At 63.7% G+C, this 57,671-nt stretch carries 37 protein-coding genes (1 of these 37 running past the window's edge); 17 read left to right on the top strand and 20 right to left on the bottom strand.

All coding sequences use genetic code 11. The features are described from left to right. Positions 1–184 precede the first annotated feature (184 nt). The 4 genes from OXT71_15010 (at position 185) to OXT71_15025 (ending at position 10,544) form a co-directional block, all read left to right on the top strand. The gene (locus OXT71_15010) at positions 185–4,828 is read left to right on the top strand and encodes a PPC domain-containing protein (GenBank protein ID MDE2927703.1); all 4,644 of its coding nucleotides are present in this window, start codon (positions 185–187) and stop codon (positions 4,826–4,828) included. Positions 4,829–5,099: 271 nt separating this feature from the next. Beyond that, positions 5,100–7,295, top strand: coding sequence for a CehA/McbA family metallohydrolase (locus OXT71_15015; GenBank protein MDE2927704.1), 2,196 nt, complete (start codon positions 5,100–5,102; stop codon positions 7,293–7,295). Between the two features lie 75 nt (positions 7,296–7,370). Continuing rightward, the gene (locus tag OXT71_15020) at positions 7,371–8,981 is read left to right on the top strand and encodes a hypothetical protein (GenBank protein MDE2927705.1); all 1,611 of its coding nucleotides are present in this window, start codon (positions 7,371–7,373) and stop codon (positions 8,979–8,981) included. Positions 8,982–9,026: 45 nt separating this feature from the next. Then, positions 9,027–10,544 carry a hypothetical protein gene (locus OXT71_15025; protein MDE2927706.1) on the top strand — a complete coding sequence of 506 codons (1,518 nt, stop codon included), beginning with the start codon at positions 9,027–9,029 and terminating at the stop codon, positions 10,542–10,544. A gap of 126 nt (positions 10,545–10,670) precedes the next feature. Here the strand turns inward: OXT71_15025 and OXT71_15030 are convergent, their stop codons facing one another. Continuing rightward, positions 10,671–11,849, bottom strand: a complete 1,179-nt coding sequence (locus OXT71_15030) for a hypothetical protein (protein MDE2927707.1) — start codon at positions 11,847–11,849, stop codon at positions 10,671–10,673. A 310-nt stretch (positions 11,850–12,159) separates the two neighbouring features. Between OXT71_15030 and OXT71_15035 the strand changes: the two genes are divergently transcribed. Together OXT71_15035 and OXT71_15040 are read left to right on the top strand one after the other, a co-directional pair. After that, the gene (locus OXT71_15035; GenBank protein ID MDE2927708.1) at positions 12,160–15,606 is read left to right on the top strand and encodes a carboxypeptidase-like regulatory domain-containing protein; all 3,447 of its coding nucleotides are present in this window, start codon (positions 12,160–12,162) and stop codon (positions 15,604–15,606) included. A gap of 128 nt (positions 15,607–15,734) precedes the next feature. Next, the gene (locus OXT71_15040; GenBank protein ID MDE2927709.1) at positions 15,735–16,973 is read left to right on the top strand and encodes a tetratricopeptide repeat protein; all 1,239 of its coding nucleotides are present in this window, start codon (positions 15,735–15,737) and stop codon (positions 16,971–16,973) included. A gap of 15 nt (positions 16,974–16,988) precedes the next feature. Here the strand turns inward: OXT71_15040 and OXT71_15045 are convergent, their stop codons facing one another. From OXT71_15045 to OXT71_15085, 9 genes are all read right to left on the bottom strand, one after another. Beyond that, positions 16,989–18,545: a tetratricopeptide repeat protein gene (locus tag OXT71_15045; GenBank protein MDE2927710.1), complete on the bottom strand. Its 1,557-nt coding sequence runs from the start codon at positions 18,543–18,545 to the stop codon at positions 16,989–16,991. Beyond that, a complete protein-coding gene (locus OXT71_15050) occupies positions 18,542–20,260 on the bottom strand; it encodes a CRTAC1 family protein (protein MDE2927711.1) in 1,719 nt (572 codons plus the stop codon). Before OXT71_15050 ends, OXT71_15045 begins: the two co-directional genes overlap by 4 nt. Next, positions 20,251–21,405 (bottom strand): sulfite oxidase, encoded by a 1,155-nt coding sequence (locus tag OXT71_15055; GenBank protein ID MDE2927712.1) that lies wholly within the window; start codon positions 21,403–21,405, stop codon positions 20,251–20,253. Before OXT71_15055 ends, OXT71_15050 begins: the two co-directional genes overlap by 10 nt. 5 nt (positions 21,406–21,410) lie before the next feature. Further along, complete coding sequence (locus OXT71_15060; protein ID MDE2927713.1) at positions 21,411–22,229, bottom strand: AAC(3) family N-acetyltransferase; 819 nt, start codon at positions 22,227–22,229, stop codon at positions 21,411–21,413. A gap of 100 nt (positions 22,230–22,329) precedes the next feature. Next, positions 22,330–23,985 (bottom strand): CRTAC1 family protein, encoded by a 1,656-nt coding sequence (locus tag OXT71_15065; GenBank protein MDE2927714.1) that lies wholly within the window; start codon positions 23,983–23,985, stop codon positions 22,330–22,332. Further along, positions 23,982–25,508: a sodium/solute symporter gene (locus tag OXT71_15070; GenBank protein MDE2927715.1), complete on the bottom strand. Its 1,527-nt coding sequence runs from the start codon at positions 25,506–25,508 to the stop codon at positions 23,982–23,984. Before OXT71_15070 ends, OXT71_15065 begins: the two co-directional genes overlap by 4 nt. A 43-nt stretch (positions 25,509–25,551) precedes the next feature. Further along, positions 25,552–26,466, bottom strand: coding sequence for a dihydrodipicolinate synthase family protein (locus OXT71_15075; protein ID MDE2927716.1), 915 nt, complete (start codon positions 26,464–26,466; stop codon positions 25,552–25,554). Continuing rightward, positions 26,463–28,616, bottom strand: a complete 2,154-nt coding sequence (locus tag OXT71_15080) for a tetratricopeptide repeat protein (protein ID MDE2927717.1) — start codon at positions 28,614–28,616, stop codon at positions 26,463–26,465. Before OXT71_15080 ends, OXT71_15075 begins: the two co-directional genes overlap by 4 nt. 26 nt (positions 28,617–28,642) lie before the next feature. Then, on the bottom strand, positions 28,643–29,977 hold the full coding sequence (locus OXT71_15085; GenBank protein ID MDE2927718.1) for an aspartate aminotransferase family protein: 1,335 nt from the start codon (positions 29,975–29,977) through the stop codon (positions 28,643–28,645). A 121-nt stretch (positions 29,978–30,098) separates the two neighbouring features. Here OXT71_15085 and OXT71_15090 point away from each other — a divergent pair, with 121 nt between their 5' ends. Continuing rightward, a complete protein-coding gene (locus OXT71_15090) occupies positions 30,099–30,869 on the top strand; it encodes an SDR family NAD(P)-dependent oxidoreductase (protein ID MDE2927719.1) in 771 nt (256 codons plus the stop codon). A gap of 63 nt (positions 30,870–30,932) precedes the next feature. Beyond that, complete coding sequence (locus OXT71_15095; protein MDE2927720.1) at positions 30,933–34,202, top strand: exo-alpha-sialidase; 3,270 nt, start codon at positions 30,933–30,935, stop codon at positions 34,200–34,202. A gap of 427 nt (positions 34,203–34,629) precedes the next feature. Here the strand turns inward: OXT71_15095 and OXT71_15100 are convergent, their stop codons facing one another. Next, positions 34,630–34,965, bottom strand: coding sequence for a nucleotidyltransferase domain-containing protein (locus tag OXT71_15100; protein ID MDE2927721.1), 336 nt, complete (start codon positions 34,963–34,965; stop codon positions 34,630–34,632). 188 nt (positions 34,966–35,153) lie between these two features. Here OXT71_15100 and OXT71_15105 point away from each other — a divergent pair, with 188 nt between their 5' ends. The 5 genes from OXT71_15105 (at position 35,154) to OXT71_15125 (ending at position 40,538) form a co-directional block, all read left to right on the top strand. Beyond that, positions 35,154–35,525 carry a VOC family protein gene (locus OXT71_15105; protein MDE2927722.1) on the top strand — a complete coding sequence of 124 codons (372 nt, stop codon included), beginning with the start codon at positions 35,154–35,156 and terminating at the stop codon, positions 35,523–35,525. Positions 35,526–35,692: 167 nt separating this feature from the next. Beyond that, a complete protein-coding gene (locus tag OXT71_15110) occupies positions 35,693–37,345 on the top strand; it encodes a GWxTD domain-containing protein (protein MDE2927723.1) in 1,653 nt (550 codons plus the stop codon). Positions 37,346–37,437: 92 nt separating this feature from the next. Continuing rightward, positions 37,438–38,766: an MFS transporter gene (locus OXT71_15115; protein ID MDE2927724.1), complete on the top strand. Its 1,329-nt coding sequence runs from the start codon at positions 37,438–37,440 to the stop codon at positions 38,764–38,766. A 17-nt stretch (positions 38,767–38,783) separates the two neighbouring features. Further along, positions 38,784–39,434 carry a YqgE/AlgH family protein gene (locus OXT71_15120; protein MDE2927725.1) on the top strand — a complete coding sequence of 217 codons (651 nt, stop codon included), beginning with the start codon at positions 38,784–38,786 and terminating at the stop codon, positions 39,432–39,434. Between the two features lie 24 nt (positions 39,435–39,458). Further along, complete coding sequence (locus tag OXT71_15125; protein MDE2927726.1) at positions 39,459–40,538, top strand: hypothetical protein; 1,080 nt, start codon at positions 39,459–39,461, stop codon at positions 40,536–40,538. Between the two features lie 131 nt (positions 40,539–40,669). Here OXT71_15125 and OXT71_15130 read toward each other — a convergent pair whose 3' ends face one another. Beyond that, a complete protein-coding gene (locus tag OXT71_15130) occupies positions 40,670–40,984 on the bottom strand; it encodes a HigA family addiction module antitoxin (GenBank protein MDE2927727.1) in 315 nt (104 codons plus the stop codon). A gap of 25 nt (positions 40,985–41,009) precedes the next feature. After that, positions 41,010–41,291 carry a type II toxin-antitoxin system RelE/ParE family toxin gene (locus tag OXT71_15135; GenBank protein ID MDE2927728.1) on the bottom strand — a complete coding sequence of 94 codons (282 nt, stop codon included), beginning with the start codon at positions 41,289–41,291 and terminating at the stop codon, positions 41,010–41,012. Positions 41,292–41,517: 226 nt separating this feature from the next. On the opposite strand from OXT71_15135, the gene OXT71_15140 reads away from it, so the two are divergent. Beyond that, positions 41,518–41,772, top strand: coding sequence for a hypothetical protein (locus tag OXT71_15140; GenBank protein ID MDE2927729.1), 255 nt, complete (start codon positions 41,518–41,520; stop codon positions 41,770–41,772). A 36-nt stretch (positions 41,773–41,808) separates the two neighbouring features. On the opposite strand, the gene OXT71_15145 is transcribed toward OXT71_15140, so the two are convergent. The 7 genes from OXT71_15145 to OXT71_15175 all read right to left on the bottom strand — a co-directional run bounded on the left by OXT71_15145 (position 41,809) and on the right by OXT71_15175 (position 52,868). Further along, positions 41,809–42,468: a YdeI/OmpD-associated family protein gene (locus OXT71_15145; GenBank protein ID MDE2927730.1), complete on the bottom strand. Its 660-nt coding sequence runs from the start codon at positions 42,466–42,468 to the stop codon at positions 41,809–41,811. A gap of 83 nt (positions 42,469–42,551) precedes the next feature. Further along, entirely contained in the window at positions 42,552–44,033 is a 1,482-nt protein-coding gene (locus tag OXT71_15150) for a hypothetical protein (protein ID MDE2927731.1), read from the bottom strand. Positions 44,034–44,046: 13 nt separating this feature from the next. Further along, a complete protein-coding gene (locus OXT71_15155) occupies positions 44,047–44,586 on the bottom strand; it encodes a hypothetical protein (GenBank protein ID MDE2927732.1) in 540 nt (179 codons plus the stop codon). Next, positions 44,570–46,042, bottom strand: coding sequence for a DUF1501 domain-containing protein (locus tag OXT71_15160; GenBank protein MDE2927733.1), 1,473 nt, complete (start codon positions 46,040–46,042; stop codon positions 44,570–44,572). The genes OXT71_15155 and OXT71_15160 overlap by 17 nt, the downstream gene beginning before the upstream one ends. 135 nt (positions 46,043–46,177) lie before the next feature. Continuing rightward, on the bottom strand, positions 46,178–48,835 hold the full coding sequence (locus OXT71_15165; GenBank protein ID MDE2927734.1) for a PSD1 and planctomycete cytochrome C domain-containing protein: 2,658 nt from the start codon (positions 48,833–48,835) through the stop codon (positions 46,178–46,180). A gap of 51 nt (positions 48,836–48,886) precedes the next feature. Next, positions 48,887–51,040, bottom strand: a complete 2,154-nt coding sequence (locus OXT71_15170) for a CehA/McbA family metallohydrolase (GenBank protein MDE2927735.1) — start codon at positions 51,038–51,040, stop codon at positions 48,887–48,889. Between the two features lie 34 nt (positions 51,041–51,074). Next, entirely contained in the window at positions 51,075–52,868 is a 1,794-nt protein-coding gene (locus OXT71_15175) for a hypothetical protein (GenBank protein ID MDE2927736.1), read from the bottom strand. Between the two features lie 131 nt (positions 52,869–52,999). On the opposite strand from OXT71_15175, the gene hflK (OXT71_15180) reads away from it, so the two are divergent. The 3 genes from hflK (OXT71_15180) to hflK (OXT71_15190) form a co-directional block, all read left to right on the top strand. Next, the gene (gene hflK, locus OXT71_15180) at positions 53,000–56,071 is read left to right on the top strand and encodes an FtsH protease activity modulator HflK (GenBank protein ID MDE2927737.1); all 3,072 of its coding nucleotides are present in this window, start codon (positions 53,000–53,002) and stop codon (positions 56,069–56,071) included. Between the two features lie 73 nt (positions 56,072–56,144). Next, on the top strand, positions 56,145–57,026 hold the full coding sequence (locus OXT71_15185; GenBank protein ID MDE2927738.1) for a protease modulator HflC: 882 nt from the start codon (positions 56,145–56,147) through the stop codon (positions 57,024–57,026). Next, a protein-coding gene (gene hflK / locus OXT71_15190; GenBank protein MDE2927739.1) for an FtsH protease activity modulator HflK crosses the window boundary here: on the top strand, positions 57,023–57,671 show its 5' portion. It continues 275 nt past the right edge of the window; only the first 649 of its 924 coding nucleotides appear in the window; its start codon is at positions 57,023–57,025; its stop codon lies off the right edge, out of view. The genes OXT71_15185 and hflK (OXT71_15190) overlap by 4 nt, the downstream gene beginning before the upstream one ends.

Raw genomic sequence — 57,671 nt, forward strand, 5'->3', positions numbered from 1 at the left:
AAACAAATTGTCTTATTCCGAAGAGGAAGAGGAAGAGGAGATCCATGATGATCAGCGGCCGATCGACAGGGACTTGGCGGTGTGTATCACTCGGGTAATCCGGTTCCATGCGCGATGCCAACCGATCGAAGAACAGCGTCCGTGACAGCCCTGTTTTCGGACAGCTTCCAAGGGGAAGAGAACCATGTTCAAAGGGAAGCCTGACGAATCCACAACCTGGGTGAGTGCCGCAGTTTCACCGGTGTTATGGCGCCGGGGAATATTCCTGGTCCTGACACTTGCCATGCTGTCGCCGCCGGGCTGGGGCCAACGGATCGGGCCCCTGGTTCTGGAAGAACAACGGCGTTCGAAGGTGGAAGCGGTCAGACCACCCAGCCTGCGACTGAGCCTTCCATTGCCCGCCACGGCTACTCTGCCACCACTGGGCCCGGACGATTTGCAGCGTTTGCAGACGCAACGGGGCCAGCCTCCCGTAATCGGCGTTCACCGTCAGTTGCCACCGGGCGCGGTCCGGTTGAACTTCTCCGGGGAGACCGTCAAGACAACCGCCGAGGGAGCGTGGCAATCGACCTCGGCCGGACCCGTCTGGCGCCTGAAGGTGTCCTCTCCCAGTGCTCGCGCCATGCGAATCCACTTTCAGGATTTCGCCGTCGGGGCAGGCCGTCTCTGGCTTCACTCGGAGAGCGGTCAGATCGTGGGGCCATACAGCGGTTCGGGCCAGTACGGGGACGGAGACTTCTGGAGCGGCATCGTTTTCGGCGATAGCCTGACAATCGAATATCTGCCGGGTGAGCCGGCGGCGGACGAAGCCGTGCCGTTTCAAATTGTCGCCATCAGCCATATCTGGGACGACGCCTTCGGAACCGGCGTGGAAACGGCGGCAAATTCAGACCGCCCGGAATGGGAAAAACGATTGTTTGCTGGTCCGATCGAGGCTGCGGCGGGAACAGGGTCGGGGTCGTCGTTGCTGGACAAGCCGAAACAGCCGGTCAAGCGGTCCACCTCCCTAGAAACGCCACGCGCGAAAGCGGCAAGGAGGCTCACGCCCGGGCGTCCCGTCGAATTCCGGATAGGTCCGGTTGAGAACCCGACAATATTCACCGGAGACAACTCGTTCCGGCTGGAGGTTCCCGACAATGCCACCCAAGTCACATTCACGCTGGAATCTGCCGATTCCGAGGTCGACGTGGATTTGTACGTCCGCTATGGCGAGGACAACGAAGTTCAGGATGGGAGGGTTGTCTATGATTACGCTTCGCGGGGAGACACGGGCGACGAGGAGATCGTCATTACCCCTGATTCCGACCCGCAGCTTCAAGCCGGGGCCTACTTTGTCTCGGTACTTCTCTATGATACCGGCGTCACAGCCGAATGCACGCTCACCGCGGAAGTGGAACGGGACGATGACGGAGAGGATCCGGAGCCGATCGGCGGTGGACCGCTCACGCCCGGGCAACCGTCCGACTTCCGTTTGGGTCCGGTTGACAACCCGACCCTGTTCGCGGGGAATCGCTCGTTCCGGCTGGAGGTTCCCGAGGCCGCCACTCTTGTAACCCTTGTCCTGGAATCCGATGCCGATGTGGCTCTGGTTCTCCGCCACGGCGAAGACAACGGCATTCAGGATGGAAGACTCGTCTTTGACCACGGATCCCGCGACCCCTCGGGTGACGAACGAATCGGTATCACCCGGCGCTCCGACCCGCCGCTTCGAGCCGGAACCTACTTCGTCTCCATCGTTGTTTTTGATACGGGCGCCGTCGCCGAGGGTACGATCACGGCGACCGTGGATACGGACGCGGTGGACTGTCACCTGGATGTGACCTGCCACTCGGAATGGGCGAGTGCCGCGACTGGAGTCGCGAGAATATTCATTGAGACGAGCGAAGGCCGCACCCGAGCCTGCTCGGGTACGGTGCTGAACAACAGCCGGCAGGACTTCACGCCCTTCTTCCTGACGGCGGCCCACTGTGTGCAAACCGAGGCGGAAGCGCGTAGCGTGACGGCGGCTTGGTTTTACCAGACACGAACCTGCAACGGAGAACCCCCGGATATACGGAGCGTGCCGCGTACCGAGGGGGCGCGTCTGCTCGCCACGACAGGGCACTCTGAAATCGGGCAGCCCGAGGGCGATATGACGCTGCTGCGGCTCGAAGGCGATCTGCCGGACGGCGTGATGTTCCAAGGCTGGGACGCGGACCCGCAACCTGTCGGCGCGCAGGTCGCCGGCATTCACCATCCTGCAAGTGATTGGGGCGAATTCAAGCGGATTTCCTTCGGTGAGGCCATTCCCGACCCAGGGTTCGGCTTTTCCGACGATACCTACTTGAACGTCTCCTACCCATTGGGACAGGGCTACACGGAAGGGGGCTCTTCCGGGTCCGCCATCTTCGGCAGCCCTGGAACCCTCGTGGGGGCACTGAGCGGCGGCGACGTTGGGTCTGCCTGTCCGACCCGTCCTTCTCGTGACATCTACACGCGCTTTTCGGCTTTCTACCCCCAGATCCGACAGTTCATCGACGAGGACTTCGCGCTGGAATTTGCCCATTTCGCCAATGGTTCTTCCATCAGCTCCGACGTGGTGTTGTTGAACGTTGCGGCCACGCCGATCCGTCCCACCCTCTACTTTGCCGATGACGAAGGCAATCGGATTGACGCCGGATCGCTGGTGGAGATCACTCGAGATTTGGAGGTGCTTGAAAACGGAGCTTTGAGCGTAAGAACCGAGATGGCGCCGCTGGAAGAGCTGACGATTTCGACCCACGGCCGGGGGGACCTTGTCGTGGGATCGGTGCGGGTGACAGCGGACGGATCCATCGGCGGGGTGCTGCGCTTTGACGCGCCCGGCATAGGAGTGGCGGGAGTCGGGGCCAGTGAACCCCTCAATGACGCCCTCTTCCCCGCGCGCCGCCAAGCGGGAGGCGTCAACACCGGAGTGGCGCTGCGCAACCTGGAATCGGACGGGATGACGGTGTCCTGTTCCTTGATGCGGAGGGGCTCCGTGCTGGAAGACGAGGAGATCCAGCTGGACGCCGGCGGGCAGACCGCGCAGTTCATCAATGAGATCTTCCCCGGCGTGAACACGTCCGATTTCGTGGGATCAGTGAGGTGCACCGCGCCTGAAGGGAGAAGGTTCGCCGGGATAGCCTTGGAGATGGATGCCAACGACGGCATCTTCACAACTCTGCCGGTGGTGGCTGTGGACCAGACGGGAGCCGGAAACGGGGAAACCTCTCTGGAGTTTGCCCATTTCGCCAATGGTTCGTCCATCACCTCCGATGTGGTGTTGTTGAACGTCTCGACCCAGCGGATCCGTCCCACCCTCTACTTTTTTGATCAGGATGGCAATGGGATAGAGCCGGATTCAGTGGTGGATACCGGAAACAGCCTGGAGATACGTCCGGACGGAGGCCTTCGTGCGCGTCAGGCGCTGCCGCCATTGGGAGATCTCACGATTTCGACCCACGGCCGGGGGGATGTCGTGGTGGGATCGGTGCGGGTGATATCGGACGGGCCGATCGGCGGGGTCCTTCGCTTTACGCTCCCAGGTGCGGGAGTGGCGGGGGTTGGGGCCAGCGAACCCGTCGCTGACGCCCTCTTCCCGGCTCGCCGCCAAGCGGGAGGCATCAATACCGGCGTGGCGCTCCGCAACCTGACCGCGGAAGAAATGACGGTGTCCTGCAACTTGATGCGGGGAGGCTCCGCGCTGGAAAGCGTAGATATCCCGTTGGACGCAGGGGGGCAGACCGCCCGGTTCATTGATGAGATCTTCGCCGGCGCAGGCACGTCGGAGTTCGTGGGTTCAGTGAGGTGCCTGGCGCCGGTCGGGGGAAGGTTCGCCGGGGTTGCCTTGGAGATGGATTTCGACAACGGCATCTTCACGACGCTCCCGGTGGTGCCGGTGAAGGGCGGGACCCGCCCCGAAGTGCCTCGGACGGCCCCGACGGTGAGCCTGTCGGCATCGCCCACGTCCATCGAGCGGGGCCAGAGCGCGACCCTGAGGTGGTCATCCACCAACGCGACCAGCGCGTCCCTCACGCCAGGGATCGGCACGGTCCCGACCTCCGGATCGCGGCGAGTTTCCCCCACCAGAACGACGACCTACCGCATCACCGTCCGCGGAGCCGACGGACAGACCGCCTCGGACTCAACGACCGTCACCGTGACCGAGCCGCCAGCATCGCTGGCTCCCGCCGATCAAGACGCGTTCAACGAAGTCTTCGTTGGCAAGCGCATGTTGACGAGCTATCCGGACTACCACATCGATTTCATCCGTCCCGGCCGCTTCGAGGAAACCGAGGAGTCGGACGTCTATCCCGGAGACTATACGTATCGGAATTCAGGTTCGAATACGGGAACGTTGACGCTGAATTATGACGACGGCGATCGCTGCACCTTCGAACTGACGTTCGCTTCCGAAACGTCGGGAACGTTCACCTACAGTTGCATCGACGGAGAGAGCGGAAATGCCAGTTGGCGCTTGGCGGATATTCCTTCCGATGATGAAGATGACGACACGAGCCAGGTGTGCGCTGCCGGTAGCACGATCCAATCCGGAAGCGAATGCGCCCTTCAGTTCCCCGAAGGGACTCCCGACGCGGGCAATACGTTTGGCCGGTTTGCCGTCGGCGAATTCTTCGGATCGGAGAAGGGTTGTCTGTTTATCAGCAGTGGTTTCCAGAGTTGTGGTTCCAGCAACGTCAGCTTACCTGCTGACTCTGTGTTGAACACACCGTCGGGTAACAAGTATTCGATCGTTTTCTCCGCGAACATGATCGAGGACAGCTCCAGTTGGACGATCTCCGAGCTCTCGATAACGCAGGAGGAGTGACAGAACGGATGGTGACCTGCCCGGGGGTGTGGTGAGACCCCGGAGGCAAACCCGGTAGGACGCTAATGGAGTCGATGCCGTTCTGATCATGCTGCGCCGTATCTGGCCGGTTATCTGGTGAGAAACGGGCAATGCCACGGAGCGGTTCAACCGAACCGTTCGCGATTTTTCCTTCGCCACTTCCGGTCAATGCCGTGGTGACTTTGGCCCCGGACTGCTAGAATCCGGGCCGGATTCGGGCTTCAAAGGTCACCTGTTCATGGAAAAACCAATGCATCCATCGCTGTTCGTCCTGCTACTGCTTCTTGCCGCCGGTTCCGGCTCGATCAGGGCGGAGACCAAAGAGGTTCCTCTGACCCAGATCCCCCTGTTGGGCAACTACGTCATGAACAAGCCGGTGGCTCCCCACCTGGGGGACGCCGCAGAGTTCGCCATCCGGCTGCTCCAGTGGTCGGATACGAATCGGCCCTCCATCCTCAAGGTTCAGCGCATCATCAAGGGAGAGACCTACGCCCAGGAATGGGGGGCCAATCTGAACTACAACCCGCTGCCCTTGGAGGGCGTGGTCGACCTGATGAGCGACGCCTATCAGCAATTGGAGAGTCCGCGACTGGTGAAACTGGAGATCTCGGACCGGATCGAAGTCCTTCAGGCGCCCGAACGTTTGGATCTCCTGCAATCGCTGGTGATTCCCGTCCCCTTTGTCGTCAGAAATTCGGGAACCGGTCAGGTCCAGGTGACGGTCCGTAGCGGGACCGAGGGTGTGAAAGTCCAGGAAGAACTCCGAACTCTGGGCGCGGGACAGAGTCTGGGTTGGTTCGTCCCTGTCTCACTGGAAGGATGGAGCGGCGGCGCCGTAGGTTTGAAGCTCGATGCCGGAGCTTTGTCGCAGGAGATTTCGCTTCCCACCCGGGCCTGGGACTCGGGGACGGTGAAGGTCAGAGTTCTGGATGAAAACGGACGGCCGACCCAGGCCCGCGTGTATCTCAACGGACCCGATGGAAAGTCGTACACACCCGCGGGAGCGCAGCCTCATATCACCAACGGCGACTACCGTCAGCCCTATGGCGGCGAGTATTACTTCTATGCCGACGGCGGTTTCGAAGCGGGCGTTCCGGCCGGGACCGTCTCTCTGGAGGTGGTCAAGGGCCTGGAATACGCCCCGTTGGCCCGAAAGGTCCAGGTCGCCAAGGGACAGGCCAAGAAGGTGGAGTTCCGGTTGAAACGGACCTGGGACATGGGCGCCAAGGGTTGGTGGTCGGGCGACACCCACCTGCATGCCAATCTCTTCCACGATCCCATCACCGGCGCGGACGATCGGATCAAGCCGAAGGACGTCCTCCTCGTGGTGAAGGCCGAAGATCTGAACGTGGCCCATATGCTGGCCTGCAACAGCGAGGACGGTTACGTCTACGAGCGCAAGCGCGTGGAGGGCCGGCCCAACGCGCTGTCGGAAGAGCGGCACATCCTCTACTGGAACGAAGAGATGCGCAACCTGCGCCTCTACGGTCACATGGGCTTTCTGAGGATCAAGAGCTTCGTGGAGCCGGCCTTCGTGGGCTGGCCCGGCACCACCCATCCCCAGGACGACCCGGCCAACTACTACCAGGCCGTCAAGGCCAAGGCGCAAAACGCCGCCGTCATCTACGTCCACCCTGGTCTCCCCAGCGAGTACCCGGTGGACATCGCCCTGGGAGTCGTGGACACCATAGACGTCATGTGCCAGGGCGACGAAGAGAAGAACACGGCCCACTGGTACCAGCTTCTGAACGCGGGATTCCGCTGTCCCATCTCGGCCGGGACCGACAGCTACCTCGACCTGCCCTACCATCTCATTCCGGGGGCGGGGCGGGTCTATGTGAAGTCGGGTCCCCGGCTCGACTATTCCGACTGGATCGACGCCTATCTGGAGGGAAAGAGCTTTGCCACCAACGCCCCCATGGTCACCTTCACAGTGAACGGCCGGGAGGCGGGTTCGGTGTTTACGTGGGAGAAGGGGGCGCTCCAGGTTAAGGTGGAGGCCGAGGCCGAGTCCCACATTCCCATGTCCAGCATCGAACTGGTGGTCAACGGGCGCGTGGTGGAGACCGAAAAGGCGCGTGACGAGGGCAAGCGGGTCCGTTTGAGGAAGGGTCTGGAGGTCACGGACAGCTGCTGGATGGCGGTCCGGGTCCGGGGCGAGGCGCACCGGCTTCTTCCCAACGACGCCGCCCTCTATGCCCATACCAGTCCCGTATACCTCAGCTTCAAGAACCGGCCTGTCCGTTCCCACGCCGCCGCCCAGTTCTTCGTCGAGCAGATCGATCTCTTGATCCAGCGCGTCCACGACAGAGGCCAGTTCAGCCACGAGCGGGAGAAACAAAAGACCGTAGACCTCTTCCGGAAAGGGCAGGCGATCTATCGGGAGATGCTGGAAGAGGAGGAGACTGAAGCGGTCCCGGTGCGCTTCGGGCACTATTCCAGATAGGCGCATCTCGTATTCTGTCTATCGCCCTTAGGAGCCCCAGTTACGGGGGAAGTGGATATGGAGCGCAGGAGTTTCTTGAGACTGTTGGGATCCGGGGGTGCGGCTGCCTCGGCGCTGCCGACGCCGGTCCGAGGCGCCGTCCACGCCGAGCCGTCGAGAACACCCCTGGAGATCGGTCAGGAGAGACAGCTCTTCCTGGACGACCATGTCGTCGAGACCATGGAGCCCCGAGTCTTCCGGCTCCTGAACCAGCCGGTTCGGTACCGAGACAATCCGGTGATTCCGTTGGGAACGGACTGGGAGCAAAAAGGAGGACTGTCCCACGGGGGCGACGCCGGAGCCGTCCTCTACGACCCGGAACGCAAGCTCTATCGGTTCTACGGCTGGATGATTCCGTGGCCTCCCCTGGGAAGTTCGGTTCGGAAGTTCATCTTCTACGCCGAGTCGGAGGACGGTCTCCACTGGCGGAAACCGCCGCTGGGCCAAGTTCGTTACTTGGGGTACGACACCAATTTCATCCGACTGCCCTTCCTGGGAGACGCATCTCCCGGCAACCTCGGCGTTTTCCGGGACCCGGCGGCCCGAAGGCCCCAGGAACGGTACAAGATCGTGTTCCAAGGCAAACAGGACGGGGCGGGGGGGCTCTATCCCGGTTATTCCGCCGATGGCATCCGCTTCCATCGCTATCCCGTCTCCCGGCCCATCATTCCCTTCTACAGCGATACCAACAACAACGCGATCTGGAATCCGGGGACCAACGAATACCTGGTCTACCATAGGACCTACCCGAGACTGGATCGTTGGTTTCAGCCGGAACCCGTCTATCCTGAGGGTGCGCGGGCGCGGACGGCGGCCTGGGCGGCCAGCCGGGACTTCCTGGACTGGGACGGTCCCAGCGACAAGCAGGAGCCGGAAGAGCGGTACTTCTGTTTTCATGCTGACGCCGCCGACCGCATCGGGGACCGGGATTTCTACACCTTGGAGGTGCTCCCTTATGGTGGCGGGCTGGTCGGTTTCACCTCGGTCTACCATAATCTGATGGGCCAAATTCCCGCCGGGACCGATTTGGGCAAAGCCCGGAGCCCATGGGTGGACCGGATCGACGTTCAACTGCTGTGGAGCCGGGACGCCCGCCGCTTCGAGCGGGTCGGGGACCGTAGGGTGTTTCTGCCCAACGGTCCCGAGGGCAGCTGGGACGAGCATCTTTGCTACACCGTCCAGGCGCCCATCGTTCGAGAGGACCTGGGGGAGATCTGGATCTACTACGAGGGTTTCGGCGGCCGGCACGTCTTCAACCAGCGGGGCGAGCAGCAGCGAGGCCAGATCGGCCTGGCCATCCTTCGTCTGGACGGGTTCGTCAGCATCACCGGCGCGGGCTCGCTGACCACGCGGCCCCTGGTCTTCGAGGGCAACCGCCTCCGCATCAACGCCACCGGGCGGGACCGGTACGCAGGCGATGGCTACGGGACGGTCAAGGTGGCGTTGTTGGATGGGGAGACCGGCCGGGCCCTGCCCGGATACGGCCTGGACGATTGCCGGGTCTTCGGGGGAGACAAAATCAGCCACACCGTGAGCTGGCGTGGAAACGCCGAAGTCGGCGCTCTGGAGGGGAAGCCGATCCGCGTACGGTTCCAGGTCCAACGGGCCAAACTGTTTTCCTTTCAATTCACACGGGAGCCGGTCTAACCCTGTGCCCGTGCCACTGACTTTCAATTCGAGAGGGGATGCATCGTGAAAAATCCGGGGAGATTCGCAACGCTCCTTTTGGTCGCCTGCCTTTTTGGCGCGCTTTCCTGTACTTCCGAACCTGCAGAGCAGGGACCGGCTCCCATCGAAGTGGGACCGGGTACCCACCTCTTCGTGGACGATCGCCTGGTGGCGGAGACGGACCGGGTCTGGCGCTCCCTGAATCGCCCGACCAAGCACCGGGAGAACCCGGTGGTGAAGCCGGACCGGCCCTGGGAGGGCTACCTCGTGCTCCAGCCCGGAACCGTGATCTGGGACGAGGAAGAGCAGCTCTTCAAGATGTGGTACAACACCATCGGCACCCACAAACGGCCCTACGTCGAAGACTACCTCTGCTACGCCACCTCCCGGGACGGCCTCGCCTGGGAAAAACCGGATCTTGGGCTGGTGGAGTTCAGGGGATCCAAGAAAAACAACATCTTCCTCAAGTGGTCGGGGTGGACCCACGCTCTCCTGAAGGACTCTTCGGATCCGGATCCGAAACGGCGCTACAAACTGCTGTTTTGGCAGACCCATGACATGGATCGATGCGGCATCTCGGTGGCCTTCTCGCCCGATGGGAAGGAGTGGACCGAGTACCCGGAGAATCCGGTGGTGCCCTGCTGGGCGACCGGCGACACCTTTTCGATAACCCAGGATCCGGACAGCGGCCAATACCTGCTCTACCACAAGACCATCAGCCGGCCGATCCGCAAGGTCTCCCGCCTGGTGAGCGACGATTTCATCCATTGGAGGGATTCCCAGCAGGTCCTGGACCCGGACCCCTATGATCCCCCCGACACCGAGTTTTACGGTCTGTCGGCCTTTCCATACGCCGGCCAGTACCTGGGGGTGCTCTGGATCTACCACACCTACACCCAGTTCATGGACTCCCAACTGGTCTCCAGCCGGGATGGCCTCGAGTGGGAGCGCTCCGTGGGCCGCCGGCGCTTCATGAAGCTGGCGCCGGACGGGAACTACCGCAACGACACCTTCGACAGCGGCATGGTCTACCCGTCCAGCAGTCCCTTCGTGAAGGACGGCAAGGTCTGGATCTACTACTCCGGCTTCACCAATCTGCACAATGCTCCCTCCCGGGACCACAACGGCCAGATCGGGCTGGGGACATTGCGCCAGGACGGGTTCGTCTCCTTCGACGCCACCAGCGAGGGTTCGATCCTGACTCCACCGCTGAAGCTCGGGGGAAACACGTTGTCGGTGAACATGTCCTCCATGACCGAGATGCGGCCGAACTTCCAGCGGGACAGCGGCAAGGAACTCTACAGCAAGCTCTACAGCAAGAATCCATCGGCTCGGGGCTACGTGCGGGTCGAGGTCCAGGACACGGGAGGGAATGCGCTGCCTGGATATGAGGCCTCCAACTGCACGCCCGTGCACCACGGAGACCTCTACCAGAAGGTCACCTGGGAAAGGGGCCGCGATCTGTCGGGCGTCGGCGACCGCCCGGTCCGCCTGAAGTTCGTACTGGGCAACACGAAGCTCTATTCCATCAAGGTGGAATAGGCGGCGGCTTTCTTGCCGCCGAAGCGGAGCGGCGGTTTCCAACCGCCGAATCTTCGCTCTCAGACGAGACAAAAAACCGCACCTGCCGCATAACGAAGGCAAAGAGGGAGGCCAAAAGGGCCGTCCCTACTGGCGGCGCGCAACGAAGGTCAGGATCCGCTGCGGATTCTCGTAGATCAGGGTCCGGATCTGCTCCTCAGCGACGCCCTTGTTCCTGAGGTGGGGAACAAACTTTTCCAGGACGAAGGTGTAGCCCATCCCTCCGTAGGCCTTGAGGTCGATCTTCTGGTCCACGTTTTGGGAGAGGAGGATCCGCTCCAGGTATCCGCGCTGGATCAGTTTTACGATACCGTCCCCAACGTGGGCCGCCGTCGCCGCCTGCCGCAGCATGTGGAATTCCGATATCCCGTCGAACTCCACGTAGACCCCCCGCTTCAGTAGACCCAGTAGGGAGGGCAGATCCCGAACTAGGTTGTCGCAGTGTCCCAGGATGACCCGCCCCAGCTCGGCCCCTTCCGCCGCCAGCAGGTCCAGCATCGCATGCGTGCTTTCGCTCCCGCTCCCGCCGCTGTGCAGAGAGACCGGGGCTCCGGTGATGCGGCTGGCGCGGGCCGCGGCTCGGATCGCTTTGGTCGCCACGGGAGTAAGAGAGTCTCCGCCGGTGGCCACTTCGCCGATGATTCCGGATCGGATGCCGCTGTTTCCGACGCCCACGGTCACGTCACGCACGATTTCCCTGGTCAACTCGCTCAGAGAGCGATCCGCCAGGTCGCGGGAATCCAAGGCGCGGGTGTCCCAGCCCGTGCCCATGACCACATGCACCCCGGAAGCCCGGGAAACACGCCGTAACGCCGCGGGGTCCCGTCCCAGGCCGATGCTGGTCACGTCCACCAGGGTTCCACCGCCCCGTTTGCGATAGTCCGTCAGCTCCTGAAGGGCAGTCGTTTCATCCCCCAGGATCAGGTTGTCCCGATTCGGATAACCCATGGTCACCGCTCCCAGCATGTCCATGGTCAAGGGCTTGAGATAGAAACGGACCCGCGTGGCTGTGGTCGGCACCGGCCGGTTGGGATGGTTCCGGTTGATGAAGATGTGTTCGTGCACCATGGTGGCGCCCAGAGAATCCGGGTCTACCGGGCCGTTGACCGTCAGGACCATGCCAGCGAGGTCGGGAACATGTTCCGGGGCCTCCTGGGCCCGTAACCCCGGTGGTGAAAACAGCACGAAGAGCAGACCGGTCAGGGTCCACGCGGTACGAGCATTCCTGAGAACTCCTGGAGGCGTGTGCAGCATTTCTGTCTTCAAATCGAAAATCCTAACCCTGGAAAAACCAGGCGTTCTACTGGCGCGACCATTGGAATCGGGCGGTCGGAAACCCCCGTTCCCCTCCCCGCGCTCCCGTCGGGGGGACATTGTAGACTTCACCTGTTCAACAGGCCAGAGTTCGGGTTCCCATCCTGTTTGTCCGGAAAAAGGTTCGAACCAGTCGCGCAATTATTTTCCATCGGGATTTGAATCGAAGGTCGGAATGCCCTAAAATGCGCGGCTGGTAGTTCTTCGCAGACGTGCATCCCAAGTGCTCGAAGTTTGTTTCTGCATTAGGAGGTTTTGAGTAATGCGAAAGTGGAAAATCCTCTTGGTTGTCATGCTCCTGGCGCCATTGGCTGCCGCGCCGCTCTGGGGCCAGGGAGCATACGCGAGCCTCAATGGCCGCGTGATGGACAACACGGGGGGCGTGATTCCCGGCGTCAATGTGACCGCTAAGAACACGGCCACCGGTCTCGACTATCCCACGGTCACCAATGACACGGGTCTCTACCGGGTTGATTTCCTGGTGCCCGGTCCCTACGAGGTGACCGCGTCGCTTCCCGGATTTCAGACCCAGATCCAGCCGGTGGAACTGAGCACCGGTGACGACCCGACCTTGGATTTCACGATGGTTGTGGGTGAGGTCACCGAGCAGGTGACGGTCCAGGCTCAGGCGCCGCTGCTCCAGTCGACCAACGCCACCCTCAGCAACCTGATCGAGGCCGAGCAGATCGAGACTCTGCCCATGGCCCAGGGCAATCCGAGCCACCTGCTGGTCATGGCCCCCGGCGCCTCCAGCCCTCCGGGCGGAGGATGGAAGTGGGACGAGCCCGGGTGGTCCATCACCACCGGCTTCTACTTCCACGGGAGCCAGGGCAACGCCGTCGGCTTCACCCTGAACGGCATCAACAACGTGGGGACCATTTTCGGTGGCGCCCAGCAGGCCCAGACGGCTCCGTCGGCAGAGGCGGTCAAGGAAATCCGGATCGCCCACGACTACACGGCCGCCCGGGGACACCACAACGGCACCACCATGGACGTCACCCTGAAGTCCGGCACCAACGACTGGCATGGATCGGTCTACGGCTTCTTCCGCGAGAGCGAGTGGGGCGCCAATGCCTTTTTCGTGAATCGGGCCGGTGGCGCCAAGTCCGATACTGCGTACCGGCGCACCGGGGGCGCGGTGAACGGTCCCATCTTCCAGGATCAGACCCATTTCGCCTTCAGTTGGGAACGCACCTTCCAGCGGACCCTGGAATTCTACGGCGCCCGGACGGTACCGACGGCGGCCATGCGGGCGGGTGACTTCTCGGCCCTCCTGGCAGTGGGGCCCGAGTACCAGATCTACGACCCCTCCACCATCCAAGCCACCGGGGACGGGTTCTTCTCCCGGATGCCTTTTCCAAACAACGTGATCCCTTCCAATCGGATCCACCCCATCTCCTCGCAGCTCATGAGCTACTACCCGGAACCCAATCTATCGGGTGGCAGCGACTTCAGCAGCAATTTCGAGCCCACTGCCTCTTCGCCCACCCAGTGGGACCAGTGGACGCTGCGGGTCGACCACAGCTTCGGACCGTCCAACCGGATTTTCGGCAGCTACACCAAGCTCGACAACTGGTCGGGGGAGTGGAGGGACTACTACGGCAACGGCGCCACCGGGTTCCACGAATCCATCATTCGTGAGACCTTCGGATTGGACGATGTCTGGACCTTGAATCCCAACGTCATCCTGAATTTTCGCGGCGGCTACAACCGGGGATCCGACCCCAGAGTGCACAAGAGCCACAGCCTGCACCCGCGGGGAGAGCCCTTCGACATTTTCTCGTTGCCCTTGGCCGATTCGCTCAAGGCTCAACTCGATCCGGCTCAATCGGCTCTGCCTCACATCCAGATCGAAGGATTCAGCGGAATTCATGACGAGACCCGGAACAACTTCGATTTCTCCACCTATGTCTTCGGAGAGGCGTCCACCGACATCCACGAGGGCAATCACAACGTCAAGTTGGGCGTGGAGGCTCGTGCCAATTATCTGAACCGGAACGATCAGCGCTGGTCCAACCCGGTCTACCGTTTCCGGTCCATCTTCACCAACGGCCCGCTGAACACCTCTCCCAGCGCCCAGGGGCAGGGGTTTGCCGCCTATCTGTTGGGACAGCCCTCCGCGGGCTTCGTCAACCGGAACGACAACTACGCCGCCCACCACAACTATTACGCCTGGTTCATCCAGGACAACTGGAAGGCGACGCCTGAGTTGACCTTCAACATCGGTGTCCGCTGGGAATACTTCGGCCCGCTCACCGAGCGCTACAACCGGAGCGTGGGGGGGTTCGCGTTCGGCACGGCCAGTCCTATTGCGGCCGCTGCCCAGGCGGCCTACGCCATGAACCCCATTCCTGAGATCGCAGCCAGTGAGTTCGCCGTGAACGGCGGAATCACCTACGCCGGAGTCGGAGATACGCCGCGGGCGCTGTACAATGTCCCCTCGAACATCTTCGCTCCCCGTTTCGGCTTCGCCTATCGACTGGGCGAGGAGACGGTGATTCGTGGTGGCTACGGCATCTTCCATCAGCCCATCGGGATCCTGGGGAACAGCGTTTCACCCATTCTGACCGGGTACAGTCAAACTACGGATCTGGTGCCGACATTGGACAACGGGCTCACTTTCCGGGCTGACTTTGCCAACCCGTTTCCGGATGGGATTCGCCTGCCTATCGGCAACGCCAGAGGACTGGCGACGAACCTGGGTCAGAGCGTCAGTTTCTTCAACCAGAACAACCTGAAGGTGCCCTACAACCAGCGCTGGTCGCTCACGGTTCAGCGTATGCTGGGCAGCACCATGCTGGAGTTGGGTTACGTCGGGACACGAGGTGTTCGCATCATCGGCAGGCGAAATCTGAACGTCCTGCCGGACCGGTACCTGAGTTCGGCCAATGAGCGGAACAATGCGAATCACGCCTACCTGAACACGCAGGTGCCGAATCCCTTCGCCGGCCTGGTGCCTGGTACTGGGCTCAACACCAACACGGTTTCACGCAGCCAGCTTCTCCGGCCCTTTCCGCAGTTCTCAGGCGTGACGTTGAATCAGACCAACCAGGGATATTCCTGGTATCACGCCTTCGAGAGCCGTCTCGAACGGCGCCTCTCCGGCGGATTCAGCTACAGCCTCGGCTATACCTGGTCCCGCTTCCATGAGGCGGTCCAGTTCCTGAACGCCAGCGATCCCGTTCCCGTCGAAGTGGTGGCCCGCTCCGATCGGCCCCATAACTTCAAGTTGAGCGGCATCTACCAGTTGCCCTTTGGGAAGAACAGCCGGTTCGGAGGTTGGCAGGTTTCGGCGGTGTGGCAGCTCCAGAGCGGCTTCCCGCTGAACTTCGGCGACGTCTTCACCACGGACAGCTTCAGTCCCGACCGTCTTGGCGGCGGTGGCACGGTGGAGCGGTGGTTCAACACCAACGCCGGATTCGTACGCAATCCCAGTGACGCGCCGGAAGGGACCCACAAGCGGACCTTTCCTCTCCGCTTCGCGCAGTTGCGTTCGGACATCGTTGATTTCTGGGATCTCAGCATCATCAAGGACACTTTCATCAACGACACTCACAAGATCCGTTTCCAGGCCCAGTTGCTGAACGCTTTGAACCATGCGAGCTTTGGGAATGCCAACACCAATCCCACCAGCGGCAGCTTCGGCGTTGTCGGGTCGGACGTGACTTGGCCGCGGCGCGTCATGTTCAGCGTCAAGTGGATGTTCTAGTTTCTGGATGAGGCTGTCCCGGACAGCCTTCCGGAACGATCCGTTGAAAGAAGAGGGGCGGGAGGCGACTCCCGCCCCTTTTTTGTCTTGGCGTTTTGAACGCTGCCCCGGTTGGGGGAGGAGAGGCCTTGCCGATTCCGTTTGTTGTGTCGGCGCTGTTTTTGCTGCTCGCCGGTCCCAATCCGGTTCTCCAGGAACAGGGGGATCCTGCGCGTCATTACCAGCAGGCCAGTGAGCTGTTGGCCCAGGGGGAACTCTCCCGGGCCGAGGCGGAGGTTCGCCTGGCCTTGGCCGCCGCTCCGCGTTGGCCGGCGGCCCTGAATCTGTGGGGGATCATTTTCCGGCGCCAGGGTCGAGTGCAGGAGGCCGTCCGGAGCTTCGAGCGGGCGCTGGCCCTGAACCCGGATCACGTGGCGGCCGGGAGCAACCTGGGCTACGCCCTGCTTTCTCTGGGACAGCACCGGCAGGCCCTGGCTTGTTTCGATCGGGTCCTGGAGTTGGACTCGAACCATTCGGCGGCTTGGGCCGGGCGTGCGCGGGTCCTGTTGGCCCGAGACGATCTGCGGGCGGCTCTGCCGGCGGCTCTTAGAGCCGAGAAGTCGGCTCCCGGCGATCCGGAATTACTGCTCCTGCTCTCCGAGATCCTCTTCCGAAGCGGCCAGAAGGACCAGGGTTTGAAGCGTGCCCGGCAGGTTGCAGCGCTGGCCCACGACAACGGTCCCGGCCTCAGGCTTCTGGGCCTTTTTCTCCTGCAACAGGGACAATCGGAGGCGGCCCTCCCACACCTGGAGCGGGCCCTGGAACTGGGGACTCGCGACGGGCAACTGCTCCAGTCGCTGGGTTACGGCTATCTCACCTCCAGCCGCCTCGCCAAGGCCGTTCCGTTGCTGGAAAGGACGATCCGGATGCATCCGGAGCGGGCGCACCCGTACTACCTGCTGGGGATCGGATACGAGATGCAGGGCCGGCACCGCGAGGCCGTCCGCCAGTTGGAGAAGGTTCTGGAGCGGGAACCGGATCATCTGGAGGCCACCCATCGCTACGGAATCAACCTCTACAAGAGCGGTTCGCCGGAAGCGGCCTGGGAACCCTTCGGCGGGGTCCTCCGGGAAGACCCTGAGCGGATCGAGGCGCTTTACTACCGCGCCCAGATCCTGTGGCTCAGGAACGACTACCGGAAAGCGGAACTCCTGCTGAACCGTGTCCTGTCCCTGGATCCCAAACACGCGGCCGCCCACTTCAAGCTGGCCCAGGTCTACACTCGCCTGGACGAGCCGGAAGCGGCCTCACGCCATAGGGGGAAGTACCAGAGCCTCCGGGCCCAATACTCCACTCATCTGAAAGAAGTGATCTTCCGTATCCCCTGATCGGGATACCGGAATTTACTGAGCGGTTGGAGCCCGGCCTCCCAGGGTGCGAACCCCTGCCAAGCTCAGATCGAAGGCATGGTCGATCTTCAGCTCATCACCCTGGCGCACCAGGACCAGGAGCGGCAGCGGCTCGCCCCACGCCGTGACCAGTTGGCAGAAGATCCTCTTTCCCAGGGTGTTGCCGTCCCGGATTCGGCTGCCCGCGATCCGGTCTCTCGACCGGCCGTCGCCGTAGACGGATGAGGCAATGGACCGGAAGCTCTGAAAGTCGCCGTAGAGAGCCTGTGAAGACGGCGTCAGCAGGTCCCAGATCTCCCGGTACCTGCCGTGAAGCAAAGCCTGCTTGTAACGGAGATAGAACCGGTTCACCGCCCGGGCCACCCGGGAGCTTTCTCTGGGGTCAACCTGGACCGAGCCGGGCAAGAGAGCCCGCCGCGACCGTTGCCGCTCGAATGCCTTGACCTTTTGGAACCGGTCCAGGATCTTCCGGGCCTCCTCCGACTGGCCCAGCTTTCGGTGCAAGGTCCCCAAGTGAAACAGGGCTGCTTCGTGGTCCGGCTCCCGGTCCACGACTGCAAGGAACGCGGCCAGAGCGTCTTGGTCCCTCCCAGCGGCGGCGAATGCCTTTCCCAGCAAGAGGCGGGAGTTGACCGAGCGCGGGTTGAGCCGTAGCGCTCCCTCCAGCTTGGAGATGGCCTCCTGGGGCCGGTCCAGGTCCAGCAGCGTCGATCCCAGGAAGTAGTGGCCGGCGTAATCGTCCGGGTCCTGACGGACGCACTCGGCGTAGGTTTCCCGCGCGGGTTCAACTCGTCCTTGTGAGGCCTGGGCATACCCCAGGTGAAGGCAGGCGCCCTCGGCGTCCGGGTCCAGCTCCAGGGTTCGGGCGAAGGCCGTTTCCGCCTCCCGGAAGCGTTTCATCTTGAGCCAGGTGCGTCCCAGGGCGTCCTGCAGCAGAGGCGAGACCGGATTGGCCTGGATGCCGGCGGAGAAGACCGCCGACGCAGCTTCAGGAAGCTCGTGGACCAGGAAAACACCCCCCAATGAGAGGAATTCGTGCTCTTCCGACCGCAGTGTTGCGGCAAATTGCTTCAATTCCTCCCCGATGGGAGCTTGGTGGAAAAAGCTCACGGCCGGTGTTGCCGGAGCCGTGGATCGGACCAGACGCGCGAACTGTCCGGCGGCGGCCGAGCTTTGTCCCAAGCGGAGATAGGCGAGCGCCAGGTTCAACCGGGCGGTGGACCAGTTGGGGCGCAGTTGCAGGGCGCGCAGATAACAGGAGGGAGCCCGGGCCGTTTCTCCCGCTCTCTCCCGGGTGGTTCCCAGAAGGTTCTGGAGCGAGGCATCAGGCGGGGCCGTCTGAATCAGGGCCTCCAGGGAGCGCGCCGCCTGGGCATAGGACTCGGAACGAAGCAGGGAATAGACCTCAGCCAGCCTTTCCTCCGTCGTTTGGGCGAAACCTGTGGGGCCCAGGACTCCCAGGATGAGCACGCATAGGAGGGGGGACTTTCTTGTCCCCCATATTCTCGGAATCGGCGGCTGGAAACCCCCGCTCCTATCGATTCGAGTCATCGGTCCTTCCCCGGCCTCTTTTGGATCACTCCTTTTGTTTCCTGCACCGTGTAGAAGTGGTTGGCTTCCAAATTGGGAAGCTCCTGGACCCGGCCATCCGGCCATCGGATTGTCACCTGGGCAACAAGACCGTCTCCCAGGCCGAAGTGGGTTCGGAGATCGTTGTGAGACATGAAGCTGGCGCCGCTACGGACCTCCCTCATTTGCCGGACGTCACCGGTTTGGACTTGAATCCGCGCTCCGACGCCGTCCCGGTTGCTTCGAGTTCCCATCAAACGGAAGGAGATGAAATTTCGCCGGTTGCCACCCCGATTCTCCAACAACTCGGGCAGCCCGTCGATATTGGTCACCACCACGTCCAGGTCCCCGTCGTTGTCGTAGTCGGCGAAAGCGGCTCCCCGCCCGCCGTTGGGACGGGTCAGGGCCGCCCCCGCCTCCCGGGTGACCTCGATAAAGTGGCCGGCTCCAGTGTTTCTGAACAGTAGCTTGGTCTGGAGGTACTTGTAGTCGAGCCGCTCCGCCTCGGGGTAGAGATGGCCGTTGACCATGAACAGGTCCAGCCAGGTGTCATTGTCGTAGTCGATGAAACCGGCTCCCCAGCCCAGGTGGAGCAGACTGGGGGCGCCGAGTCCCAGCGGACCCGTGCGGTCCGAGAAGGTTCCGTCGCGATTCGCCTTGAAGAGCGTGTTGACGTCGCCGGAGAAGTTGGTCGTGAAAATTGAGAGATGTCCGCTGTGGTCGAAGTCGCCGGCGTCGACCCCCATCCGGGCCTGTTCCCGGCCGTCCTCGCTGAAGGCGCATCCGGCCAGCACGGCGTTGTCGGTGAAGGTGCCGTCGCCGTTGTTGCGCCAGAGGTTGGCCGGAGTGGCGTCGTTGGCTACGTAGATGTCCTGGAGGCCGTCGTTGTCGTAGTCCAGAAAGAGGACGCCGAGGCCGTTGTAGGGCTCACCGCTCCGGATGCCTGCAGAGATGGAGACGTCCTGGAAGGTGCCGTCGCCGTTGTTGCGATAGAGCAGGTCGGGGCTCCCCGCGTAGCGCCGCGGACCGCAAGTGACGCGCAGACCGGAAAAGAGGCATGCGGTGGGATAGCTCTCCGGCGAGAACTCCACATACCGGGCTACGTAGAGATCCAGGAAGCCGTCCCGATCGTAGTCGCCGAAGGCGGCTCCGGCGGACCACCCGCCACCCCGGACCCCGGCTTCCTCCGAGAACTCCTGGAAGGTTCCATCTCCCTGGTTCCGGAAGAGGAGATTCCGTCCGTAGCCGGTGACGAACAGATCGAGGTCTCCATCATTGTCAATGTCGGCGGCCACGGTCCCCATGGCCCAGAGGTCGCCCCCGGATACACCGGCACGGCGGGTCACGTCCTCGAAGGTCCCGTCGCCGCGATTCCGATAGAGCGCGCCTCCTGGAGGCGGCTCCGGGTCCCGTCCGCGGATCTTGTCCAGGGAAGACCCGTTGGCCAGGTACAGATCCACCCAGCCGTCTCTGTCGTAGTCGAACCAGGCGGCACCGTGTCCGAGAGTTTCCAACAGGGCGTCTTTCTTGGGTCCCCCCGAGAGGTCTTCCAGGATGACGCCTGCCGGAGTGGCCCGGTCGACGAAGGTGACTTGGCCAGAATGGCCCCATGCCGGAGCGAGCGACACCAATGCGGCGATGAGAAATGGACGTCGAGCCGCCAGGAGACGGTCTGTAACGATCTGGATCAGGCCCACCGACTCGCTCCGCGGGGGCTGATGGCATCGGCTTGATCGCGGCGTCTGACGGTGCAGCGGACGGTTTGTATCCAGCGGTTGTCGTAGCGGTTGATCCGGCCCAGGTCTTCCTGTGGCGGTTGGGTCTGGCCGTGATCATCGAAGGCTCTGACCTGTAGCGCATATGGACCGGTCCGGGAAGGCTCCCAGGTGTGGTGCCAACGGACCCAGGCGCATGGTTTAGGTGTGTCCTGGAGTTCGGCCCGGGTCCAAGACCTGCCCCCGTCGCTACTGACCTCGACCCTTTCGACGGTCCGGCATCCGGCCCAAGCCCGGCCCCGGACGACGTGAGAACCGGGACTCAGGGTCTCGCGGTCGACGGGGGAGTCAATTTGGGACTTTACGCCCATGCGCGTCACCGGAGTCAAGACCGGTTCTCCCGTGTTGGGATGGCGCCGGGCCGTGAAGTAGCGTTTGGCCATGTAGAAACCCCGGAACGGCTCGGCCACCACCCGGATTCGTGTCAGCCACTTGACGTGGGCCATTCCATACCAGCCGGGGACGATGGCCCGGGCCGGATGGCCGTGCTCCGGGGTCAGGGGCTGACCGTTCATCTCCAGAGCGACGAGAGTCCCGGCAGCCACGGCGTCCTCCAGAAGCAGGCTTCGCGCATAGGTCACGGGGACCATCTCCAGTTCGTCCAGGCCCCGGTCGGCGCCCTCGAGGACGACTTCTTGGGCGTCATCCTCGACGCCGGCCTCCTCAAGAAGCCGGGCCAGGGGCACGCCCCGCCACTGGGCGTTTCCCACCAATGAACCACCGGGGAGGTTTTCGGCGCACTCTACGGTGACGGTGCGGGATTCCTGCTCCATATCTCGGAGCTGAGACCACGTCCACTCCCGTGGCCGGAGGACGTTTCCGTCCACCGCAAGTCGCCATTCATCGCGATTGATGGAAGGAGTCCCCAGGTGACTCCGGACGAAGAAGCGCTCCACCGGGGTGAGCCAGTCCGATGTGGGGGATTCAGTCGGTGGTGGAGTCGGGGAGGCGCGCAGGGTAGGCCAGGCCGGCGCCATGGCCAGCCCCATTGCTTTCAGGAAGGTACGGCGACAGGCCCTCCCCAAGGGAGTCGCGATCGTCGGCCGGGCCGAACCGTGAGTCGCCATCCCGGTCATTCCCCAGATCTCGGGTGAAGGTCCGTCTTCTTCCGGGCGTGAGTGCAAAAATAGCAACAGGGATTGGAGCAGAGCAGGGCGTCGGACCGTTCCCTGAGGATTTCCATCGTGGTCTCGATGACGTCCAAGCCTCTCACCAACTGGCACTTCGCGGCCTCGATCTTGAAGTCCCGGATCAAACCCTTCTGTCTGAGGGGCATCTCGATGACGCCAAATCCGGTGCTGCAGCCCGGCTCGTCGTTCAGGTCCACGTTCACCACCTCGCCGGAAGGCGTCCTCACCGGGGCCGATCGGGGAAAGTTGGGATCGTAGGGGACGCCCCGGTAGGGAACTTGGGCGTAAGCCTCGCCGACGTGCATGGTGGAGTCGGTATCGTGTTTCACACCCAGCAGCAGGATGAATCCGCCGGCCCGGGCGATCCGGTCGATGGGTGAGTCGATGCCCGTGGATTCCGCGTTCCAGTGTTCCCGGGTGAATTCGGCGGCCTGACGGCCGATGGCGGCCACCGAATAGGTGGGATGGAGGCTTCGCACGGCGTCCGGGCGTTTGCGAAGGGTGTTGGTGATTAGGCCGGTCTGGGAATGTACGGTCGCGGGATCGAATACGTCCATCTCCAGGACGTAGTTGAAGGTGGGGACCATCAGCGTGCCGTCCTCTCCGAGGACCTCCAAGACGGCGTCGATCACGGTCTCGGCGCCGTCTTCGACCCGGCCCAGACTGTGAAGAGAGCTGTGCATCATCAGGAGGCGGGTCTGGTCCACGCCCCCTGCACGGAGAAAATTGACCAGATCGGATTTTTGGAGCAACCTCTTCATTTCAGCGGCCGTTTCCTGTGTGTTCTATTGTTTCATTGGAGTCCGGCGGCAGGAAAGCCGCCGGTCCCGGTCGGCGGTTAGGAAACCGTCGCTCCACAACTCATGGGACGGTTTTCTCCCGAACCGTCAGGATCTGATTGGCCGTGACGTTGTGGAGACTCTGCAGGTTCCCCGAGGGCCAGTGAATTTCCACCAGCTCCACGACGTCCGAGTGGCCGAGTCCCAGATGCACCCTGGGGTCGTGGCTGGAAAGGTAGCTGGCCGCCCGTTGGACCTCCCGGTGCAGTTCCCGGCCCCCGACACGGACCCGAATCCGGGCCCCCAGCCCGTCCCGATTGCTGTCGACTCCTTCCAGCCGGATCAGGAGCCAATGGTTCCGGTTGACTGAATCGTTTCGCAGCAGGTTGACGGGCCCCCCGTTGTTCGTGACCACGATGTCTATGTCGCCGTCGTTGTCCAGGTCTCCGAAGACGGCGCCCCGGCTCAGGTCCCGCACCTGCGACCAGGAGCCGGCCTCGCCGGAGCGTTCCCGGAAACTGCGCTCCCGATTCTCGTACAGCAGGTTCTCCTGGCGAAAAAAGACGTAATCGCGGAGCTGGTTGATGGTGGGATCGATGTGGCCGTTGGCGACGAACGCATCCAGGTCTCCGTCGTTGTCGTAGTCGAAGAAACGGGCCCCGAATCCCACCTTGACGTAGCTTTTCTCCAGGATGCCCGACTGGTAGGTGACCTCGTTGAAGTAGGCCCCGGCCCTGCGGAAGAGGGCGTTCCCCTCGTCAGCGAAATTGGTCACCAGGAGATCCATCCGGCCATCTCCGTCGTAGTCGCCGAAGTCGACCCCCATTCCGGCCCGGGGATGGCCGTTCTCGTCCAGAGCCACCCCCTGGTCGAAGCCCACCTCCTGAAACGTGCCGTCGCGGTTGTTCCGAAACAGGAAGTCCGCCACCGTGTCGTTGGCCACGAAGACGTCCGGATATCCGTCCGGCTCCAAGTCGGTGAAGGCCACGCCCAAGGCTTTCCCTTGCGCGTGGCCAATGCCGCTGCTCTTGCTCCGGTCCTGAAACCTGCCGTTCCCCTGGTTCCGGTACAGCACGCTGGCATCGGTCTCGAAGGTCGTGGGGTGGCAGTAGTTCCTGCGGCCGGCGGTGTGACAGGGAGTTTCGTCGCCGGGATCGTAGCCGACGTAGTTGCAGACGAACAGATCCAGGAGTCCGTCCCGGTCGTAGTCGAAGAATCCGGCGCTGGAGCCCCAGTGCCCCGCATTTTCGACGCCCGCCTCTCGGGAGACGTCCCGGAAACGGCCGTCTCCCTGGTTCCGGAACAGGTAGCTCCGGGGATACCCGGTGACGTAAAGGTCGGGGTCGCCGTCGTTGTCGTAGTCTCCGGCCGCCGCCCCCATCCCGTAGGTTCGAATCAGCAGGCCGGACGACTGCGTGACGTCCCGAAACGTGCCGTCCCCCCGGTTCCGGTAGAGCCGGCTGCGGGATTCTTCATTGTTTCGTGGAGGGATACTGCTTCCGGCGACGACAAAAAGGTCCAGGTAGCCGTCTCCGTCGAAGTCCAGGAGGGCGGCGCCCGATCCCATGATCTCCAGCAGGTGGTACCCGCCATCGGCGCCCTTGTAATGGCGGAAGTCTATTCCAGCCTCCCGCGTCCGGTCCGAAAACCGGGGAACACCCTCCTGGGTCTCCGCGTTGGCCAGGCCGTCTCCGGACGCAACCAGGGAGAGGATCAGGAGACTGGGGCCGAATCTCATGTCCTCTTTCGATCCCCGAAGGTGAGGCCTTGGATCTTCTCAGGCGAGGGCCGGCGGAAGAGAAAACCGCCCAGCCCCGCCACGATCATGCCCAGGGTGAAGGAGAACGGGATTCCCCACATCCAGGAGATGGCCCTTTCCATCCCGAACCATTCCTTGCTGAAGCTCACGAACAGGGAGACGGACGCCGCCAGGAAAAAGCCCAGCAGGATCGCTTGCGGTCCGACCCTGCGAAACAGGATGCCTCCGAAAAAGAGGACGGCGATGGGACCCACGAAGACATCGTTGACCCGGCCGCTCAGGTCCAGGATGTTCCAGTCGGTCCGGCTCATGACCACGGCGATGATGACGGCCACTCCGATTCCCAAGACGCCGGCCCCGGCGGCCACTCCCTTGTCCAGCAGCAGGCCCCGCCGGGAGCCCTTGCGACGGCCGCCGAAATGGGTCGTCAGGACGCCGGAGATGGAGTTGATGGCCGAGCTGAGGCTGGACATGGCCGCCGACAGCAGGGCCGCCATGACCAGGCCGGAAACTCCGGTGGGCAATTGCTGGGCGATGAAGCGCGGCATGAGCCGATCGCCCTCGGGAGCGATCTTGGCCTGGAACTCCGCCACCGGAAGGTTGGAGATGTGGGCGTAGAAGGCGAACAGGGCCAGGCCGCAGATCGCCAGGGTCGTGTAGAGGACGACGTTGGACCAGGCGTAGACCCAGACGGAGCGACGAGCCGCCTTGACGGAGGGAGTCGAAAGATAGCGCTGGATTGCCACCTGGTCGCCGCCGTTGGCGCAGATGTTCCAGAACAGGATGTTGAGCATGATGCCGACGATGGTGATGCGAACCGTGGGATCGAAGCTGAAGACCTGCATCTCGCCCCGTCCGGCTTCGGAGAAGGTCTCCCACCATCCCATGGGTCCCGTCCCCACCAGGTAGTAGACGTAAATGGGGATGGAGAGCGCGCCCGCCAGCAGGATCCAGAGCTGCAGGTTGTCGGTCCAGATGACGGTCCGAAACCCCCCCACGCTGGTGTAGAAGGTGGTGATGATCCCCAACAGGATGATGGTGGTGAACAGCCCCAGGCCCGAGATTTCGGAGAAGGCGAAGCTGGCCGTGTAGATGATGATCCCGGACCAGATCAGGGTCCGGAAGACGAACAGGGTGGAGGCCAGGGTGCCGGTGCCCCGGTCGAATCGCCGGCCCACGTATTCGTAGGCGCTGGTGATCTCGAGCCCCTTGATGGTGGGGATCAGGATCCGGTTCACGATGGGGATCACCAGCGGCGCCACGATCAGGCCGAAACAGTAGGCGAAGCCGTAACGGATCACTTCTCCGGGAACCGAGAGGTAGCTGATGGTGGAGAGGATGGTGGCCAGGACGCTGCCGCCGGCCAGAAACCAGAAGACCTTCCGGTCGCCCAGGAAATACTCGTCACGGGATTTCTGGCGGCGCGAAAAATAGATTCCGATGAGCGAGAGGCATCCCATGTAGGCGATGATGACCAGGATATCGATGGGGTTGAGATTCATTTAGTCTGTCCTGAAGGTCAGATGCGCTGCATTTTCTGATAAATCAGATCAAGTTTCGGAAATACCCTTCACTCCGGATCACGTCTCGGGCCCACTCCTTCTCCGGTTCCGAGACCGGCTTCAGCGGAGGCCGGGGAGCGCTGGACTGGAGGAAGCCGAAAGCTTCGATCAGTGCCTTGTCCACGGCCACGTCGGTATAGCCGCGCCGGCTCAGGGGCCAGTAGATCTGGTCCATGCAGCGGTCGAATTCCACCTGCATCGCTTCGGCCCGTTCCCATTCCTGGTCCTTGCAGGCCTGGTGCCAGGTCTGGGCGAAACGGGGCGCCAGGCTGGTCAGGAGGGAGAAGGCCCCGTAGCCGCCCTGCTTCATGGAGCGGACCATCCAGTCGTCCAGGCTGAGGTGCCTCAAGGAAGCGGAATGCTCCTGCAGCCCGTCCCAGAATTCTTGTGACAACTGCCCCTGCTTTGTGCCCCAGAGGTTGGGCACGTCCAGCAACGACGCGTATTCGTGAGGCTCGAATTTCACCTCCGGGGCGTAGCTGGTGTTGTAGTGGACGATTCCCAGGGAAGGACAGGCGTTGGCGATGGCGCGCAACGCACCGCCGCGCTCCTCGACGCTCAAGGGAATGAAGTGGGGCGGAATGGCCAGGACCGCGTCGGCGCCGGCCTCGGCCAGCCACTGGACCGTCTCCAGGATTCCGCCCAATCGAACCGAGGTCGCCCCCACCACCTTGAGCGTCTCCGGTCCCGCCTCCTCGACGAAGATCCTCACGGCTCGCCGGTACTCGTCGGGAGAAACGTTGAAGAGCTCACCGCTGGTGCCCAAGAGGTACATGGCCTCGAGGCCCTCGCCGCGGTAGGCGCGAATATTATTCCGGAGGGCGGTCTCGTCCATGCTCCAGTCGGCGTTGAAGCACATGGGAATGTTGGCGATCACGCCCTGCAATCTTTCTTTCATGGGGATTCGGGCTCCTTTCCGAGCTTCGCTTCGAGTTGCTTGATCTGCTCCATCAGGAATTCGTCGCCGGGCTTCAACTTCAAGGCCGCCCGGATGGCATCCAGGGCTTCCCGGAGATGTCCCAGAGAAGCGAGTGACAGGCCCAAGTTGACTTGAGCCGCCAGCAGACCCGGTTCGATCTCCAGCGCGCGGCGAAAGGCCTCGACCGCCTCTTCCACCTTTCCCGTGGCTGCCAGCGTCGCCCCCAGGTTGGTGTGGGCGGTCGCCATTTCGGGAGCCAGCGCAATGGCTCTGCGGAAAGAAGCGATGGCCGGTCCGGCCGCCCTCGCTGCGTAGTGTTGAAGCCCCAGATTGTAGTGGGCGCTGGCGAAATTGGGCTCAAGACGGATCGCTTCCTGGAAAGCCTTCGTGGCTTGTGGTCCGAGATTCTGCCGGGACAGGGCCAAGCCCAGGTTGTTGTAGGCATCGGGAAGATCCGGGTCCAGGCGCAAGCTGGATTGCAAGACCTGTGTGGCCTCTGTCAGCCGACCCAATTCCAACAAGGCATAGCCCAGTTGCGTCAGGCTGACCGTGTCGTCCGGCTTGACCGCAAGGGTGTTTCGAAGCATGGCCAGACCCTGTTCCAGGGATCCTTGCCCCGACAGCGCCAGCCACTGGTTGCGCAGGGCCGGCAGGTAGTCTCGTTGCCGGCGAAGGGCATCCTGGTGGAGGCGGACGGCGTCCTTGAACCTGCCCTCCGCCAAGTAGGCGTCCCCCAACTCGAAGTAAAAGCCTGCGTGGAGAGGACGTTGGGCCTCCAGGACCTTTTCCAGCCTGGGAATTCCGGACTTCAGGTTGGCGTCCTGTTTGACTTGAGCCAGCGCGTCGTAGAGCTCGATCCGGCCTGATTCGGCGGGACCCGGCGGATAGTAGCGGATGACCTCTCCCAGGATCACCTCTTGGTGGGATTCGGCCAGCGCCGCCAAGAGGTCGCCTTCGGGCGGACGGCGGGCAATCCGGTGATCGGTCATGACGGCGTGGACCACGTCCTGGGTCCTGCGCCGGGGCATGTGGCAGAGCAGGCAATCCTCGTCCGCCGGGTGCTCTCCCGCAGCCACCAGAGATTCCACGTGGCTCGCATGGCAACGATTGCAGGCATCCCGCGACGCGGTCCGCGACTCGGGTGCCGACGCCGGCCGGTGGGGGTCGTGGCAGGTCACGCAGGTGAACCGGCCTTCGCTCTCCTGGAAGCAGGCCGACCTCAGGAACCGGTACCCGGCGTGATTCACCTCGAACCGTTCCTCCGCCTCTATCTGATCGGAAGCGTCAAAGTGGAGGATGTAGTCCGCCAGCGGCTCCCCCGGCCGGTATGAGAAGACCTCCCGGTCGTAGTTGCGAATCATCGCCGGGAGGCCCTTGGTGGTGGACTCCAGGTGGCACTGGAGGCAGACCTCCATCTGCCGGACGGGATCCAGCCTGGCCGGATTCACGATGGACGCGCGGATGGCGTCCTTGGAGGCGCGGCTGCGAACCGCCTTCAAGTGGGCGTTCCCGGGCCCGTGGCAGCGCTGGCAATCGATGCCGTTGGGGAGTTCTTCCGGGAAGAGGGGATCCTTGCCGTTGGCGTCGTCTCCCGGCGGCAGTTGCGGGTAGGCGTTGTGGCAGAACATGCAGGCATAGTCGATCCGCCGGCTGAAACCCTTGTGGTCGGGGCGGTCGTAGCCGGGACTCATGCCCCAGTGTCCACCCTCTTCCGAATACCAGGCCAACGGCAACTGGTAAAGGGCGCCCCAAGCGGTCCGGTGGAGATAGGTCCGGCCCCGGTTCCCGGACCCCAGGACGTAGTGGATCTCCTTCTCCACCCGGTTGACGGTCTTCCCCTTCTCGTTCAATTGGTGCCGGCTCAAGTAGTACGAGCCGTTCCTGCGGGCGACCGTGTAGTGCCGGTCGGAGGCCGGGTGGTAGTAGGTCGCCTCCTCCTGTCCTTCTCCCAGCGTGTTGGCGGGATCGGGGAGCGAGAAGGCGCGGCCCATCCCGGTGGTCTGGTGGGAGTCGTAGATCTCCAGGTGGCAGGAACGGCAGTCTTCACTCGAGCCTCCCTGGGAATGGACAGGGAGGGAGAGGAGGACCAGGTGGCAGCACCAAACGGCGAAGCGGTGGCGAACATCCATGAATGACGTCGAGTCCGCCCCGGCAGCTAGAGTTCTGACAGGACTTCGTCCAGGGCATCCAGCGTGCGGTCGATGTCCGAGTCGGTGTGGGCCGCCGAGATGGAGCATTGCTTGGTGGCCACCGGGAAGAAGTAGATTCCGCGCTCGATCAGGGCGCGCCGCATGGCCAGGTCCTGGTTGAAATCGTGGTTTCCGGCCAAGTCGTGCCAGTCCACCGGCTCGTGGTCCATCAGGTAGAGGCAGAAAGCGGATCCCTGCCGGGCCACGGTCCCGGTGATCCCCCGGGAACTCAGGATCGACTCGATCCCGGCCTGACAGCGTCGTCCCAGCCGGTCGATGTGGCGGTACACCTGTCCGCCGCCTTCCAGCAGCCGTTCGATGGTGGCGATGGCGGCGCTCACCGAGACGGGATGGCCGTTGTAGGTTCCGGAGACGATGGGCCGCTTGGAGGGATCGGGATGAGCGAAATGTTCCAGGAATTCCCTCTTTCCGCCCAGTGCCGAGAAGGGATAGCCGTTGGCCACCGCCTTGGCGAAGTAGACCAGATCGGGTGTCACACCGCTGACTTCGCTGTAGCCGCCCACCGAGTACCGGAATCCGGTCTTCACTTCGTCGAAGATGAGCAGGAAGCCGTACTCGTCGGCCAGCTCCCGGAGCCCTTCCAGGTATCCGGGGACCGGCTTCATGATGCCGATGTTCTGCAGGATGGGCTCGGTCACCAGGGCGGCCACTTCGTGACGCTCACAGACATAGCGGACCGAATCCAGGTCGTTGAAGTTGATGACGTGCACCAGTTGGGCGTGAGCGTCGGGGACCCCGGGTCCCAGCGGAATGTAGCGGTACTCGCCGGGAGAGACGCGAGGGCCGATCTGGTCCAGAGGCGTGAGAACGTTGCAGGCCACGTCGTTGTGGGAACCGTTGAAGCCTCCCTGCGTGACGATGACATGGTCGCGGCCGGTGGCGGCGCGGGCTAGGCGCACAGAAGCCATGGAGGCCTCGGTGCCGGTGTTTAGGAACTCCACCATTTCCACCGCCGGAACGTGGGTGCAGAGCATTTCGGCCAGACGGCCCTCCAACTCGTTGGTCCCGCTGCCGTAAAGGCTGGCCCCGGCGTCGATGGCCTTGCGGACCGCCTCATTCACGTAGGGGTCGTTGTGGCCCAGCACGATGGGGGCGAAGGCCGCGTGGTAGTCCAGGTAACGGTTGCCGTCCACATCCCAGATGTAGGCCCCCCGGCCCCGGGCGAAGGCCAGGTCAGGCTCCGCTTTGCGGACGATGGAGACCACTCCGCCGGGGATGTAGCGTTCATTGAAATCCAGCACCTGAGCGGACTTGGAGCGAATGGTTTCGAGGACAGTCATGGCGTTACCTTGAATCGATTCCTTTCCGTTGATAGCTTCCGAACACCTTGTTACTTGTGCCCTCTGAGGGCCGGTCTGTCAAGTGATCGGCGGCGTAGAGACGAAGGAGTCGAGCTACGGGATGTCCCTGAAATCGGCGGTGGCGGTGGTCACGGGGGCGGCGGAGGGCATGGGCCGGGCCATCGCCTGGAAGCTCGGCAGCGAGGGCGCCCGGGTCGCTATCTGCGATCGCAACCGGGAGGGGCTCGAGGCCGCCGCCGGAGCAATGGCGGCCGGCGGCATCCGGGTCCTGGCCAAGGTCTGCGACGTCAGCGACAGCCGGCAGGTGGAGGACTCCATCTCTGCCGTCACCGGGGAATGGGGCCGGATCCGGATCCTGGTGAACAACGCCGGGATCTCGAAACGGAATCCCATTCTGGAACCGGGCGACGAGACCTGGCACGAGGTGCTGGCCACGAATCTGACCGGCGTCTACTACTGCACCCACCGGGCGCTGCCCCATTTCCAGGACGGCGGCCGAATCGTCCACATCTCGTCCATCTCGGGGAAGGTGGGAACGGCCGGGTACAGCGCCTACTGCGCTTCCAAGCATGGGGTGATCGGCCTGACCCGGGCGCTGGCCCTGGAGCTGGCTCCCCGCGGGATCACGGTCAACGCCGTCTGTCCCGGCTGGGTCCGGACTCCCATGGCCCGCAGGGACCTCCGGGAGACCGCCCGCCTCGAGGGCGTGAGCGTCGATGCAATGCGGCAGCGTATCCTGGACGGAATTCCCTTGGGAACCATGATCCGTCCCGAAGAGGTCGCCAATCTGGTGCACTTCCTGGTGTCGCCCTCGGGGGCGGCCATCACGGGACAGGCTGTGGACATCTCGGCGGGGGAGGTGATGTCGTAGGAGGGGGGACAGTCTTGTCCCCCTCTTCGAAACCGACCCGGAGCTTGCGAGGGACTACATAGAATGATTGGAATCGGTTTCATCGTTTCTTTCCTGCTGTTCACGGGATCAGTATGGGGCTCCACCCCGGAATCGAAACCGCGTTCCTTAGGCGACCTGACCGGCCCCTGGGAACTGGTGGTGGACGATCACCTGATCCAGGAAAAGGAGGGATTGGTCCGCCGCTATCACCCGTTTCAAAAGCATTCTGAGAACCCCGTCCTGAAGCCCGACCGGCCCTGGGAAGGACAGGTGGCCTACCTGCTGGGAACCGTCCTCCCGTCGCCCGAAGGCAAGGGTTACCGGATGTGGTACCACACCGCGAATCCGGACGCCGACCCGAACGAGCAGTACCGCAACCTCTACGCCGAGAGCCGGGACGGCGTCCAGTGGACGAAGCCGGATCTGGACATCGTCCGGTATCGGGGTTCAGGAGCCAACAACATCTTCCTGGACCGGATGCGGGAGAGCCACATCCCGCTGGTGATCCACACCCCCTGGGACCCGGACCCCGACAAGGAATACAAGCTGGTCTACTACGACTACGGGCGCACCGATCCCCATCACCGGGTCAGCGGCTACTACGGGGCCTGGTCCAGCGACGGCATCCACTGGAGCCCGATTCGGGAGGAACCCCTGTTGGCGGATCCCGGAGACGTGGGCAATTTCGTCTGGGACCCCCATCAAGGCCGCTATCTGGGCTACGCGAAGATATTCGTGCCCAACGGCGGGCACCGGCGGCGGGCCATCGGCCTGACCGCCACCACCGATTTCCTCAACTGGCCTCCGACCCAACTGGTCCTGGCGCCGGACGCCGTGGACGACCGGTGGGTCACCGCCGACCGGCAACATACCGATTTCTACGGTCTCTCCGCCTTCGCCTACGAATCCATGTACCTGGGTTTCCTCTGGGTGTTCCGGATCGACGACGGGCACAACGACGGGACCATCCACGTGGAGCTGGTGAGCAGCCGGGACGGGATCGAGTGGAAACGGGAAGAGGGCGACCGCCCGCCTCTGCTGGAGCTGGGAACCTCCGGCCAGTGGGACGACGGCATGCTGCACACCCCGAGTCAGCCGTTGGTGGAAGGGGACGAGATCAAGCTCTTCTACGGAGCCTCGGACCAGACCCACGTGAGCCCGGTGGCGGGCGGATGGGGCAATTGCGCCATCGGATTGGCCACCCTGAGGAAGGACGGCTTCGCTTCCCTGGACGCCGGGGACGAAGCGGGTTCCTTCACGACACGCCGTCTGCGTCCTTTTGCCGGGCCTCTGCGCGTCAACGCCGACGCCGGCCGGGGTTGGTTGCGAGTCGAACTGCTGGACACATCCGGAAACATCATCCCGGGTTTCGGCAAGGATCAATGCGACCCGCTGACGGACGACGGCGTCGACCAGGTCGTCCGGTGGCAGGGGCGCGACCAGTGGCCGGTATCCGCGCGGCCCGCGCACCTGCGGTTCTACCTGAAAAACGCCTCGCTCTACTCCTTCCGGGCGGCCGGGCCCTTGGAGCCGGCGGACCAATCACCTCTCTTGGACGTCCTGCTCGATTTCGAGGCAGACGCGGAGAGCGCGGTCCAGGACAACCAGACTGACGACGGTCGACAGGAGGTGCGACTGCACAATTCGGTTCGACTGGTCCGGGATCGGGAGCGGGCCGTCTCCGGCAGCGGAGTGGCGGAGTTCTACGGGGAAGGGAAGACCCACGACTCCTTGGAGATATTGGGAACCCGGTACCTGGGCACCCGTTTCACCCTGTCAGCCCGGGTGAAGCCGGCCCTGAAACGGCGCATGCGCCTGTTCAGCAACTATCGCGGCACAGGCGATCCGGCCACCGGAGAGCTCATCTTCGACTTCAACCCCAACGGCGGCGATCTTCGTTTCGTCTGCAACGGTCAGACCGTACACTCCCGGTCGGTCTCCATCCTCACCGACCGGTTCCACCTCATGGAGGCCACCTATGACGAGGGCCGGGTTCGCCTGTACCTGGACGGCGACCTGGTCGGCGACGGACAGCTCATGGCGGGGACCTCCCACCTCTACTACGAACGTTCGATCGTCCGACATTTGACCCCTTCCGAAAAAGCTCCGGTCGTGGGGCTCTACCTGGCGTCCGATCTGAGGGTGGGACAGGACCTGGAAGGGCGCTTCATCACCTACCGCCACGAGGGGTCGAGCGATCCGGGGAGTCAGTTCGTCGGCCTGATGGACGAGGTTCGTGTCACCCGGCGAACCTCCGGCGCGGTGGGAACACCCGAGGATGGCCGGAAGACCATCCGGGAAATCGGGCCCATCCGGCGCTACGGACCTGGAGGAGGATGGGGAGAGGGGGGATGGGCCCGATCCTTCCAGGCGCCGGACGGCACCATCTATTTTTACGGAGACAAGAAAAGCCTCGACGGCGGCAAGACCTTCGTGTCTCACGAGGGACCTTCCCTGCAGGAGGTCCTCCGCATTCCGGAGCGGGTCTTCTACGTCCGCAAAGGGCACTTCTTCGCACTGGGCGGGGCCGCCGACTTCCAGTCGCCGGGACTCTATACGGTCCGCTCCTGGCGCTCGCGGGACGATCTGGCGACCCTCCAGGAGGAGGAATCGGTGATTCGGGTTCCCGGCGGTCCGCCGAGGGCTCGGGAAGAGGGCGAATGGTACGGACTCTACTTCTACCGGGACATGCTGGAGATGCCGGACGGGACCCTCATGACCACCATGGAGGGGAACCTGGAAACTGACAACCTGCCGCCCACCGACCGGCGCAGCTCGTCGGAGACGCACTTCCAGCAGCGGACCTTCACGCTGATCTCCAAGGACCAGGGACGGTCCTGGGACTACTTCTCCACCGTTGCCGCACCCAAGCCGGGAGACCCGGTGGGCGAGGGCTTCACCGAGCCGTCCCTCCTCCATCTGGGCGGAGGCCGGCTGCTCTGTATCATGCGGACCGGCCACTTCACGCCTCTGTTCGCCAGTTGGAGCGAGGATTGGGGCAAAACCTGGAGCGAGCCGGTCTACACCGGCCTGGACCGGGGCTGCGATCCCACACTCCTCAAGCTTCGCGACGGCAGGGTGTTGTTGAGCTACGGGCAAAGGTTCCCGGCCGGCACCCATCTCCAGCCCAGGGAGCGGGGGGCGCTGGTGCGGTTCGCCTTGAGCGAGGACGAGGGGAAGACCTGGGAAACCGTCACCGTGGCGGAGAGGATGGGATCCTCCTACACCACCGTCATCGAGGTGGAGCCCAACGTCCTCTTCGTCCAGGTGGACGGCTGGTTCTGGCGGGTCAAGTTGTGGCCGAGGGAATAATTTACTTAACCTCCGCCATGCTCCGAATCGAGTTCCCGACGGGTCAATCCGCGCTCGGTCAAGTACCTGTGTATCCGTTCAAGGAACGCTTTCGCTCGCTCATACTCGTGTTTGGTTTCGTCTCGAGAGAAGTGCGTATGCAGACTGTAATCCGCCATCAGTCGATCATCCGAGCTCTCGGCAAGATCCCTTGCCCATTCTCGTTCGATCTCACCGGTGCGTACAAGGTGAAGGCCGAACATGCTCCTCACTGCGGTATGACTGTATGTGGCAATATCGTGTACGAACAGAGCAGATTTGGCAGCGTGAAGAATCGCATAATAGGAGCGAGACACGGAGTCAGCTCGATAATCGGACTGTAGCAGAAGCTTGGCCGATCCGAGCGCTTGCACTGCGCGCTGCCATTCCCCAATGGAGGACTCTCGATTCACAGGACGGGGACCCCGTCGCGTTCGACGGCTTCTCTGAATGTTGACTGGAGGGTTGCCAGCCGTTCCCACTCGGCCTGCGTGTAAGCCATGATCGAGGGCACTGCCCAAGAGGTCGCAGCCAGATCGTAACCGATTCGCCGTAGCGGGCGCTTGAGGCCGTTCGCTTCGTTTTTGACGATGATGAGCACGTCGATATCGCTGTCCTGGTGGGCATCTCCGCGTGCCTTGGAGCCGTATATGACCATGCGCAACACCGCGCCACGGTGCCTTTCTTTAAGGGCCTTCCGGTACTTTTCCAGCCAGGTTTGTTCTTCTGGATGAAGAGTCAACATGGGTTCACACCTCGATTGCATGCTCCTTCGTGATGACACCCTCAGCGTAGCACACGGTTGTCAGATCGCATTCCTTTTTTACCGGATCCATTAACGTCGACCACCGGCATAGAGACATCTCGAAGGTTGAAGGGTCTGGGCTTGATATGATGATCGGGCGATTCCCGCTGGGGGCAAGGAGCGAGACCATGATCAAGGGGGTTCATACCATTTTCTACTCGTCGGAGCCGGAAGCGTTGCGCGAATTCCTCCGCGACAAGCTGGGCTTCGACTCCTACACCGACGTCGGCGGCGGCTGGCTCATCTTCGACCTGCCGGAGGCGGACATGGGCGTACATCCCACCGACCCCTCCGGGAAACACGGCAGTCCGGCCGGTACCCACGCCATCTCCTTCTACTGCGAAGACATCCGGGCCACGGTGGAGGATCTGGCGCACCGGGGCGTCGAGTTCGACGGCGATGTGACTGACCAGGGCTTCGGACTCGTGACCTATTTCAAGATGCCCGGCGGCGTGCGGGTGCAGCTCTACCAGCCCTACTATCGCAAGGACGGACGCTGATCCGCCCCCATGGTCCGCTCCACCCGCCGTCATCCAGGCGATCCGGATCTGCGGACGGCCGCGTTTGTTGTACCGAACGGAGCAGCGGGTATAATGGATGGGGTCGGCTGTCTAACCCGGTCGGGATCTCCGAGGTGCTCATGTCTGGAACCTTCGCAAGTCCTCCCATGCCGTTCAGGTTCGTTCTGCTTGCCTTGTTTCTGGCTCTGCTCCCGGTCCAGGCCAAAGAGAAGAAGCGGGACGACAAGGCCGTCCTCCAGGAAGAGCAGCAGGACTACTACAAGAAATGGCTCAAGGAGGACGTCGTCTACATCATCACCGATGAAGAGCTGGCCGTGTTCAACGGCCTGGGCACCATGGAGGAGAAGGAGCAGTTCATCGAGCAGTTCTGGCGCCGGCGGGACCCGGACCTGAGAACCGCCATCAACGAATACAAGGAAGAGCATTATCGGCGCATCGCCTATGCCAACGAGCGCTTTCCCAGCGGAAAGCCGGGCTGGATGACCGATCGGGGCCGGGTCTACATTATTCATGGGCCGCCGGACCAGATTACTTCCCGTGCCGGAGGCGGCTTCTACGCCCGGCCCATGCACGAGGGGGGAGGGGTGACCTCCACCTATCCCTTCGAAACCTGGCGCTACCGCTATATCGAGGGTCTGGGACAGGAGATCGAACTGGAGTTCGTGGACGCTTCTCTGAGTGGAGAGTACCGGCTCAGCCTGGACCACAATGAGAAGGACGCGCTGCTCTATCTTCCAGGCGGCGGCCTGACCCTGGCCGAGGAGATGGGCCTGGCCGAGAAGAAGGACCGCCCCTTCTTCTCCCCGGGCATGCGGGACAGCTTCCCTTACATGGCCACCCGGGCCCAGGACGACGTGTTCGAGCGCTACGAGCGTTACGTCAGGATCAAGGCGCCGAAGCCCATCAAGTACGGCGATCTGAAAGGGCTCGTGGATGTTTCCATCGGCTACGAAACGCTCCCCTTCCGGGTCCGGCGCGACTACTTCAAGCTGGGCGACGATCGGGTGGTGGTGCCGGTCACGGTGGAACTCGACAACGGCGAACTGTCGTACAAGCTGGAAAAGAATCAAAGTTACGTGGCCAAGGTGGGGGTCTACGGCGCTGTCACCAGCATGACCAGGGAGATCGTGGACGAGTTCGACTACGACCTGGTGCAGACCTACCTTCCGGAGGCCTACGCCGCCCAGAACCGGAAACAGGGCCGGTCCACCTACCAGAAGATCCTGGTCCTGGACCGCAAGCTGCGTTACCGCTTGGACCTGGTGGTCAAGGACCTGCGTAGCGGCAAGGTGGGAGTCAGCCGGACGGCCATCGTCCCTCCGGCCTTTGGCGGCGAGAACCTGAAAGCAAGTTCCCTGATCCTCACGGACCTGGTTCGGCAACTGGAGGACATGGAAAAGGACGAGATGTTCGTCCTGGGAAACGTGAAGGTGCGTCCCGTCCTGGATCACAAATTCGCCGCCTCGGCGCCCCTGGCCGTCTATCTTCAGGTCTACAACGTGAACGCCGACCAGGCCACTCTGGTCCCGTCCATTGAGGCCAGCTACCGCATCTCCAAGGGTAAGAAGGTCCTCATGGAAGAAGTGGACGAGACGGGAGCGTCGATCCAGTATTTCTCGGGCCAGCGCATGGTCCTGGTCAAGAGCCTTCCCATCCGGCAACTGAAGCCCGGCCGGTACCACCTGAACGTGAAGGTCCACGACAAGATCAGCGACCAGGAGGTCAGCGCCGGCCAGGGTTTTCAGGTGCGCGCGCCGTCTGGGGCCGACAGCCTGAACAAGACCGCATCTCTCCAGTAGTGCGCTCGCAATAGCTCCGGAGGTTCTCCCTGACCGCTACCCCGTCCTCTCCCCGGAGCCGGGTCCGCTACTCCGTCCTGGTCTGGCTCTGCGTGGCGGCCGCCATCGCCTACATCCAACGCAACTACCTCTCGGTGGCCGAGAGCACCATCCGGACCGACCTGGGTCTGAGCAAGGAGCAGATGGGGTGGATCCTGAGCGGCTTCTTCTGGGTCTACGCCGGATTCCAGGTGCCTGCCGGCTGGCTCGGGGATCGCTGGGGCGCGCGGCGGACCCTCCCTTTCTACTCGGTGGTCTGGTCGGTCTGCACCGTGGCTTCGGCGGTGGCGGGTACGGCGTTGGCTCTCTGGCTGGCCGGCCCGGGTGGAGCGATTCTGGCGGCCTACCTCTGGCTGCTGGTTCCCCGCATGTTCTCCGGCGCGGCCCAGGCGGGCATCTTCCCCTGTTCCGCGGTCGTGCTGTCGAGATGGATGCCGGTGAACCGGTTGGCCGTTTCGAGCGGCTCTCTCGGCGCCGGGATGCAGATCGGAGCCATCCTCGTCGCCTTCCTGACCGGGATCCTCCTGGAGTGGGGCGTCACCTGGCGTTGGCTCTTCGTCCTCTACGCGCTCCCCGGGGGAGTCTGGGCGCTCCTGTTCTATCGCTGGTTTCGGGACCGCCCGCGGGACCACGCCTCCGTTACGCCCGGCGAATTGGAATTGCTACTGTCCGAAACCAAGGCGGCGCAGGATTCGCAGGGGGACCCGGACGAAGAACCGGACCGGAGCCGGCCGGTCAAGACGCCGTGGAAACATCTGGCCGCGAGCCCGGCCATGTGGGCTATCTGCGGACAGCAGTACTTCCGGGCCGCCGGGTACATCTTCTACGCCAGTTGGTTTCCCACCTATCTGCAGGAGTCACGGGGTGTCTCGGTGGCCGAGTCGGGACTGCTGACGAGTGTTCCCCTGATCGCGATTCTATTCGGAGGACCGTTGGGCGGCGTCGTCTCCGATTGGATCTACTCCAGGAGCGGGAACGTGGCAATGGCCCGGAAGGGGATGGCCTTGGGCTGCCTCATGGTCGGCGTGCTGCTCACGGTGTCCGGATGTCTGGTTCACAATCCGTTGCTCGCCGTCTCTCTCATCGGGATCGGTGGCTTCTTCGCCGCTTTCGTCAGCCCCATCGTCAATTCGCTGACCATTGCCATGGGCGGAAACAACGTGGCGACCATCTTCGGCACCATGAACATGGCCGGAAACCTGGGAGCGGCAACATTTCCCGTCGTCGTCCCGCTGCTCCTGGGTCCGTCGGGCGACAACTGGACCCCCGTCTTGTGGGTGTTCTGCGGCGTCTACGTGGTGGCCGCTCTGTTCTGGCTGATGCTCAAACCGGAGGGCACCTTCGTCGGGCAATCGCTTCTTTCTCGGGTCCCGCCGTCGTAGTAGACTGGGCGGCAACCATGCGGGTCTCCCGGAACATGAAGCATTGGTTGGCCTTGGGCATTCTGTTCCAGGTCTGCCAGAGCGTCGAGATCCAAGCCGGGTCCATTCCCAAGCCGCGGCCCCGCATTCCCTTTCAGGCGGTCCAGCCGGGCAAGGGGGTGTTTCTGGTGGCCAAGCAGGGGATGCTCGACCCTCGGTTTCGCCGCACCGTGGTCCTGCTCGTGGCCCACGGTCCGTCCGGTACGCTCGGTGTGATCGTCAACCGGGCGACCGACGTCTCCCTGGAGGAAGTCCTGCCTCAACTCGAGAAACCGGGAGGAAAAGCCCGCCTCTACTACGGCGGTCCGGTGGGTATGGATACGCTCATGTTTCTGATCCGGAGCGAGGAACCTCTGGAGCAGACGACCAATGTAATGGGGGACGTCTATTTCGGAGGCGACAAGACCACACTGGAACGTCTTTTGGAAGAGGAGAGGGGTTCCCACCAGCTCCGCCTCTTCGTCGGACATTCAGGCTGGGCCCCGGGACAGTTGGATTCGGAACTGGACCGGGGTGACTGGCGCCTCTTTCGGGCCAATGCATTCACCGTATTCGAGAAACGCCTGGACAGCATCTGGTCCGACTTCATGGAGCCGCCGAAAACCGAAAGGGAAGTGGCGGCCCGATGAGCAGTTCCGGATAGGAGGCGGACGATGGGAAACGAACCCGGAGATCCATCCTACTCCCGCCGTCAGTGGATGGGACTGGCCGCGTTGGGCGGCGTAACGGCCGTCGCCGCCGGCCCGCGGCAGGCGCCCTCCGAACCACCGCCGGGTCCGCACCGTCTCGCGCTGAGGGCGGGAGAGCTGGAGGCCCTGGTGGTGGACAACCACGACGGACTGGCCGGCGAGGAACAGAAACACAGCCGGGCTTCGGTTCCCCAAGTGGCCGGGGGACTGGGACGCCTGACCGTCGCGGTCCCCTTCGAGAGGCGCCACAATGGCTACAACGGGATCGCGCGCTTCAGTTCCGGTGGTTCGCCACACCCCTTTCTTCCGGTTGCTTCGGGCCTGAACTGCGAGTTCTTCTTCGACGGGACCGAGGGCACCTTCGAGCCCCGCTGGAGCGACCTGGAGAACTTCCGGGCCCAACCGTCGAGCCTGAAGCGGATCTCCGGGCAGGAGGCCTGGCTCCAGATCGAACCCGGCGAGCGATGGGGAGTCCATGTGGAGACCACGTTCAAGTTGGTAAAGCCGTGGTTCCTGGACGTGGAGCACGCCTTCACACCGACACGGCTGGACAGGATACGGACCCGGTATCTGGGCGTGTTCTGGGCCAGCTACATCCAGGCGCCCCGAAATCCGGGCTACTATCTCTGGGGCCGGCGGTCCAGCTTCGAGGCCCCGGCCTGGCACGGCATCTTTGACGCCCTGGATCTGTATGAATCGGGAGCGATCCAGGCCGAGCGGGGTCCGGTCGGTGACGCGTTCCGGGGCCAGGGAAGGCGGCTGCTTTACAGTTTCGGCTCGGTTCGCTACGTGGAGCCGCTGATGGCCGGCAAGGTCCACGGCATGTTGCTGGCCTACCTGTTCCGCCCTTCGGACGAGTTGGAGATCCGCCCCGCCTTCAACGCCGGCGGTGGTGGCGTCGGCGGCCCCGCATGGGACTACCAGGCGGTGGTTCCGAACCCACAGGAGGGACGCCGTTACAGCTTCCGGCTGAGAGTCGTCTACAAGCCTTTCGAAGCTCTGGACGAAGCCCTGGACCTGCACCGGGATTGGGTCGCCGGATAGTCTCGAACTGGAACCATCTTCTTCCTACAAGATTGACGGGTAGCCGAAACCCGTACGGAAGGTCGCGAAATCGTTTGATCGCAAACAAGCGCTGAAGGCGACAACCCCGCGAGATCGATGCAGAAATGGGACTAAGCGGCCCTGGTCCCATGGGGAGTCACTTCCTTGTCGAGTCGATCCTTGAGAACAGCCTTCGCTGATTCGAGCTCGTAGCGTGACTGCAAATTCATCCAGAATCGAGCGGAGTTTCCGAAGTACCTGCCTAGCCGGAGCGCCGTGTCTGCCGTGATGGCGCGTTTCTCGTGAAAGATCTCGTTGATCCGGCGAGGCGGCACCGAGATGTCCTTTGCCAGCCGGTACTGGGTCAGGCTCAACGGCTTCATGAACTCCTCCCGCAGGATTTCTCCGGGATGGGTCGGTTTCAAGGTTTTGTCTCTCTGATCCATTGATCAGTCCCTTTCCAGCCTCCTGCTAGTGATAGTCCACCACTTCCACGTCATAGGCGTCGCCGGTCTCCCAGTGAAAACAGATCCGCCATTGTCGATTGATCCGGACGCCATATTGTCCTTTACGGTTGCCCGAGAGCGCCTCCAGCCGGCTGGAGGGTATCGCCTTGAGATCCCCGAGCGATTCGGCTGCGTCCAGCATTTCCAGCTTCCTGAGTGCGCCTTTCTTCAAAGCCGTCGGAAATTTCCTTTGGAGTCGTCTGTTGAAGAGCTTTTCGGTGTCCTTGCAGTGGAAGCTCTTGATCAAGAAGAAATAATAACGCGGTGCGTTAAGGTTGTCAAACGTTATGGTCTGGGAGGTGCCGGAGAAATCAGGTGGATTCAAGTCATTGATAACAGGAGAGTAATAAGATCCGAAAAAGCGATTGTCGTCGACCTCCGGCCGGTCAACGGAACCGTAGCGAATAGAGGTCCGCCCCGCCTTCAACGCCGGCGGTGGTGGTGTCGGCGGTCCCGCGTGGGACTACCAGGCGGTGGCTCCGAACCCGCAGGAGGGACGCCGCTACAGCTTCTGGCTGAGAGTCGTCTACAAGCCTTTCGAAGCTCTGGACGAGGCCCTTGACCTCCATCAGGAGTGGTTGAGCGGCCTACCGAAATCCCGGTTCGCCTTCTGGTTCAACCAGCGCCCGCGCGAGCGACGGAGGGCGGTGGCGTCGGAGCGTTGGCTGGCGGGAGGATGGGGGGCTCCAAGCGACCCGCACCGGCCCCGGAAAGCGCCCGCCCCCTGAGAAGCCGTGGACCGGATCCGCACGGGCAAGAGTCGGCTATTTCCTCCTCCGCGCCGCCGCGCGCATCGGCGGGACCACGTCGCCCCTGGCGCAGGAATCGATCAGAATCGCCAGGCGGCGCAGGCGGGTTTCTTCGCGTTTCGCGCTCACCACCCACCAAGTGACCTGCCTGCGGTACCAGGGCCGTTCCTCGTCCCAGTACTTCCACGCAGCGGGCACGGCCCTGAGCTGCCGCTCATACGCGGGCGGCAGGCTGACTTCGCCCTGTTCGTACGCCGCACGCTTCTCGTTCTCGGGGTCGCGGGCCCGGTAGGCGGCCAACCCCGCTCCGGTGACCAGCCCCGCCTCGATCAGGTCCTTCATGCGGCCGAGGTTGCGGGCGCTCCAGCGGCTGCTCTTCCTGCGCGGGGTGAAACGTATCTTGTAGCTCTCGTCGTCGACGGACTTCCTGATTCCATCGATCCAGCCGAAGCAGAGCGCTTCGTCCACCGACTCGGGCCAGGTGATGCTGGGCAGTCCGGTGGCCTTCTTGTAGTAGCCGACCCACAACTCGGCGGCGGTGTCGTGGTGCTCCACGAACCAGGCGCGCAGATCGGCCGGGGTGGGGAAGAAGCGCGGGTTGTCACTCGATGTGGTTCGGCGGTGAGAGTGGGTCGGAGGCCTGTCGCCGCCGCTACCTGGCCCGAAGAATGTCAAATCAGAAGATTCTGGATGCCTCCGAGATGGCACGGAAGTCCGGCGCCTGTTCAAAATAGCGGCGAAATCCTGATTCCGGCCGGTCAGCGGAACCGTATCGAGTAGAGGTCCGCGTCCTTCATCACGAAACGCAAGCGCACCGGTTTCCCCGAGATTCGCGCCAGGGGCTTGGACGTGCCCGCCCGGGCGTGACTCCGTTTCCACCGCACCGTGTGCTCGATCTCGTCCCCCCAGATCAGCGGAGACTCCTCCAGGGCGAATCCGGCCAGCGGCTGTCCCCCGGCGTCCTGGATCTCCAGCCGCATGCTCCCCGCCGCCGAGGTCGCGAAGTTCAACACGAGGTTCTCGCCCGTGAAGGTCAGCGGCCGGGTGATCAGTTCGCCTTCCGACGAGCCGGCATGGACCGACATGAATCCGTCGGTCCGGATCACCATCCGTTCCAGGTAGTTGGTGGGGAACGTGTAGTGGCGCTGGACGAACAGGGAGATCTCATCCGGCGCCGTGGCCAGCAGGCCCCAGGCGGGGGTGTTGGAGCGATGGGACCAGTTGCGTATCTCGGTTCCCGGGCGAATGAACGCCTCCAATTGGCGGTTCCAGTGAACGGCGTCGCGGCTGGACATGAAGATGGCGTCGGAGCAACCGCCGGAATTTGCCTGATCGAAAGGAACCCGCGTCTTCCAGGGATGGAATCGCCGGGGGAAGGCGAAAAAGATGTGGGGCGCCCTGAAATACGGCTGCGTCGCGTTGGTGTAGAGGTGTTCGGCGGGCGCATCCCCGAATTCGCCGAACTGGCCCGGCGTCCAGTTCCTGAAGTCGGTGGAAGTGGCGATCTTGATGGTCCGGACGCCGAGCTGGAAATCCCGGTAGACCGCAACGTAGCGCCCGTGGACCTCGTCCCAGAAGGCCAGATTGGGAGAGTCAAACGCACCGTCGGTGATGATGGGGTCCTCTCTCATTTCCTTCCAGTGGATCCCATCCGGGGATACGAAGGCGTACAGCTTCCGGCTGTCCGGCCCCACGGCCTTGTAGCGCTCGGAGGCAGGCGCCTCCGGATTCGAGTCCTTGAAGGGAAGGAAGGCCCCCGTGCCTTTTCCCATCCAGACGATGTTGTTGTCCCTGGATCCTTCGTACTCGTGCAGCCCCAGCGAGGGCCGGGACCAGTGGATGCCATCTCGACTCTCGGCGTAGCACGCGGTGTAGGGGTGTTCGGGGATCACCTCCTCGCCCGGTTCCAGGAGCGACTCCAAGGCGTACCCGGCGTGACTGCTGCCCCGGTAGTACATGCGGTAGAGGTCGCCGTCCTGGAAGACGACGGCCGTGCTTCCACTGGTCACTCCCTCCCAGGGCCGGTCGAAGACCATGACCTTTCCGGCGCGCCGAGGGGTGTGGAGCTTGAGTTCCAGACCGTCGAGAGAGTCGATGAGGTAGTCGTCGACAAAGAGCTCCAGCCGGGAGTCGACATCCCGGACTTCGGAGTGAGCCGGCTGGTCGTGCCGGCCGCCTTCGAGGGCGGGGAGCGAGATCAGGAACAGGACGAGGAACGGGTATGGGAATCGGAATCTCAAGGGGGAATTCTCCTCAGGGTTTCCCATCGCCGCCGCCGGCATACAGCTCGAACCGAGCCCGGATCGGGCCGCCGGGATGGTTCTCATGGAAGAGGACCGAAACCGCTCCGGCCGGGTCCTCGCTGCGGTACAGGCGAAGCGTGGCGTTCCAGACTCGCGGCGTTTCCAGGTATTGGGGCATGCCGGTCTTGCTCTTGTGGCGCTCGGCGTCGGTGCCGATGGGGATGGACACAGGGTGAAGATGCACGGTTCCCGCCAGGGGCCATCCGGCGGCGGCGGTCCAATCCTCCGGGTCCACGGGCACACCCTGGAGAGAAACCGGCCCGGCCGATGGGGAGAGGAAGCGCAGCCGGATGCTGCCGTCCTCTGACCGCACCTCCACGTCGAAGGGCCCCTTCGGCAGAACGGTCCCCTCGGCGGTTCGAAGACTTACCGGCAGTCGAATCTTGCCGACGAAGGGAGCGCCGCTTTGGGGCAGGGGACCCGCGGCTGTGGCGGAGATCAGGCTCAGGAAGGCGATCGCCCGCCAAGCCTTCTCAGGACGAATGGCCAATGGACCTCCCAGTCAGCTTCCGGTACAGGTCCTCGCCGGCCTCGCCTGCTTCGCCGACTCCACTGAGGCGCCGGTCCAGCCCCTGGAAGAAGTAGGTCAGGCGGCGGTGGTCCAGGCCCATCAATCCCAGCATGGAGGCATGGAGGTCGTTGACGTGCATCTTGTCTTCCACGGCCACGAAACCCAGATCGTCGGTAGCGCCGATGGCCTGGCCGCCGCGAACACCGCCTCCCGCCATCCAGGCGCTGAAACCGAAGGGATTGTGGTCGCGTCCCTCCTTGCCCTGCATGACCGGAGTTCGGCCGAACTCGCCCGTGGAGATGACCAGAGTGCTCTCCAGCAGGCCCCGCTGTTTGAGGTCTTCCAGCAGAGCGGCCATGGGCTGGTCCGTCTTCCACGAGTTCTTCATGTGGTTCTTGTCGCACTCGCCGTGAGCGTCCCAACCGCCGCTGTAAAGATGCACGAAGCGGACGCCCCTCTCCACCATTCGCCGCGCCAGCAGGCACATGCGGCCGAACTTGCGGGTCTGATCCCGATCCAGGCCGTACATCCGCTTCACGTGCTCCGGTTCCCCGGAAAGATCGATGAGTTCGGGCGCCGCCATCTGCATCCGGAACGCCAACTCGTAGTTTCGGATTCTGGCCTCCAGGCGGCTGTCTCCGGGACGGGTCTCGAGATGGTTCCGGTTCCAGCCTTCGATCCGCTGGAGCAGGGCGCGCTGCCGGTCCAGGTCCATCCGGGACGGGGGCTTCAGGTTCTGAAAGGGCTGGCCCTCGGTGTTGATGAGCGTCCCCTGGTAGATGGCCGGAAGGAAGCCGGTGCTGAAATTGGAAGTGCTGGACCGGAAGATGCTGTCGGTCATCACGATGTAGGAGGGGAGGTTGTCCGTCTCGCTCCCCAGCCCGTAAAGGATCCAGGAACCCATGCTGGGACTCCCCAACTGCAGGCTTCCGGTGTGCAGGTAGGTGAGGGCGGGACCGTGGATGAACGACTCGTGGTAACAGGATCGGATGACGGCCATGTCGTCGGCATGCCTGGCGAGCCCTTCGAAGAGATCCGAGATCTCGATGCCGGACCGGCCCCTCTGCTTGAAGGTGCGGCGGCTGGCCATGAGCTTGGACTCGTAGGGGTTGATCTGGGCCAGCTCCAGATCGGTGCGGAAACTGGAGGGCAGCGGTTGTCCGTCGTACCGCGCCAGAGCCGGTTTGGGGTCGAAACTGTCCACTTGGCTCAAGCCGCCCTGCATGAACAGGAAGATGACGCTCTTGGCCTGGGCCGGAAAATGGGGTTCCTTGGAAGCCAAGGGCGAAACACGACCGTCGTTGGAGGCCAGAAGCCGGCCCTCCCGCTCCAAGAGGCCGCCCAGAGCGAGGGAGCCGAAACCGAAGGAGGATGCCTTCAGAAACTCTCGCCTCGTACCGACCTGAACGGCGCCCTGGCAATTATTGGAAATCACATTCCACTCCTTGAATGAGTGCTCCTATTGAAGCCCCGCCAACGTGGCAACGTCAACAGGAGGGGGGCCATTCCTGTCCCCCACCGGGAAAGTGGACATTCCTGTCCCCCAATTCCGGATCCGCGAGCATGCGCGTCAATCAACAAAGAGAAACTCATTGAGGTTGAAGACGGCCAGGCAGAGTTCCGTCAGTCCCTGAGCATGGTTCCGCTCGATGGTTTTCAACTCCGGGGGAGCGCCCTCCGGCAACTCCTCCCACCGTTCGCCCTCGGCAGACGCCAGAGTCTCCAGGGCGTCCCGGGTCTCCTGACCGGTGGGCGGACGTCCCAATGCAGTCCGCCAGGCCCGGTCCACCCACTGGCCCGGCTCGGAACCCCCTTCCCGGACCAGGCGCCCGGCAAAGGCCAGGGCCTGCCGGAAGACGGCATCGTTGTTGAGGAGCCAGAGGGACTGGGGGGCCACGGTGGTCACGGAGCGCTCGGGACAACTGACGGCCGGATCGGGAGTATCGAATTTCTCGAACATGGGGAAGACGAAGTTCCGCCGCGAGAGGATGTAGATGCCTCTTCGGCTGTGCTCTGCGGGATCCGCCGGCACGGTCCACGCCCACTTGAGCCGGAAGCCGGCCAGTTCATCCTCCGACAGCGGCGGCACGAACGGCCGCCCGTACATCTTGGAGTTCAGGGTGCCGGCCACGGCATGAATGCTGTCCCACAGGACCTCGGCCTCGACCCGTCTCCGATTGGCCCTCCAGAGGTAGGCATTGTCCGGGTCGGCGGCGGCATTGCGAGGGTCGTCGAACCGGCTGGTGAGCCGGTAAGCCGAGGATTGGACGATCAGCCGGTGCATCGCCTTGAGGCTCCAGCCCTGGCGGACGAACTCGGTGGCGAGCCAGTCCAGCAGCTCCGGGTGGGACGGGGGCTGCCCCTGGAGGCCGAAATCGTTGGACGTGGACACGAGCCCCCGCCCGAAGTGCCACTGCCAGAGGCGGTTGACCATGACACGGGCAGTCAGTGGATGATCGGGACGAGTCAGCCACAGGGCCAGGTGTTTCCGGTGACGGGGGCCATGGCCCTGGTTGGTGCGGAAGTCCACCCCTTTCCCCAGGATCCGGGGCAATCCGGCTCCCACCCGCTCCCCCGGACGGTCCAGATCGCCCCGCTCCAGAATGCGGGTCTCGGGGATCAGCTCTCCCTGGATGTGGCCCAGGACCGTGGCCGAGGGCGTGTCGTAAAATCCATCCCATCGGATGGCGTGGGAGCCGTCGGAGACGGGGACCTCCAAGACCTTCTCGGCGATGGCCAGAAGCAGCCGGGACCGTTCCGCCTTCTCTTCCGGCGTCAGGTGGTCCTTGAGCTTGAAGGTATTTCGATTGAAAAAGTCCGCCACGGCGTCCTGGACCGGAGCCGCCAGCATCCGCTCCTCTTCCGTCCGTTCCTGCTCCGGTTTTTCGTAGGCCCGGCGCGCCTCCGGTGAGAAACCCGCCTTCTGTTCCTCGGTCAAACGGCCCCGGACATTGGCCTCGAACATTTCGTGGGCCCGGCGCCGTTCGTCCAGGGCGATGGTCCGGGGGTAGTGCTCGTTCCGGTGAAACATGCTCATGGCCGTGACCACCGGGAGCGTCACCGGATGGGAGGGCGCGAAGATGGCCTGCATCCGGAAGTAGTCCTCTTGGGTGATGGGATCGAACTTGTGGTCATGACAGCGGGCGCAGGCCAGGGTCAGGCCCATGAAGGCCGCTCCCGTCATGTCCACCCAATCGGTCAGGCGCTCGTAACGGAGCTTGGGGGCGTCCAGGGTGGATTCGCCGATGGAAGGCCCGAACCCGTAGAGGCTGGTGGCGACGCGGGCCTCCATGTGGGCCACCTTTTCGGGGCGAATGGCGTAGCTGGTGTCGTAGAGGTCCAGGTTGTCGGGCCAAAGCTCGTCCGCCGCGATCTGTTCCTGGATGAAGCGGTCGTACGGCTTGTCTTCGTTGAAGGACTTGATCACGTAGTCCCGGTAGCGCCAGGCGTTGGGATAATACTCGTCCGTCTCGAACCCGCCGCTGTCGGCGTACCGGACCACGTCGAGCCAGTGCCGGGCCCAGCGCTCGCCGTAGGCGGGCGACTCCAGCAACTGGTCCACCAGCTTTTCGAACGCCTTGGGAGACTCGTCCCGGAGGAAGGACTCCACTTGTTCCGGGGTGGGCGGCAGTCCGATCAGGTCGACGTAGACTCTGCGGACCAGCTCCGGCCGGGCCGCTTCGGGAGCCGGTTTCAGGCGCTGGGCATGGAGCCGGGCCAGCACGAAGTTGTCGATGGGATTGCGCACCCGGTGCGCTGCCCCGGGGACTTGGGGAGGCTCGGGGCGGACCGGTGGGCGAAAGGACCACCAGGCGGGGCCGCCGCCGTCATCGCCGGCGGAGTCGGGCCAGGAAGCCCCGGCCTCGATCCAGGCCTTGAGGGTCTCCACGTCCCGGTCGGGGAGCCGTTTCTCTCCAGGAGGCATGGCCAGATCGCCCGCGTGGGCGACGGCCTGGTAGAGCAGGCTGGAATCGGGCCGGCCCGGGTCCACCGCCGGACCGCGGTTGCCGCCGCGCAGCATGCCCTCCCGGGACCGGAGATCCAGGCCCGAGGCGCGGATGGAGCCATGGCAACTCAGACACTCGTGCTTGAGGATCTCGGAGGCCCGGTCGGCAGGGCGGGACACGGAGGAACTCGGCCAGGCCGCTCCCCAACTGAGGGTCGCTGCGGCCACGGCCACCCGGAGGCAGCGTCCTGACGGAACGGAGATGGGGTGCCAATGGGTCACGGCTCGATCCGATCGAATGCCTTGGATCTTAACAGCCGTCGGCGACTCTTGTCATGGACCGGAGTCCGCAGCGTCGGCAGGAGGTTTGCGGGACCATTTCAGCCGCTCCCGGTAGATCTTCTCCGCTTCCGCCAACTGGCCCAGAACCTCGCGCTGCTGATGGAGGCTCTCGAAAGAGCCGCCGGCGAGGGAGGTCCGGCGCATTTCCCGGAACCTCTCCAGGAAAAATTCGAGGGCTTCGGGATCGGCGTAGGGCCGCCCTCCCACCGTGAGATAGACCGGCGTTGTATGGGCGAAGAGTTCGGGATTGTTGACCACCAATGGATGCTCTTTTCCCCAAATCCGGGCAGCCATCCAGCCGCTGGACGGAACCCGGATCGTCCCCCGATGATTCAATTTGGTGCCGTTTATCAGGGGAATCTGCTGCAGGACCTCGCTGTTGAAGAGGATTTCCACCTTCTCCATGGGGATCTGGGAATAAGCCTCCAACTCCAACTCCACAGGTCCGGGTTCGTCCAGGGCGATCTCGCTTCCGGGAAGCCGGCCCTGGACCCGGAAGTAAAGCAGAGGCCCGTTGCTGACGAACGTCCGCCCCTGCTGCAGTGCGCGAACCCAGTCCTCGTAAGACAGCTTGTCCCCGGTGTAGGCGTAGACGCGATCCCCGCCCAGGACCTTGTGCCGGCGGACGTTGTTGAAGGCGTCGGTGCCGGCCACGGCGCTGAGGCGCCAACCGCAGTCGAGCAGCAGTCGATACAGGGTGTTGGTGCTATGGGTGTTGGACAAGCCGAGGATCTCCATGCCGTCGACGGTCCCGAGCGCGGCGTCCACCGGGATCCAGCGCTGCCGGCCCAGGGAAGGGTGGACGTAGAAGACGGCGGCCCCTTCCTTGCGAACTTCCCTGACGGCGGTGGCGTTGGACGGGTAGTCGAACGGGTAGAAGCTGGCGGGAAATCCGTTGTAGGGGGGCTCCAGAAAGCGTTTCAGGTTCAGGACGCCGATGTGGCCGTAGAGGGCCGGACGGAGCTCCTGGCTCCAGTAGAGGATGTGCCGCGATGTGCTCAGGGGGTGGGGAGCGCCGGTGAAGTGCTGCCGATCGTAGAGGACCGCGCCCTGCGAATTGCAGACCAGGAGGTTGGCAACATTCAGGTCCTCCGCCACCGTCTGGAGGCGGATGTCGGCGGGATTGATGACCTGGTCCATGGTCTTGTGGACCAGGTTGGGGTGGATGTGGATGTCTCCCGAGTACCAGCCGCGGGCGGCGGCGTCGTGGAAGCGCTCCAAGCGAAATTCCAGTGCGCCGGGGCCGGCGGGCTGCAGGTCGACGGTTCGTTCCTGGTAGCGGTGCTCGAATCCCCTCGCGACACGGATTCGGGCCTTTCCCGCCGGCAGGACCAGACTGCTGATTCCTCGCGTGTGGAAGTAGGCGTCCGCCCGCATTGGCGTGTAGCGGAGATAGGTTCCCGAGGGGGCCCGTCCCAGGCCGTCGGAACCGACCACCTCCACCCGGGCCGGGACATGCCGGCCGGACTCGTCCAGGACCCGGATCTGGAGACGACAGGCGGGATTCCAAGCCAGGGGAAGACTCACCCGAAGAAGCCGGCGTCCGGATCGGACATTGAGTTCCAGGCTCTCTCCGTCCTCACCCCAGACTCGGACGATGACGGGATGGACCTCCCCGGGGGCCAACCGGACTTGCCGGGGCCGGAAATACAACGGACCCTCCGCCGGTTCCAGGCTCACGTTCTGCCCGACTTGGGATCGATTCCGAACCAGGACCAACGCCCGATTCTCCAATCCCCGGGTGAACTGCAGGCGCGCCGGCCGGACCAGGACCACCGGCGGGGCCACATCGACCTTGAGCAGCTCCGGAGAAGAGAGGTTCCAAAGACCCGCGCTGATTTGAGCCCTCACGTTGGCCGCCGCCAAGACGGCCTGGTCGCCGTAGACGTTCCTCTGCAGAAGGGTGAGGGGCCGGACCTGACCGTAGACGGCGAAGGCCGCCTCTCGATCCACCCTCTGATTCAGAAGCATTGCCGAGAAGAACTCGACGAAGAGCCGATGACGGGAGTCCCGGATTTGGAGGCCGTCGAGGGTGTCTTCGGTCAGCCCGTAGGGATTGAAGAACGGCACTTCCGACTGAGCCGGAAGACTCGCCGGCAGAAGGACCGACAGAATCGCGAGTTGAGCCCAGGGCCGCCGATTCAAGGGATGCTCCTTCTTCGTTCGAGCGGTTGGAAGCTCATTCGGGGAAATAGCTCAGGTCCCAATCTCCCAACTTCCATAGCGGACTGGAAGTCGACTGGGGTTCGGGACGGCCGGCCATGATCCAGCCGGCGATCTCCTCGTGGTGACCCAGACGGGCCAGTGTCTCCGAGGCCTGGCCCCCGGCAATGGCGGTGTCCCAGAAGGCCAGGTGCTCGACTCCCAGAGAGTAGAGCTGGCCGGCCTTGTTCCGATACTGTGTGGCGTCCATGTTTCGGGGCATCACATTGAGCGCCAACCGGCAATTTCCCGCACGGGCCATGCGAACCCAATAGGTGACGTCGGCTGCGTCTTCCCAGGCGGTCTCGAAGCTGAACAGGCTCCGGGCCGAGGTGTAGGGGATCAGGGTGTCCACCAGACCCTCCTGAACCCAACGCTCGATGTCGATCCCGTAAAGCAGGTTCTCCTCGCGGGAGCCGAACAGCCAGGCGGTGACCGGATACGGTGCGGACCGGCCCTGCTCCCGGGCGGCCTCAGCCAGTTCGGCCTTCAGGTCTTCCATGAAACCGGTGAGAATCCGGCTCTTGTAGGCCAGCCAGCGTGGATCCGTTTCGGGCAGGCGGCGGGGGTCCACTCCGAACTCCTCCTGGAAGCCCTCCACCAACGGCCATTCGTATTCGAGGAAGGGGGGCTGACGGTTGTAGAGAATGGCGACGCCGTCGATGGGATAGCCGGTCATCTCCCGGATCAATGAGAGGACGTAGCGGCGGGTTTCGGGAAAGGCAAACGACAGGCCGAGGGAGGGCCGTCCGTCGCGGCCCACGCAACGGAGCTCGGGGCACTGGTCGTAGAGTCCGCCGCGATTGAATTCGTCGAACGGCGGTGGCCAGTAGAAGGGTCGCCACCCGATTCGGTAACAGGCGTGGAACTCCATGTCGAGTTCGTGAGCGAAGTCTGCGGCGACGCGGAAGGGATCGATTCCGCGTTCCACGTAGGCGTCCCAGGCTTCCCGGGCCAGGCGGTCGTAACGCCTGGGGGGATCCTGGGTCCGGATGCCCCGGCCGTCCCAGACCCGCCCGATGCGCGTCAGGTAGTTGCAGATGTCCCCGTGAGCGCCGTCCCAGTAGATGCGCCCGAAATCGGTGTGCCGGTAGGGTTCCAGTTGGGCCTGGATGGCCGTCTCTTCGGACCGGCCTCCCGGCATTCGGGAACCCCGGTCGCCGTCGAACCAGGAATCGTTGTAGGCGAACAGCCGGCGATTGGCCGGGTCGGACCTGTCGAGTTCCAGGTCTTCGACCTCTTCGCCGGTGAGGGGGACCAGCTTGATGTAGGCGAGCCAGACCTTGCCGCTGATGTTGCCGAAAGCCTGTTCGTCGGGCACCGCCCGCTGGCACGGTTGGCGGAACGCCACGGTCTGGCCTGTCAGGTCGGCGGTCTTCCAGAAGACGTCCTGGATTCTGGGGCCCTGTTTCTGATCGTCGGCCGGAACGCCCCAGGCGCGTTCGCTGGGGATCGGAAGATAGACGAGCGAGAACGCCGGATCTCCGCTGAGCCGGGCGAAGACCCGTTGGGCCTCATAGGGGCGCCATGCGTTGTTGAAGAGGCCGATATAAATGTCGTGCCATCCTTGGACTTCAAGGGGATAGGTGATCTCGGCCGCTTCCGTCTCCTCGCCGGCGAAAAGGAGCGTTCCGGCGGCCTTGTCGGTCTCGAAGTCCAGCATTCGCCAGGCGAATCGGCGAGCCGTCCGGCTGAGGGCGCTCGCCGGCTGGCAGCGGTCCAGATCGGCGCGGTAGACAGGTTCGTTCCGCCTCTGGAATCGATCGAGCATGGACTGGGCTCCGGGAGGCGCCGGCTATCGGGGCTCCCCCTTGGGAGAGGGATTGTATCCAGCCCCGCTCAGGCGGAGCAAGCGGTCTCTTTGAACCGGCCAGAACGGCTTGTATAGTGGACGGCGCCATCATGATCCCTCCCCTCGGACACACGTTCCATCTGGACGAAGGGGCCGTCTTCCGCTGGCGCTTTGCGGGACTGGTCCTGGGCGGCCTGCTCCTGGTGGCCTACTGGCAGGAGTGGGTCGTTTCGCCTTTCCCCTGGGACCTGGGCATCGTCCTGACCTTCCTCTACGGGTACAGCACCTTCCACCGGGCGTTCCAGGACGTGATCTCCCGGCGGATCAGCGCCGATCAGGCGGTGACTCTGGCGGCTCTGGCCGCCCTCTACGTGGGCGAGTACCTGGCCGCCGCCGAGGTGGTCTACATCATGCTCGTGGGCGAGACGTTGGAAGCCTACGCCTCCCAAAGGTTCCACACCGACCTGACGCAGCTTCTCTCGATGTTGCCCCAGGAGGCCCACCGCTGGGGAGACGACGGCGAGGAACGGGTGGCTCTGGGAGAACTCCGGCCGGAGGACCGGGTGGTGGTCTATCCCGGCGAGAGGGTCCCGGTGGACGGCATCATCCTGGAAGGGGAGTCGCTCCTGGACGAGAGCTCCATCACGGGCGAGTCGGTGCCCCGGGAGCGGTCGGTCCGCGACCAGGTCTATGCCGGCAGCGTGAACCAGACCGCCCGGCTCCTGGTCCGCGCCCGCCAGGTGGGCGAAACCACGGTGTTGAACCGGATCGTGGAGCTGGTGCGCCAGGCCCGGGAGAGCAAGGCTCCCATCCAGCGGACCGCGGACCGCTACGCCCAATGGTTCCTGCCCCTGGTGCTGGGAATCGCGGTTCTCTGTTACGTGGTGACGGGCGACTGGATGCGCTCCGTGGCGATCCTCATCGTGGCCTGTCCCTGCGCCATGGTCCTGGCCACGCCGGCGGCGGTGCTGGCCACCATCAGCGCCCTGGCCCGGAAGGGGATCGTCGTTCGGGGCGGGGTCCAGATCGAGGAGCTCTCCAAGATCGACTGCTTCGCCTTCGACAAGACCGGCACCCTCACCCGGGGCCGGCCCGAGCTGGTCCGGGTGATTCCCTTCGGAGAGTTCCGTCCCGATGCGATCCTGGGTTGGGCGGCCTCCCTGGAATTCTTCTCCGAGCATCTGCTGGCCAAGGCCATTCGGGAGGCGGCCGAGAGCCGCGGGCTCGACGTCTCGCCCGGGGAGTCGGTCCAAAGGCACGCGGGTCTGGGACTGGAAGGAACGCTGCCTTCCACCGGCGATGAGGCGGGTCCGACCGTACTCGTCGGCAGCGCCCGCTTCCTGGAACAGCAGGGAGTCGCCCTTTCCAAGCCGGAGCGGGACGTCCTGGATCAGGCCGCGTCCGAAGGAGGCATCGCCGTCCTGGTGGGATGGGAAGAGCGGGCCGCCGGCGTCCTCCTCCTGCAGGATCAGCCCCGGCAAGAGGCAAGCCGGGCGGTGGCCGAGTTGCGCGAATTGGGGATCCGGAAGTCTCTGCTCTTGACGGGAGACAACGAAAAGGCGGCCCTTCGGGTGGGCCGGGAGGTGGGGATCGCCCAGGTGCATGCCGGCCTGCTTCCCGAGGAGAAGCTGGCCCACCTGGAGGATCTCAAGCTCCAGGGCCTCCGGGTGGCCATGGTGGGAGACGGCGTCAACGACTCGCCATCCCTGGCCGCCGCCCACGTCGGCATCGCCATGGGGGACACGGGGACCGACATCGCAGCCGAAGCGTCGGGGGTGGTTCTGGTCGGGGATGGGGGGCTCGACCGCCTGAAACCGTTGATCCGCATGAGCCGCCGCGCCGTCAAGACCATTCACGACAACATCTTCTGGTTCGGTCTGGTCTTCAACCTGGCCGCGGTCATGGCCGCCTTCTGGGGGTACCTGAGCGCCGTGGGCGCCGCCGTTGTCCACCAGGGTTCCTCGTTCCTGGTCCTGATGAATTCCCTCAAGCTGCTGGATCGCCGGCCGTCGGAGCTTCTTCCCCACCGGCTTCGCCACCGGTTGCACCACCTGGGCCACCGGTACCACCACTTCCGCCACGACGTCCACCATCTCCAGCACGATGTGCTCCATTGGTTGCACCATCGGAATCCGGCCCATCTCTTCAGGCACTCCCTTCACTGGGCAGGCCATCGCAAAGGGTCCCTGCTGCGTTGGGCCGGGGCGGCTGCCGTCCTGGCGTACCTGCTCTCCGGGATCCGGATCCTGGCGCCCGAAGAGGTGGGAGTGGTCCAGCGACTGGGCCGGCTGGTCGAGGGTTCATTGGGATCGGGCCTTCACTACGTGGCGCCTTGGCCCGTGGAGACCCTCCACCGGCTCCGGCCGGCGCAGGTACGCACCGTGGAGCTGGGTTTCCGGATCTCCGACTCGGCGGCCGAGGTCGAAGGGGGGCCGGCCGCCTACGAGTGGAACATTCAGCATCGGCAGGGACGCTATCTGCGGAGGGAAGACGAGGCGCTCATGCTCACGGGAGACGAGTACCTGGTGGAGGTGAACGCGGTCGTCCACTACACCATCGCCGACTTCCATCAATACCTCTTCGCCAGCTCGAGCCTGGAATCCACCTTGCAGTTCCTGTGCGAGAGCGCCTTGCGCCAGGTGGCGGCCACCATGGAGCTGGACCGGATTCTGGCCCTCGACCGGCGCACCATCGAGAGCGCGGCGATGGAAATGGTCCGATCGGAGGCGGAACGTCTGGGCTTGGGCGTTCGAGTCCAGGCCTTCCAGCTCCAGGACGTTCATCCCGCGCTGGAGGTGGTGGGGGCGTTCCGGGACGTGGCCAGCGCCTTGGAGCAGAAGAGCCGCATGATCAACGAGGCTCATGCCTACGCCAACGAGCGGGTCCCCATCGCGGCGGGTGAGGCCCAGGGGCGCCAGATCCAGGCCCGGGCCTATGCGGTCTCCCGGGTCCAACGTTCCGAAGGCGAGTCCCGCCGCTTCGATCTGCGCTACGGCGCGTATCGCCTGTCGCCCGAGACGACCCGGATCCGTGTCTACCTGGAGGCGGTCGAGGCGGGTTTGGCAGGGAAAAAGAAGTACATCCTGGACCAGAGCTCGGGACGCCGGAAGATGCTGCTGTTCCGTAACTCGGTGTTCAATTTGGGAAACCTGGAGAAGGCGGTCTCCGCCAGTGGGAGATGACCCGGAGATGCACTACCCAGTGAAGGCGCCCGCGGACGGCGAGAAAAGCAGGCAATCGGTCGGAACCGGAAGGGTGATCCGAAGCAAGGTCTTCTGGATCGTGGTCCTGTTGATTCTGGCGTACCGGAGCCTGTTCACGGTGAACGAGGAGGAGATGGTCCTGGTGACCCAGTTCGGACGCCCCGTTGCCGAGTACAAGGAGGCGGGACTCCGGTTCAAATGGTTCTTCCAGGGGCTCACGCGCATCGACAAACGGTTGCATCTCTACAATCCCCGGCCTTCCGAGTATCTGACCCGGGACAAGAAGAATCTCCTGGTGGAGACCTACGTGATCTGGCAGGTCCAGGAGCCGCTCCGGTATCTGCGGGCCGTCGGGGATCGCTCCGGGGCCGAGATGCGCCTGCACGACATCGTGTGGTCGTCGGTCTCCGCCGATCTGGGCCGGACCGAGCTCTCCGAGCTGGTGGCCACGGACCCGGAACAGGTGCGCCTGGAACCCTTGATGGAGAAACTCACGCGCGAGTGCGATGAAGTCTCCCGCCAACGTTACGGAATTCGGATCGCGTCGGTGGACGTGAAGCGGATCAACCTCCCCACCCAGAACCGGGAGAGCGTCTATGCCCGGATGCGGGCGGAACGGGACCGCATCGCCAAGAAATACCGGGCTGAAGGAGAGGAGGAGGCCCGCAAGATCCGGGCCGAGGCGGACCGCCAGGCCGAGGAACTGCTGTCGGCAGCCTACAAGCAGACGGAGATCATCCGGGGCGAGGCGGACGCGCAGGCCGCCCGGATCTACGGAAGGGCCTATTCGCGGGATCCCGAGTTCTACCAGATGGTCAGGACGCTGGAAGCGTACCAGCGGATCCTGGACGACAAGACCACCGCGGTCCTCTCGGCCGACTCGGAGTTGCTCAAGTTGCTGACCGAAGGGCGGAACGGAAGGTTGGCCCGGTGAGAAACTGGTTGCGGCACAACAGCCTGCTGCTGTCGTCCGTGTTGGTCGCCCTGTACGTGGCGTCCGGGATCTACTATGTCCCCACCGATCGGCAGGCGGTGAAGTTGCGGTTGGGCCGGCTGCTTCCGGAGCGGATCCAACCGGGTCTGCAGTACGCGGTTCCGTACCCTCTGGAAGAGGTGATCCTGTTGAAGACGAATGAGGCCCAGCGTCTCACCGTCGGGGGCACCGATCTGGACCGGGCCTTGGGAGTCCGGGTCCTGACGGAGGACGACTCCCTGTTGAGCGGCGACCAGAACCTGGTCCAGTTCCGGGCCTCCATTCAGTACTACATCCAGGATCCGGGACGGTATCTGTATCGGTCCCGCGATCTTCCCCGGGTCCTGGAGGTCCTGCTCTATCGTTCCCTCTCTCGAGCCGTGGCGATCCGGGGGGTCGACGACGTGCTCACCACGGGCCGCATCGAGATCCAGAATCGTGTCCGGGAGGATCTCCAGCAGGAGGCGGACCGCTTGGCGTTGGGCGTGGCCGTAACCGCCCTGGCCCTGGAACAGGTCCGTCCTCCCGAACAGGTCCGCGATGCCTTCCTGGAGGTGGCCAACGCCAGGGAGGACCGGAACCGCATCGTGCAGGAGGCCCGGGGAT

This window comes from Acidobacteriota bacterium (assembly GCA_028874215.1).
Lineage (GTDB): Bacteria > Acidobacteriota > UBA6911 > RPQK01 > JAJDTT01 > JAJDTT01.

Bases quoted from the DNA above. Each gene is read 5' to 3' on its own strand.
- OXT71_15010 (MDE2927703.1), top strand. From the start codon at position 185: ATGTTCAAAGGGAAGCCTGACGAATCCACAACCTGGGTGAGTGCCGCA.
- OXT71_15015 (MDE2927704.1), top strand. From the start codon at position 5,100: ATGCATCCATCGCTGTTCGTCCTGCTACTGCTTCTTGCCGCCGGTTCC.
- OXT71_15035 (MDE2927708.1), top strand. From the start codon at position 12,160: ATGCGAAAGTGGAAAATCCTCTTGGTTGTCATGCTCCTGGCGCCATTG.
- OXT71_15045 (MDE2927710.1), bottom strand. From the start codon at position 18,545: ATGACTCGAATCGATAGGAGCGGGGGTTTCCAGCCGCCGATTCCGAGA.
- OXT71_15055 (MDE2927712.1), bottom strand. From the start codon at position 21,405: ATGGCGACTCACGGTTCGGCCCGGCCGACGATCGCGACTCCCTTGGGG.
- OXT71_15060 (MDE2927713.1), bottom strand. From the start codon at position 22,229: ATGAAGAGGTTGCTCCAAAAATCCGATCTGGTCAATTTTCTCCGTGCA.
- OXT71_15065 (MDE2927714.1), bottom strand. From the start codon at position 23,985: ATGAGATTCGGCCCCAGTCTCCTGATCCTCTCCCTGGTTGCGTCCGGA.
- OXT71_15070 (MDE2927715.1), bottom strand. From the start codon at position 25,508: ATGAATCTCAACCCCATCGATATCCTGGTCATCATCGCCTACATGGGA.
- OXT71_15075 (MDE2927716.1), bottom strand. From the start codon at position 26,466: ATGAAAGAAAGATTGCAGGGCGTGATCGCCAACATTCCCATGTGCTTC.
- OXT71_15080 (MDE2927717.1), bottom strand. From the start codon at position 28,616: ATGGATGTTCGCCACCGCTTCGCCGTTTGGTGCTGCCACCTGGTCCTC.
- OXT71_15085 (MDE2927718.1), bottom strand. From the start codon at position 29,977: ATGACTGTCCTCGAAACCATTCGCTCCAAGTCCGCTCAGGTGCTGGAT.
- OXT71_15090 (MDE2927719.1), top strand. From the start codon at position 30,099: ATGTCCCTGAAATCGGCGGTGGCGGTGGTCACGGGGGCGGCGGAGGGC.
- OXT71_15095 (MDE2927720.1), top strand. From the start codon at position 30,933: ATGATTGGAATCGGTTTCATCGTTTCTTTCCTGCTGTTCACGGGATCA.
- OXT71_15100 (MDE2927721.1), bottom strand. From the start codon at position 34,965: ATGTTGACTCTTCATCCAGAAGAACAAACCTGGCTGGAAAAGTACCGG.
- OXT71_15105 (MDE2927722.1), top strand. From the start codon at position 35,154: ATGATCAAGGGGGTTCATACCATTTTCTACTCGTCGGAGCCGGAAGCG.
- OXT71_15110 (MDE2927723.1), top strand. From the start codon at position 35,693: ATGCCGTTCAGGTTCGTTCTGCTTGCCTTGTTTCTGGCTCTGCTCCCG.
- OXT71_15120 (MDE2927725.1), top strand. From the start codon at position 38,784: ATGCGGGTCTCCCGGAACATGAAGCATTGGTTGGCCTTGGGCATTCTG.
- OXT71_15125 (MDE2927726.1), top strand. From the start codon at position 39,459: ATGGGAAACGAACCCGGAGATCCATCCTACTCCCGCCGTCAGTGGATG.
- OXT71_15130 (MDE2927727.1), bottom strand. From the start codon at position 40,984: ATGGATCAGAGAGACAAAACCTTGAAACCGACCCATCCCGGAGAAATC.
- OXT71_15175 (MDE2927736.1), bottom strand. From the start codon at position 52,868: ATGCTCGATCGATTCCAGAGGCGGAACGAACCTGTCTACCGCGCCGAT.
- hflK (MDE2927737.1), top strand. From the start codon at position 53,000: ATGATCCCTCCCCTCGGACACACGTTCCATCTGGACGAAGGGGCCGTC.